At 71.7% G+C, this 51,287-nt stretch carries 47 protein-coding genes and 1 tRNA gene (1 of these 48 only partly in view); 27 read left to right on the top strand and 21 right to left on the bottom strand.

Annotated elements, in window-relative coordinates:
• The coding region (locus AB0L75_RS29335) for a homocysteine S-methyltransferase family protein (protein ID WP_365186673.1) at nucleotides 1–1,925 on the bottom strand (1,925 nt) is incomplete at its 3' end.
• A 277-nt stretch (nucleotides 1,926–2,202) separates the two neighbouring features.
• On the opposite strand from AB0L75_RS29335, the gene AB0L75_RS29330 reads away from it, so the two are divergent.
• From AB0L75_RS29330 to AB0L75_RS29300, 7 genes are all read left to right on the top strand, one after another.
• On the top strand, nucleotides 2,203–2,967 hold the full coding sequence (locus tag AB0L75_RS29330; RefSeq protein WP_365186670.1) for an IclR family transcriptional regulator: 765 nt from the start codon (nucleotides 2,203–2,205) through the stop codon (nucleotides 2,965–2,967).
• Between the two features lie 390 nt (nucleotides 2,968–3,357).
• Complete coding sequence (locus AB0L75_RS29325; protein ID WP_365186667.1) at nucleotides 3,358–4,152, top strand: MIP/aquaporin family protein; 795 nt, start codon at nucleotides 3,358–3,360, stop codon at nucleotides 4,150–4,152.
• Nucleotides 4,153–4,261: 109 nt separating this feature from the next.
• Nucleotides 4,262–5,800 (top strand): glycerol kinase GlpK, encoded by a 1,539-nt coding sequence (gene glpK / locus AB0L75_RS29320; protein WP_365186664.1) that lies wholly within the window; start codon nucleotides 4,262–4,264, stop codon nucleotides 5,798–5,800.
• A gap of 42 nt (nucleotides 5,801–5,842) precedes the next feature.
• A complete protein-coding gene (locus AB0L75_RS29315) occupies nucleotides 5,843–7,459 on the top strand; it encodes a glycerol-3-phosphate dehydrogenase/oxidase (RefSeq protein ID WP_365186661.1) in 1,617 nt (538 codons plus the stop codon).
• Between the two features lie 165 nt (nucleotides 7,460–7,624).
• On the top strand, nucleotides 7,625–8,170 hold the full coding sequence (locus tag AB0L75_RS29310) for an SMI1/KNR4 family protein (protein WP_365186658.1): 546 nt from the start codon (nucleotides 7,625–7,627) through the stop codon (nucleotides 8,168–8,170).
• Nucleotides 8,171–8,223: 53 nt separating this feature from the next.
• Nucleotides 8,224–8,895: a FadR/GntR family transcriptional regulator gene (locus tag AB0L75_RS29305; protein ID WP_365186656.1), complete on the top strand. Its 672-nt coding sequence runs from the start codon at nucleotides 8,224–8,226 to the stop codon at nucleotides 8,893–8,895.
• 166 nt (nucleotides 8,896–9,061) lie between these two features.
• Nucleotides 9,062–10,069 carry a PAC2 family protein gene (locus tag AB0L75_RS29300; protein WP_365186653.1) on the top strand — a complete coding sequence of 336 codons (1,008 nt, stop codon included), beginning with the start codon at nucleotides 9,062–9,064 and terminating at the stop codon, nucleotides 10,067–10,069.
• 74 nt (nucleotides 10,070–10,143) lie between these two features.
• On the opposite strand, the gene mshC is transcribed toward AB0L75_RS29300, so the two are convergent.
• The 4 genes from mshC to AB0L75_RS29280 all read right to left on the bottom strand — a co-directional run bounded on the left by mshC (nucleotide 10,144) and on the right by AB0L75_RS29280 (nucleotide 13,633).
• Entirely contained in the window at nucleotides 10,144–11,373 is a 1,230-nt protein-coding gene (mshC, locus tag AB0L75_RS29295; RefSeq protein WP_365186651.1) for a cysteine--1-D-myo-inosityl 2-amino-2-deoxy-alpha-D-glucopyranoside ligase, read from the bottom strand.
• Between the two features lie 93 nt (nucleotides 11,374–11,466).
• A complete protein-coding gene (locus AB0L75_RS29290) occupies nucleotides 11,467–12,291 on the bottom strand; it encodes an SCO1664 family protein (RefSeq protein ID WP_365186649.1) in 825 nt (274 codons plus the stop codon).
• Nucleotides 12,255–12,845: a DUF3090 domain-containing protein gene (locus tag AB0L75_RS29285; protein ID WP_365186646.1), complete on the bottom strand. Its 591-nt coding sequence runs from the start codon at nucleotides 12,843–12,845 to the stop codon at nucleotides 12,255–12,257. Before AB0L75_RS29285 ends, AB0L75_RS29290 begins: the two co-directional genes overlap by 37 nt.
• A gap of 101 nt (nucleotides 12,846–12,946) precedes the next feature.
• Nucleotides 12,947–13,633 (bottom strand): histidine phosphatase family protein, encoded by a 687-nt coding sequence (locus AB0L75_RS29280; protein ID WP_365186644.1) that lies wholly within the window; start codon nucleotides 13,631–13,633, stop codon nucleotides 12,947–12,949.
• 62 nt (nucleotides 13,634–13,695) lie between these two features.
• On the opposite strand from AB0L75_RS29280, the gene corA reads away from it, so the two are divergent.
• Nucleotides 13,696–14,691, top strand: coding sequence for a magnesium/cobalt transporter CorA (gene corA / locus AB0L75_RS29275; RefSeq protein WP_365186642.1), 996 nt, complete (start codon nucleotides 13,696–13,698; stop codon nucleotides 14,689–14,691).
• A 32-nt stretch (nucleotides 14,692–14,723) separates the two neighbouring features.
• Here the strand turns inward: corA and AB0L75_RS29270 are convergent, their stop codons facing one another.
• Both AB0L75_RS29270 and AB0L75_RS29265 read right to left on the bottom strand, forming a co-directional pair.
• Nucleotides 14,724–15,512: a ferritin-like domain-containing protein gene (locus AB0L75_RS29270; protein WP_365186640.1), complete on the bottom strand. Its 789-nt coding sequence runs from the start codon at nucleotides 15,510–15,512 to the stop codon at nucleotides 14,724–14,726.
• Between the two features lie 173 nt (nucleotides 15,513–15,685).
• A complete protein-coding gene (locus tag AB0L75_RS29265) occupies nucleotides 15,686–16,741 on the bottom strand; it encodes an LLM class F420-dependent oxidoreductase (protein ID WP_365186637.1) in 1,056 nt (351 codons plus the stop codon).
• A gap of 164 nt (nucleotides 16,742–16,905) precedes the next feature.
• Between AB0L75_RS29265 and AB0L75_RS29260 the strand changes: the two genes are divergently transcribed.
• Entirely contained in the window at nucleotides 16,906–17,889 is a 984-nt protein-coding gene (locus AB0L75_RS29260; protein ID WP_365186635.1) for an aldo/keto reductase, read from the top strand.
• Nucleotides 17,886–20,321, top strand: coding sequence for a helix-hairpin-helix domain-containing protein (locus AB0L75_RS29255; RefSeq protein ID WP_365186633.1), 2,436 nt, complete (start codon nucleotides 17,886–17,888; stop codon nucleotides 20,319–20,321). Before AB0L75_RS29260 ends, AB0L75_RS29255 begins: the two co-directional genes overlap by 4 nt.
• 120 nt (nucleotides 20,322–20,441) lie before the next feature.
• Here the strand turns inward: AB0L75_RS29255 and AB0L75_RS29250 are convergent, their stop codons facing one another.
• Entirely contained in the window at nucleotides 20,442–21,158 is a 717-nt protein-coding gene (locus AB0L75_RS29250; RefSeq protein ID WP_365186630.1) for a hypothetical protein, read from the bottom strand.
• 47 nt (nucleotides 21,159–21,205) lie between these two features.
• Here AB0L75_RS29250 and AB0L75_RS29245 point away from each other — a divergent pair, with 47 nt between their 5' ends.
• Nucleotides 21,206–21,394: a DUF5703 family protein gene (locus tag AB0L75_RS29245; protein ID WP_043407302.1), complete on the top strand. Its 189-nt coding sequence runs from the start codon at nucleotides 21,206–21,208 to the stop codon at nucleotides 21,392–21,394.
• 62 nt (nucleotides 21,395–21,456) lie between these two features.
• On the opposite strand, the gene AB0L75_RS29240 is transcribed toward AB0L75_RS29245, so the two are convergent.
• The 3 genes from AB0L75_RS29240 to AB0L75_RS29230 form a co-directional block, all read right to left on the bottom strand.
• On the bottom strand, nucleotides 21,457–22,293 hold the full coding sequence (locus AB0L75_RS29240; protein ID WP_365186627.1) for a chaplin: 837 nt from the start codon (nucleotides 22,291–22,293) through the stop codon (nucleotides 21,457–21,459).
• 163 nt (nucleotides 22,294–22,456) lie between these two features.
• Entirely contained in the window at nucleotides 22,457–22,690 is a 234-nt protein-coding gene (chpH, locus tag AB0L75_RS29235) for a chaplin ChpH (RefSeq protein ID WP_086563975.1), read from the bottom strand.
• Between the two features lie 146 nt (nucleotides 22,691–22,836).
• A complete protein-coding gene (locus AB0L75_RS29230; RefSeq protein ID WP_365186625.1) occupies nucleotides 22,837–24,162 on the bottom strand; it encodes a M20/M25/M40 family metallo-hydrolase in 1,326 nt (441 codons plus the stop codon).
• A 243-nt stretch (nucleotides 24,163–24,405) separates the two neighbouring features.
• On the opposite strand from AB0L75_RS29230, the gene AB0L75_RS29225 reads away from it, so the two are divergent.
• The 4 genes from AB0L75_RS29225 to polX all read left to right on the top strand — a co-directional run bounded on the left by AB0L75_RS29225 (nucleotide 24,406) and on the right by polX (nucleotide 31,794).
• Nucleotides 24,406–24,493, top strand: a tRNA-Leu gene (locus AB0L75_RS29225).
• Nucleotides 24,494–24,778: 285 nt separating this feature from the next.
• Nucleotides 24,779–28,645, top strand: a complete 3,867-nt coding sequence (locus AB0L75_RS29220) for a Pls/PosA family non-ribosomal peptide synthetase (protein ID WP_365186622.1) — start codon at nucleotides 24,779–24,781, stop codon at nucleotides 28,643–28,645.
• An 80-nt stretch (nucleotides 28,646–28,725) separates the two neighbouring features.
• The gene (locus AB0L75_RS29215; RefSeq protein ID WP_365186620.1) at nucleotides 28,726–30,063 is read left to right on the top strand and encodes a M1 family metallopeptidase; all 1,338 of its coding nucleotides are present in this window, start codon (nucleotides 28,726–28,728) and stop codon (nucleotides 30,061–30,063) included.
• A gap of 9 nt (nucleotides 30,064–30,072) precedes the next feature.
• Nucleotides 30,073–31,794, top strand: a complete 1,722-nt coding sequence (gene polX / locus AB0L75_RS29210) for a DNA polymerase/3'-5' exonuclease PolX (RefSeq protein ID WP_365186617.1) — start codon at nucleotides 30,073–30,075, stop codon at nucleotides 31,792–31,794.
• An 81-nt stretch (nucleotides 31,795–31,875) separates the two neighbouring features.
• Here polX and AB0L75_RS29205 read toward each other — a convergent pair whose 3' ends face one another.
• Nucleotides 31,876–32,187 (bottom strand): dsRBD fold-containing protein, encoded by a 312-nt coding sequence (locus AB0L75_RS29205; protein ID WP_365186614.1) that lies wholly within the window; start codon nucleotides 32,185–32,187, stop codon nucleotides 31,876–31,878.
• Nucleotides 32,188–32,278: 91 nt separating this feature from the next.
• Here AB0L75_RS29205 and AB0L75_RS29200 point away from each other — a divergent pair, with 91 nt between their 5' ends.
• A complete protein-coding gene (locus AB0L75_RS29200) occupies nucleotides 32,279–32,653 on the top strand; it encodes a YchJ family protein (protein ID WP_365186611.1) in 375 nt (124 codons plus the stop codon).
• Nucleotides 32,654–32,670: 17 nt separating this feature from the next.
• On the opposite strand, the gene AB0L75_RS29195 is transcribed toward AB0L75_RS29200, so the two are convergent.
• Complete coding sequence (locus AB0L75_RS29195) at nucleotides 32,671–33,372, bottom strand: FadR/GntR family transcriptional regulator (protein ID WP_365186609.1); 702 nt, start codon at nucleotides 33,370–33,372, stop codon at nucleotides 32,671–32,673.
• Nucleotides 33,373–33,512: 140 nt separating this feature from the next.
• Between AB0L75_RS29195 and AB0L75_RS29190 the strand changes: the two genes are divergently transcribed.
• Both AB0L75_RS29190 and AB0L75_RS29185 read left to right on the top strand, forming a co-directional pair.
• Complete coding sequence (locus tag AB0L75_RS29190) at nucleotides 33,513–34,031, top strand: gluconokinase (RefSeq protein WP_365186606.1); 519 nt, start codon at nucleotides 33,513–33,515, stop codon at nucleotides 34,029–34,031.
• A gap of 39 nt (nucleotides 34,032–34,070) precedes the next feature.
• The gene (locus AB0L75_RS29185) at nucleotides 34,071–35,468 is read left to right on the top strand and encodes a gluconate:H+ symporter (protein ID WP_365186604.1); all 1,398 of its coding nucleotides are present in this window, start codon (nucleotides 34,071–34,073) and stop codon (nucleotides 35,466–35,468) included.
• Nucleotides 35,469–35,536: 68 nt separating this feature from the next.
• Here the strand turns inward: AB0L75_RS29185 and AB0L75_RS29180 are convergent, their stop codons facing one another.
• From AB0L75_RS29180 to AB0L75_RS29170, 3 genes are all read right to left on the bottom strand, one after another.
• Nucleotides 35,537–36,163, bottom strand: coding sequence for a cytochrome b/b6 domain-containing protein (locus tag AB0L75_RS29180; protein WP_365186602.1), 627 nt, complete (start codon nucleotides 36,161–36,163; stop codon nucleotides 35,537–35,539).
• Nucleotides 36,147–36,875: a molybdopterin-dependent oxidoreductase gene (locus AB0L75_RS29175; RefSeq protein ID WP_365186599.1), complete on the bottom strand. Its 729-nt coding sequence runs from the start codon at nucleotides 36,873–36,875 to the stop codon at nucleotides 36,147–36,149. The genes AB0L75_RS29180 and AB0L75_RS29175 overlap by 17 nt, the downstream gene beginning before the upstream one ends.
• 118 nt (nucleotides 36,876–36,993) lie before the next feature.
• Nucleotides 36,994–38,040, bottom strand: a complete 1,047-nt coding sequence (locus AB0L75_RS29170; RefSeq protein WP_365186598.1) for a hypothetical protein — start codon at nucleotides 38,038–38,040, stop codon at nucleotides 36,994–36,996.
• A gap of 330 nt (nucleotides 38,041–38,370) precedes the next feature.
• Between AB0L75_RS29170 and AB0L75_RS29165 the strand changes: the two genes are divergently transcribed.
• The 4 genes from AB0L75_RS29165 to AB0L75_RS29150 are packed head-to-tail and all read left to right on the top strand — an operon-like array spanning nucleotide 38,371 to nucleotide 40,551.
• Complete coding sequence (locus tag AB0L75_RS29165; RefSeq protein ID WP_365186596.1) at nucleotides 38,371–39,267, top strand: DMT family transporter; 897 nt, start codon at nucleotides 38,371–38,373, stop codon at nucleotides 39,265–39,267.
• Between the two features lie 42 nt (nucleotides 39,268–39,309).
• The gene (locus AB0L75_RS29160; RefSeq protein WP_365186594.1) at nucleotides 39,310–39,837 is read left to right on the top strand and encodes an NUDIX domain-containing protein; all 528 of its coding nucleotides are present in this window, start codon (nucleotides 39,310–39,312) and stop codon (nucleotides 39,835–39,837) included.
• 10 nt (nucleotides 39,838–39,847) lie between these two features.
• Nucleotides 39,848–40,240 carry a DUF202 domain-containing protein gene (locus tag AB0L75_RS29155; RefSeq protein WP_365186591.1) on the top strand — a complete coding sequence of 131 codons (393 nt, stop codon included), beginning with the start codon at nucleotides 39,848–39,850 and terminating at the stop codon, nucleotides 40,238–40,240.
• A complete protein-coding gene (locus AB0L75_RS29150; protein ID WP_365186589.1) occupies nucleotides 40,228–40,551 on the top strand; it encodes a DUF202 domain-containing protein in 324 nt (107 codons plus the stop codon). The genes AB0L75_RS29155 and AB0L75_RS29150 overlap by 13 nt, the downstream gene beginning before the upstream one ends.
• 23 nt (nucleotides 40,552–40,574) lie before the next feature.
• Here AB0L75_RS29150 and AB0L75_RS29145 read toward each other — a convergent pair whose 3' ends face one another.
• Nucleotides 40,575–41,516 carry an NADP-dependent oxidoreductase gene (locus AB0L75_RS29145; protein WP_365186587.1) on the bottom strand — a complete coding sequence of 314 codons (942 nt, stop codon included), beginning with the start codon at nucleotides 41,514–41,516 and terminating at the stop codon, nucleotides 40,575–40,577.
• Between the two features lie 113 nt (nucleotides 41,517–41,629).
• Between AB0L75_RS29145 and AB0L75_RS29140 the strand changes: the two genes are divergently transcribed.
• The 3 genes from AB0L75_RS29140 to AB0L75_RS29130 all read left to right on the top strand — a co-directional run bounded on the left by AB0L75_RS29140 (nucleotide 41,630) and on the right by AB0L75_RS29130 (nucleotide 44,342).
• The gene (locus AB0L75_RS29140) at nucleotides 41,630–41,929 is read left to right on the top strand and encodes a hypothetical protein (protein WP_365186584.1); all 300 of its coding nucleotides are present in this window, start codon (nucleotides 41,630–41,632) and stop codon (nucleotides 41,927–41,929) included.
• Nucleotides 41,930–42,098: 169 nt separating this feature from the next.
• Complete coding sequence (locus AB0L75_RS29135) at nucleotides 42,099–43,121, top strand: phosphotransferase family protein (protein WP_365186581.1); 1,023 nt, start codon at nucleotides 42,099–42,101, stop codon at nucleotides 43,119–43,121.
• Nucleotides 43,122–43,127: 6 nt separating this feature from the next.
• Nucleotides 43,128–44,342, top strand: coding sequence for an acyl-CoA dehydrogenase (locus tag AB0L75_RS29130; protein WP_365186579.1), 1,215 nt, complete (start codon nucleotides 43,128–43,130; stop codon nucleotides 44,340–44,342).
• A 536-nt stretch (nucleotides 44,343–44,878) separates the two neighbouring features.
• Here AB0L75_RS29130 and AB0L75_RS29125 read toward each other — a convergent pair.
• Genes AB0L75_RS29125 through AB0L75_RS29115 form a run of 3 tightly spaced genes read right to left on the bottom strand, consistent with a single transcriptional unit; the run spans nucleotide 44,879 to nucleotide 47,936 of the window.
• Entirely contained in the window at nucleotides 44,879–45,472 is a 594-nt protein-coding gene (locus AB0L75_RS29125) for a TetR/AcrR family transcriptional regulator (RefSeq protein ID WP_365186576.1), read from the bottom strand.
• A 26-nt stretch (nucleotides 45,473–45,498) separates the two neighbouring features.
• Nucleotides 45,499–47,166 carry an AMP-binding protein gene (locus tag AB0L75_RS29120; RefSeq protein WP_365186574.1) on the bottom strand — a complete coding sequence of 556 codons (1,668 nt, stop codon included), beginning with the start codon at nucleotides 47,164–47,166 and terminating at the stop codon, nucleotides 45,499–45,501.
• Complete coding sequence (locus AB0L75_RS29115) at nucleotides 47,163–47,936, bottom strand: SDR family NAD(P)-dependent oxidoreductase (protein ID WP_365186571.1); 774 nt, start codon at nucleotides 47,934–47,936, stop codon at nucleotides 47,163–47,165. Before AB0L75_RS29115 ends, AB0L75_RS29120 begins: the two co-directional genes overlap by 4 nt.
• 194 nt (nucleotides 47,937–48,130) lie before the next feature.
• Between AB0L75_RS29115 and AB0L75_RS29110 the strand changes: the two genes are divergently transcribed.
• Nucleotides 48,131–49,351, top strand: coding sequence for a DUF1343 domain-containing protein (locus AB0L75_RS29110; RefSeq protein WP_365186568.1), 1,221 nt, complete (start codon nucleotides 48,131–48,133; stop codon nucleotides 49,349–49,351).
• 93 nt (nucleotides 49,352–49,444) lie between these two features.
• Nucleotides 49,445–50,737, top strand: a complete 1,293-nt coding sequence (locus AB0L75_RS29105; protein ID WP_365186565.1) for a serine-threonine protein kinase — start codon at nucleotides 49,445–49,447, stop codon at nucleotides 50,735–50,737.
• Nucleotides 50,738–50,759: 22 nt separating this feature from the next.
• On the opposite strand, the gene AB0L75_RS29100 is transcribed toward AB0L75_RS29105, so the two are convergent.
• Nucleotides 50,760–51,287, bottom strand: the 3' portion of a protein-coding gene (locus AB0L75_RS29100; protein ID WP_365186563.1) for a penicillin acylase family protein. Its footprint extends 2,259 nt past the window's final position; 528 of the gene's 2,787 nt are visible here — the last part of the coding sequence; the start codon falls outside the window, past its right edge; it ends in the stop codon at nucleotides 50,760–50,762.

The raw sequence follows: 51,287 nt of genomic DNA, 5'->3' as shown, positions 1-51,287 counted from the left end.
TTGCCCGCCTTCAACGACTTCGCCGTGGCACCTTCGAAGAGCTGCATGAGCTTCTGCAGGGGGTCATAGCCCTCGGACCGGCGGTCGTAGATCAGGTCCAGGGCCGTGGTGACCTGCTCCTCGCTGAACCGGGCGATCGGCAAGATCTTCGAGGCGTGCACGATCGCCGAATCCAGACCCGCCTTCACACACTCGTCCAGGAACACACTGTTCAACAGGATGCGCGCGGCCGGATTCAGGCCGAAGGAGATGTTCGACAGACCCAGCGTGGTCTGCACCGCCGGATGGCGCCGCTTCAGCTCACGGATCGCCTCGATGGTGGCGATACCGTCCCCCCGCGACTCCTCCTGACCCGTACAGATCGTGAACGTGAGGGTGTCGATGAGGATGTCGTCCTCACGGATGCCCCACCTCCCCGTGAGATCGTCGATCAGCCGCTCGGCGATCTCGACCTTCTTCTGGGGCGTGCGGGCCTGGCCCTCCTCATCGATCGTCAGCGCGATCAGCGCCGCACCGTGCTCCCGCGCCAGCCGCGTGACCTTGGCGAAACGGGAGTCCGGACCGTCACCGTCCTCATAGTTCACCGAGTTGATCACCGCACGGCCGCCCAGCTTCTCCAGACCCGCCTCGATCACCTCGACCTCGGTGGAGTCCAGCACGATCGGCAGCGTCGACGCCGTCGCGAACCGCCCCGCCAGCTCCACCATGTCCGCCACACCGTCCCGGCCGACATAGTCCACACACAGATCGAGCATGTGCGCACCCTCGCGGATCTGCTCCCGCGCCATCTCCACACAGTCGTCCCAGCGACCCTCCAGCATGGCCTCACGGAACTTCTTCGAACCATTGGCGTTCGTCCGCTCACCAATGGCCAGGTAGGAGGTGTCCTGCCGGAACGGCACCGTCTGGTACAGGGACGCCGCACCCGGCTCCGGACGCGGATCACGCTCGGGCGGGGTCAGGCCCCGCACACGCTCGACCACCCGCCGCAGATGCTCCGGCGTCGTACCACAGCAACCACCGACCAGGGAGAGCCCGTACTCGCGGACGAACGTCTCCTGCGCGTCCGCCAGCTCGGACGCGGTCAGCGGGTAGTGGGCGCCGTCCTTGCCGAGGACGGGCAGGCCCGCGTTGGGCATGCAGGACAGCGGGATGCGGGCGTTGCGGGCGAGGTAGCGCAGGTGCTCGCTCATCTCGGCGGGGCCGGTGGCGCAGTTCAGGCCGATCATGTCGATGCCCAGCGGCTCCAGAGCCGTCAGGGCCGCGCCGATCTCCGAGCCGAGCAGCATGGTGCCGGTGGTCTCGACGGTCACCGACACGATGACCGGCAGGTCCAGGCCGAGGGCGTCGAGGCCGCGGCGGGCACCGAGGACGGCCGCCTTGGTCTGCAGGAGGTCCTGGGTGGTCTCCACGAGCAGCGCGTCGGCTCCGCCGGTGACCAGGCCCTCGGCGTTGCGCTGGTAGGCGTCGCGCAGGGTGGTGTACGGCGCGTGGCCGAGGGTCGGCAGCTTGGTGCCGGGGCCGATGGAGCCGAGGACCCAGCGGGGGCGGCCGTCCTTCGCGGTGAACTCGTCGGCCACCTCGCGGGCGATACGGGCGCCGGCCTCGGACAGCTCGTGCACCCGGTCGGAGATCTCGTACTCGCCGAGCGCGGAGTGGTTGGCCCCGAAGGTGTTGGTCTCGACGCAGTCGACGCCCACGGCGAAGTACGCCTCGTGGACGGAGCGGACGATGTCGGGGCGGGTGAGGTTGAGGATCTCGTTGCAGCCCTCCAGCTGCTGGAAGTCCTCGAGTGTGGGCTCCTGGTCCTGGAGCATGGTGCCCATGGCTCCGTCGGCGACCACCACACGCGTGGCGAGCGCCTGGCGGAGCGCGGACGCACGGGTCCGGCTGTCGGTGGAAGGGGACGGTGGCAACGAGGCCATGAAAGGGCTCCCTAGCTGCGACGGCTGTCGGCTATGCGGTGTGCCGGGCGGGCCCGGATGCCGCACGGCGCCAGCGTAACCGGGAGTCGGCTTGGATGGGCAGCGGCGTCCACGAGGCGGACGCCGGTGGCGGATGTGCCACGGCCAGGTCACGTGTGATGTAACAAGTGTCGTCCGACCATTAGCGGGAGGTCGGCATGGACCGGTAGTGTTCGACATTGCCGAACGGTGCCGCAGCACCAGGTGGCAGTCGAAGGGGACGGAGGGCAGGACGGCGATGGCACGGAACATCCAGTCGCTCGAACGGGCGGCCGCGATGCTGCGGCTGCTCGCGGGCGGCGAGCGGCGGCTCGGCCTGTCGGACATCGCCTCGTCGCTGGGCCTCGCCAAGGGCACCGCCCACGGCATTCTGCGCACCCTCCAGCAGGAGGGGTTCGTGGAGCAGGACGACGCCTCCGGGCGCTATCAGCTGGGCGCGGAGCTGCTGCGCCTCGGCACCACTTATCTGGATGTGCACGAGCTGCGGGCCAGGGCCCTGGTGTGGACCGACGATCTCGCCCGGTCCAGCGGGGAGAGCGTGTACCTGGGGGTGCTGCACCAGCAGGGCGTGCTGATCGTGCACCACGTCTTCCGGCCGGACGACAGCCGGCAGGTGCTGGAGATCGGCGCCATGCAGCCGCTGCACTCCACGGCGCTCGGCAAGGTGCTCTCGGCCTACGACCCGGTGGCGCACAGCGAGGCGCTGGAGAGCGAGCGGAAGCCGTTCACCGACCGCACGGTGTGCGACGCCGTGGACTTCGAGCACCTCCTCGACATCACGCGCGCGCGTGGGTACGCGGCGGACGTGGAGGAGACCTGGGAGGGGGTGGCGTCCGTCGCCGCGCCCATCCACGACCGGCGCCGGATGCCCGTGGGCGCGGTCGGTATCACCGGCGCCGTGGAGCGGCTGGGCCGGGACGGGGAGCTGCGTCCCGAGCTGATCGCCGCCGTGCGCGACTGTGCCCGTGCGGTGTCCAGGGACCTGGGCGCGGGACGGTTCTGAGTGCTGAGCGCTCCCCCAGGGCTTTCACCTGGGCTTTTCCCCCGGAAACGACCGGGACGCCGGGCGGCGTTCCGGATCTCGCCCTACCCTGAAATGGACATAAAGGGCGAAACCTATGTCAGTCAGGGTGAAACCTACGTCAGTGCGCGAAGAGTGATAACCGGCAGCGATCAATAACGATCCTGTTTTCAATAACAGAACCCTTGACGCACGCGTAACGCCGAAGCAAGACTCCCGTCCATCGGTCGGCATTGTCGAACACCTACCGGCAATACGCGCTAGAGTGTGACAACGCCAAGGACCGGCATCGCTCTCACCCCCGAGGGCGCCAGAACCCCCGGCGGGACCCGGGGTTCGGCTATCCCTGGACGAAGGACAAAGGAGTCGCGGGTGTCCAGCTCCGACATCTTCATCGGCGAGACCATCGGTACCGCCATACTCATCCTGCTCGGCGGCGGCGTCTGCGCGGCCGTCACGCTGAAGGCCTCCAAGGCCCGTAACGCCGGTTGGCTCGCCATCGCCTTCGGGTGGGGCTTCGCCGTCATGACGGCTGTGTACATCTCCGGACCGCTCTCCGGTGCGCACCTCAACCCGGCCGTCACCGTCGCCCTGGCCATCAAGGACGGCGACTGGAGCAACGTTCCGACCTATTTCGCCGGCCAGCTCCTCGGCGCGATGATCGGCGCGACGCTGGTGTGGGTCACGTACTACGGCCAGTTCCACGCCCACCTGACCGACAAGGAGATCGTCGGCGGTCCGGGCGCCCAGGCCACCACGGCCAAGGCGGTCGAGGCCCAGGAGAAGGGCGCCGGCCCGGTCCTCGGCATCTTCTCCACCGGTCCGGAGATCCGGAACGTGGCGCAGAACCTCGCCACGGAGATCATTGGCACGGTCGTGCTGATCCTCGCGGTCCTCACGCAGGGCCTGAACGACAAGGGCAACGGCCTCGGCATCCTCGGCGGTCTGATCACCGCGTTCGTGGTGGTGTCGATCGGTCTCTCCCTCGGCGGCCCGACGGGCTACGCGATCAACCCGGCCCGTGACCTGGGCCCGCGCATCGTGCACGCCCTGCTGCCGCTGCCCAACAAGGGCGGTTCCGACTGGGCTTACGCCTGGATCCCGATCGTCGGTCCGCTGATCGGCGGCGCGATCGCTGCAGGCATATACAACGTCGCATTCGCTTAGGAAACAGCACCGCTTAAGAAGCAGACCCGCTGACGAAGCAGACCCGCTGAACAAGCAGATACGCGCCGTACGTACAGCCCCCTCACCACGGATCTTTCAGGAGCACACAGTGACCGACGCCCACACCGCAGGCCCCTTCATCGCGGCGATCGACCAGGGCACGACCTCCTCGCGCTGCATCGTCTTCGACCGCGACGGCCGGATCGTCTCCGTCGACCAGAAGGAGCACGAGCAGATCTTCCCCAAGCCGGGCTGGGTCGAGCACAACGCCAACGAGATCTGGACCAACGTCCAGGAAGTCGTCACCGGGGCCATCGCCAAGGCCGGCATCACCCGTGACGACATCAAGGCCATCGGCATCACCAACCAGCGCGAGACCACCGTGCTGTGGGACAAGAACACCGGTGAGCCCGTCCACAACGCCCTCGTCTGGCAGGACACCCGCACCGACGCCCTCTGCCGGGAGCTGGGCCGCAACGTCGGCCAGGACCGCTTCCGCCGCGAGACCGGCCTGCCGCTGGCCTCCTACTTCTCCGGTCCCAAGGCCCGCTGGCTGCTCGACAACGTCGACGGCCTGCGCGAGCGCGCCGAGGCGGGCGACATCCTCTTCGGCACCATGGACACCTGGGTCATCTGGAACCTGACCGGCGGTGTCAACGGCGGCAAGCACGTCACCGACGTGACCAACGCCTCCCGCACCCTCCTCATGAACCTGCACACGATGCAGTGGGACGAGAAGATCGCCGAGTCGATCGGCGTGCCGCTGCAGATCCTGCCCGAGATCCGCTCCTCCGCCGAGGTCTACGGCGAGGTCACCGGCGGCAAGCTGGGCGAGCTGCTCGGCGGCATCCCGGTCGCCTCCGCGCTCGGCGACCAGCAGGCGGCCCTGTTCGGCCAGTGCTGCTTCGCCGAGGGCGAGACCAAGTCCACCTACGGCACCGGCACCTTCATGGTGATGAACACCGGCGACAAGATCATCAACTCCTACGCCGGTCTGCTGACCACGGTGGGCTACAAGATCGGCGAGCAGCCGACGGTGTTCGCCCTGGAGGGCTCGATCGCCGTCACCGGCTCGCTGGTGCAGTGGATGCGGGACCAGATGGGCCTGATCTCCACCGCCGCCGAGATCGAGACGCTCGCGCTCTCGGTCGAGGACAACGGCGGCGCCTACTTCGTGCCGGCCTTCTCGGGCCTGTTCGCCCCGCACTGGCGCTCCGACGCCCGCGGTGTGATCGCCGGCCTGACCCGGTACGTCACCAAGGCGCACCTCGCGCGCGCCGTCCTGGAGGCCACCGCCTGGCAGACCCGGGAGATCGCCGACGCCATGGTGAAGGACTCCGGCGACGAGCTGGTGGCCCTGAAGGTGGACGGCGGCATGACCTCCAACAACCTGCTGATGCAGACGCTCGCCGACGTACTGGACGCGCCGGTGGTGCGCCCGATGGTCGCCGAGACCACCTGCCTCGGCGCCGCCTACGCCGCCGGCCTCGCCGTCGGCTTCTGGTCCAGCACCGACGAACTGCGCGCCAACTGGCGCCGGGCCGCCGAGTGGACCCCCCAGATGGACGCGGACACCCGCGACCGCGAGTACAAGAACTGGCTCAAGGCCGTCGACCGGACCATGGGCTGGATCGAGGACGAAAGCTGAGCTGCCCCGCACGACAGCTCTGACGAGGAGTAAGTACCCGACATGACCAGTCAGTCCACCCTGAGTTCCGTGCCTGCCCTGGGAACGCACCCGGCCTCCGGCTCCAACCCGAGCCGCGCCGAGACCCGGGAGCAGCTCTCCAAGGCGTCGTACGACCTTCTGGTGATCGGCGGCGGCATCCTGGGCATCTCCACCGCCTGGCACGCCGCGCAGTCCGGCCTGAGGGTGGCACTGGTCGACGCCGGCGACTTCGCCGGCGCCACCTCCTCCGCCTCCTCCAAGCTGCTCCACGGCGGTCTGCGCTACCTGCAGACCGGCGCGGTGAAGCTGGTGGCGGAGAACCACTTCGAGCGCCGTGCGGTCTCCCGCCAGGTGGCCCCCCACCTGGCGAACCCGCTCACCTTCTACCTCCCCGTGTACAAGGGCGGGCCGCACGGCGCGGCGAAGCTCGGCGCGGGCGTCTTCGCCTACTCCGCGCTCTCCGCGTTCGGCGACGGCGTCGGCCACCTGCTCTCCCCCGCCAAGGCGGCGCAGGACGTGCCGGAGCTGCGCACCGAGAACCTCAAGGCCGTGGCCGTCTACGGCGACGACCAGATGAACGACGCGCGCATGGCGCTGATGACGGTCCGCGCGGCCGTCGAGGCGGGCGCGGTCGTCCTCAACCACGCCGCGGTGACGGGTCTGCGCTTCACCAAGGGCCGGGTCACCGGCGCCGAGCTGAAGGACCGGCTGTCCGGTGCGGAGTTCGGTGTCAACGCCCGCCTGGTGCTGAACGCGACCGGCCCCTGGGTCGACCACCTGCGCACGATGGAGGACCCGAACGCAGCGCCGTCCATCCGCCTGTCCAAGGGCGCGCACCTGGTCCTCAAGCGCACCTCCCCCTGGAAGGCCGCGCTCGCGACCCCGATCGACAAGTACCGGATCACCTTCGCCCTCCCCTGGGAGGACATGCTGCTGCTCGGCACCACCGACGAGGAGTACGAGGGCGACCCGGCGGACGTCGCCGTCAACGACAACGACATAGCCCAGATCCTGGACGAGGCCGCGTTCTCCGTGCGCGACCAGCAGCTCCAGCGCGACCTCATCACCTACGCGTTCGCCGGTCTGCGGGTGCTGCCGGGCGGCCCCGGCGACACCGCCAAGGCCAAGCGCGAGACCGTGGTGACCGAGGGCAAGGGCGGCATGCTGTCCGTCGCCGGCGGCAAGTGGACGACGTTCCGGCACATCGGCCGTACGGTGATGCAGAAGCTGGAGGCGCTGCCGGGTCACCCGCTCGGCGACGACTTCGAACCGATCTCCTCGCTGCCGAAGAAGCTGCCGCTGCCCGGTGTCGCCAACCCGCGCGCGGTCGCGCACCGCCTGCTGGTGGACCACCCGGCGCCGGGTCCGCGGATGGCCGCCGACACCGCCAAGCACCTGGCCACCCACTACGGTTCGCTGGCCTTCGACATCGCTCGCCTCGCGAACGAGAACCCGGAGCTGGCCGAGCGCGTCCACCCCGACGCCCCGGAGATCTGGGCGCAGGTCGTGTGGGCCCGCGACCACGAGTGGGCGGAGACGCCGGACGACGTGCTGCGCCGCCGCACCACGCTGACCATCCGGGGCCTGGCCACGGACGAGGTCCGCGCGAAGGTCAAGGACGTGCTCGACAAGAAGTAGGCCTCGGTGGCGGCCGGTCCGACTCCCCGACCGGGACCGGCCGCCGCCGTAGCGCCGGACCGCCGCACCGGGTCCGGACGACCGGAAGGGGCGGCCCCACGCCGATGGGGCCGCCCCTTTCGCCTGCCCGGAGGCGTTGTCAGTGCCGGGTGCTTCCATGGGGGCATGAACAACGATCAAGCGGATCCCGCCGAACTCGCGGCTCTGCGGGAGGCCTTCGGTGTCCGCGACGGCGGCGAGTCGGCACTGGGCTGGGAAGCGGTGCACGCCTTCGAGGCAGAGCACGAGGTGGTGCTGCCGGAGCCGTACCGGACGTTCGTGGCGGAGGTGACGGACGGATCGTGCCAGGGTCCGCCGGAATACGGGCTGGTGGGGCTGGTCGAGGGCGGCGGGAAGCAGGACCTGGCCAAGCCCTTCCCGCTCACCGGGGCGTGGCTGTGGGAGGAGGACGAGGGGCCGTACGAGGATCCCGACGCCGTCATCGAGCAGGTCGCCCGCGACGGCTCGCTCGTGCTCGGCACGGACGGCTGCGGCATGGACTGGCATCTGATCGTCACCGGCCCGCACCGGGGCCACATATGGCAGATCACCGGTGAGGGCGCCCATCCCTTCGGGGCGGAGTTCGGGTGGACCACCGCCGAGCCGGGTTTCACCGGCTGGGTGCGGCACTGGGCGGCCGGCCGGGAATGGTGCGACGCGCCGCCCGCATAATGTGCTGAGACATCCGATGTCTGAGGCGTGGGGCGGGCGACAGGAGGCCGATCATGGCAGTCACCGATGAGGCGATCGAGAAGATCAAGGGGATGATCGTCTCCGGTGCGCTGCGGCCCGGTGACCGGCTGCCCAAGGAGAGCGAACTCGCCGCCGAACTGGGCCTGTCGCGCAACTCGCTGCGCGAGGCCGTACGGGCCCTGTCGCTGATCCGGATCCTGGACGTACGGCAGGGCGACGGCACGTATGTCACCAGCCTCGATCCGCAGCTGCTGCTGGAGGCGATGAGCTTCGTCGTGGACTTCCACCGCGACGACACGGTGCTGGAGTTCCTGGCGGTGCGCCGGATCCTGGAGCCGGCCGCGACGGCGATGGCGGCCTTCCGGATCAGCGAGCGGCAACTGGACGCCCTGTCCGCCCAGTTGGACGCGCTGGGCGAGGAACCCTCGGTGGAGGAGCTGGTCGCCGCCGACCTGGAGTTCCATCGCGGCATCGTGCGCGGCGCCGGCAACTCGGTGCTGTGCTCGCTGCTGGACGGGCTGTCGGGGCCGACCACACGGGCCCGGATCTGGCGGGGTCTGACCCAGGAGGACGCGGTGGGCCGCACCCTGCGCGAGCACCGGGCGATCCTGGCCGCGCTGCGCGACCGGGACGCGGAGGCGGCCCGCTCGTGGGCGACCGTGCACATCGCGAGCGTGGAGCAGTGGCTGCGCAGCACGCTGTGAAATGCCGGTGCGGAACACTCCGGGCCGCCGGTTGACGCGGGGTGTTCGACGGGGGCGAACGGGGCAGTGATCCGGTCACTCCCCCACGCAAGGGGGCTGCGGGCGCCCCCGCCGGACGCCGTAAGGTTGGTGAGTCAAGCGAGGGCACGTCGGAAGGAGGCACTGGGTGATCGAGCTGGAGGGGGTTCCCGAGCTGATCGACCCAGTCATGGTGGCCGCGTTCGAGGGCTGGAACGATGCCGGCGACGCCGCCTCCACGGCGGTCGCACATCTGGAACGCGAGTGGAAGGGCGAAGTGTTCGCGGCGCTGGACGCCGAGGACTACTACGACTTCCAGGTGAACCGGCCCACGGTGTTCATGGACGGCGGAGTGCGCAAGATCACTTGGCCGACGACAAGGCTGTCGGTGGTGCGGGTCGGCGGCGACAAGCCGCGCGACCTGGTGCTGGTCCGCGGTATCGAACCGTCCATGCGCTGGCGCTCGTTCTGCAACGAGCTGCTCGGCTTCGCGCACGAGCTGGGCGTGGAGCTGGTGGTCATCCTGGGCGCGCTGCTCGGTGACACCCCGCACACGCGTCCGGTACCGGTCAGCGGGGTCACGTCCGACCCCGACCTGGCCGAGCGGATGGATCTGGAGGAGACCAAGTACGAGGGCCCGACGGGCATCGTCGGCGTCCTGCAGGAGGCGTGCACGCACGCCGGTGTCCCGGCGGTGTCCCTGTGGGCGGCCGTACCGCACTACGTCTCCCAGCCGCCCAACCCCAAGGCCACGCTGGCGCTGCTCAACCGGCTGGAGGATCTGCTGGACCTGCGCATCCCGCAGGGCGAGCTGCCCGAGGACGCGCGTGCCTGGCAGGTCGGCGTGGACCAGTTGGCCGCCGAGGACAGCGAGGTCGCCGAGTACGTGCAGACGCTGGAGGAGGCCCGGGACACCGCGGAGCTGCCGGAGGCCTCGGGCGAGGCGATCGCCCGCGAGTTCGAGCGGTATCTGCGGCGCCGGGACGTGAGTCCTCCGGGCGGGCACGCGACCGCGGACGGCGCGGACGGCGGATCCTGGCTGCGGGACAACCCGAACAGCCCGAGCGGCAGGACCCGGCCGCCCAAGCCGCCCAAGCCGGACGCCGATGCTTCCGGCGGTCCGGAGGGTGACGACGAGGACGGCTCGGAGGACTGAGCACATGACAAAGGGGTGGTTCCCCGGGTCGGGAACCACCCCTTTGTCATGTGGCTGGATCGCCTGTCATGTGGCTAGATCGCCACGCCCAGCAGCGCGTCCACCGCTCGGGTCACCAGGCCGGGGGCGCCGGTGTCCGTGCCGCCCTCCTGCTCCTGCCGGGCCGCCCAGAGGTCCACGGCCGCGAGCGCGGCGGGGGCGTCCAGGTCGTTCGCCAGGGCCTCGCGGATCTCCTCGACGAGTGCGTCGGCGGACGGGCCGTCGGGCCGGGAGACGGCCGCGCGCCAGGCGCGGAGGCGGTCCACCGCGGTCTGGAGGACCTCGTCGGTCCACTCCCAGTCGTCACGGTAGTGGTGGGAGAGAAGGGCCAGGCGGATGGCGGCCGGGTCGACGCCGTCGCGGCGCAGCCACGAGACGAAGACGAGGTTGCCCTTGGACTTGGACATCTTCTCGCCGTGCAGGGCGACCATGCCGGCGTGGACGTACGCCTTGGCCATGGGGAACTCGCCGGTGAGCACCTGGGCGTGCGAGGCGCCCATCTCGTGGTGCGGGAAGGCGAGGTCGGAGCCGCCGCCCTGGACGTCGAAGCCCATGCCGAGATGGTCGAGGGCGATGGCCACGCACTCGATGTGCCAGCCGGGCCGGCCCCGGCCGAGGGAGCCGCCGTCCCAGCTGGGCTCGCCCTCGCGGGCGGCCATCCACAGCATCGGGTCGAGGGGGTTCTTCTTGCCCGGGCGGTCCGGGTCGCCGCCGCGCTCGGCGGACAGCAGCCGCATGGCGGCCGCGTCGAGGTTCGAGACCTTGCCGAAGTCCGGGTCGGACTCGACGGAGAAGTAGATGTCGCCCTCCAGCTCGTAGGCCGCGCCGAGTTCGCGCAGCCGCTCCACGAGCGGGACGATGCCGGGTATCGCCTCGACAGCGCCTATGTAGTGCTGGGGCGGGAGCATCCTGAGGGCGGTCATGTCCTCGCGGAAGAGGGCCGTCTCCTTCTCGGCGAGGGCGACCCAGTCGACGCCGTCCCGCTCCGCGCGCACCAGCAGCGGATCGTCGACGTCGGTGACGTTCTGGACGTAGTGGACCTGCCGCTTGGTGTCGAGCCACACGCGCTGGACGAGGTCGAACGCGTTGTAGGTCGCCGCGTGTCCTATGTGGGTCGCGTCGTACGGCGTGATTCCGCAGACGTAGAGACGGGCGACGGGACCGGGGTCGAGGGTGACGAGGCCGCCGGTCGCGGTGTCGTGGATCCTCAGGTCGCGGCCCTGACCAGGCAGGGCGGGGACCTCGGAAGCGGGCCAGGCATGCATGTACATGAGCCTAACCGGCCACCAGCCGCGTATACGAACGGGATCACGCCCGATGGCCGGATGTGCGCTCTTGTACCTTCGCGGCCGATGTGCTTACACCGGCGGCCAGGGGATGGCCGGCCACTCTCCGTTCGGCTCGGGGTGCACCCCGGTGGAGAGCAGCGCGTCGACACGCGCGCGTGTGGCGTCGATCTCGGCCGGGGTGATCAGTGCGGTCATCCGCTCGCCCAGCGGCCCGGTGAGGGCCCCGTGCAGCCCCGTGAGGACGTCGACGGCCTCGGCGGTCAGCGGCTCCCCGGCCCAGCCCCACAGCAGCGTGCGCAGTTTGTTCTCGACGTTGAAGGTGACGCCGTGGTCGATGCCGTAGAGGCGGCCGTCGGGGGTGGGCAGCAGATGGCCGCCCTTGCGGTCGGCGTTGTTGATCACCGCGTCGAGGACGGCGAGCCGGCGCAGCCGCTCGTCGTCGGCGTGCACGAGCAGGGCGGTGCGGCCCTCGCCGACGTCGGCGAGGCCGATCGCCTTCCAGCCCGGCTCCGGTTCCTCGGCCTCGACCAGGGCGAGCAGCTCCGCCTCGGCCTGGACGTCGATCCACAGCTGGACCATGCCTTCGCCGTACGGCCCGTCGCGCAGCACGGTCGGCGGGACGAGCCCCCAGCCGGTGGCCTCGGAGACCTCGTAGGCGGCCACCTCGCGGCCGGCCAGGGTGCCGTCGGGGAAATCCCACAGCGGGCGCTCGCCTGCCACCGGCTTGTAGATGCAGGAGGCTTCCTGGCCGTCGAGGGCGAGCGTGCAGAACAACGCCGCGTTGGACGCCTCGCGGATCCGGCCGCGCACGGTCAGCTCACCTCGCGCGAGCAGCTCCGCGAGGCTGGTGTCGGCCGTCACGCTCCGCGGCGGTATCCGTTCTGGCGCGGACATACGTGTCCTTCCGGATCGAGCGGGAGGCTGCACAGCGGGCACGGCGGCCGCCCGGCGTTGACGACGTCGAGGGCGCGCTTGGCGAAGGCCCTTGCCTGCGCGCCGGTCAGCCGGACCCGCAGCATCGGGGGCCCGTTCTCCTCGTCCTGGAGCAACCGCTCCTCGGCCTCGGCGAGGTCCTCCTCGGTGTCAGCGTCCAGCTCGACCAGGGCCTGCGCCTCGACGATCATGCGCTGTTCCTCGCCGTCCCAGGCCAGCGCCATGGTGCCGACGCGGAACTCCTCCTCGATGGGGGTCTCCAGCGGAGCGGTGTCGGCGATCTCGGTGGGCGCCACGGCCGGGACGGCGGCGCTGCCGCCACTGCGCCGTACGACCTCGTCGAGCAGTTCGTCCATGCGCTCGGCGAGCGCGGCGACCTGGGTCTTCTCCAGAGCCACGCTGGTCACCCGGGAGCCTGCGGCAGCCTGGAGGAAGAACGTACGGCGTCCGGGCAGCCCGACCGTGCCGGCCACGAAGCGGTCCGGCGGGTCGTAGAGGAACACCTGACGGGACACGTCCTGTCTCCATTGGATTCGAGAGTTGCGAGCGGTGCGGGGGTCTCAGCGGGCGGATGCGCGAGGGAGGGTGGATCGCTTCACCCTACTGCGGCCGACGATCACGGTGCGCCCGCACCGCCCCCGACCGGTGCGTCGCCCTCACTGGCTTCCTCGCGCGGGGCGAGGGAAGCGAAATCCCCGGTGTCGCCGAGGCGAACGAGAAACGGCCGAAGGCGGGTGTAGCGGATCGCGGTGACGGAACACGGTTCCACGGAGATCCGCTGGAACAGGTCGAGATGGAGGCCGAGGGCATCGGCGACCAGGGATTTGATGATGTCACCGTGAGAGCACATGAGGTACACGGCGTCGGCGCCGTGATCGCGCTCCACGCGCGCGTTCCACTCGCGTACGGCCTCGGCGGCGCGGGTCTGCATGGCGCGCATGGACTCGCCGCCGGGGAAGGCGGCGGCCGACGGATGTGCCTGGACGATCTCCATCAGCGGCTCGTCCTTCAGCTCGGCGAGCTTGCGTCCGGACCAGTCGCCGTAGTGGCACTCCCCGATCCGTTCGTCGGTGTGCGCGCGCAGGCCGGGGCGGGCCTCCAGCAGCGGCCGTACGGTCTCCTGGCAGCGCTCCAGGGGGCTCGTGACGACCTCGGAGAGGGGCAGCGCGGCGAGCCGTGCGGGCAGCGCGGCGGCCTGGGCGGCGCCGCGCTCGTCCAGGGTGACGCCGGGCGTCCAGCCGGCGAGCACACCCGAGGTGTTGGCGGTGGAACGTCCGTGCCTGACGAGGATGAGCGTGGGCATGCGGCCCAGGGTAGGCGTATCAGCACGTGCGTCGGTGCCCGGGCGAAGGGAGAATGCGCTCCGTGATCGTGGACTGCGCCATCTACCGGCATGGGATCCGTACCGAGGGCCCGGAGGACCTGTCCGACGCGCTCGACGAGGCGCGGGCGGCGGGCGGTTTCGTGTGGATCGGCCTGTACGAGCCGTCCGAGCGGGAGTTCGACCTGGTCACCCAGGAGTTCGCGCTGCATCCGCTGGCGGTCGAGGACGCCCTCAACGCGCATCAGCGGCCCAAGCTGGAGGTGTACGCCGACTCGCTGTTCATGGTGCTGAAACCCGTGGTGTACGACACGGCGAGCGACACCGTCTCGGCCGGCGAGATCATGATCTTCATCGGCGACTGCTTCGTGGTCACCGTCCGCCACGGCGAGATCTCACCGCTGGCCGCCGTACGGCACCGGCTGGAGGAGGAGCCGGAGATGCTCGACAAGGGCCCGACCGCCGTGCTGTACGCGATCTCCGACGCCGTCGTCGACCACTATCTGGAGGTGGCGACGGAGCTGGGGACCGATCTGGAGGAGCTGGAGGCGGAGGTGTTCCTGCCGGAGGGCGGCGGCTCGCGGCACACCGCGTCGCGGATCTACGGCTTCAAGCGGCAGATCCTGGAGTTCCGCCGGGCCACCGGCCCGCTGGCGCTGCCGCTGACCCGGCTGGCGGGCACCGGACCGTTCGGCGGCACGGTTCCCTTCGTGCACGACAAGGCGCGCCCGTTCTTCCGGGACGTCGGCGACCACCTCATGCGGGTGAACGAGTCCGTGGAGGCCCTGGACCGGCTGGTCTCGGACGTGCTGTCGGCGCATCTGGCACAGATGAGCGTGCGGCAGAACGACGACATGCGGAAGATCTCCGCGTGGGCGGCGATGGCCGCGGTCCCCACGATGATCGCGGGCATCTACGGCATGAACTTCGACCATATGCCGGAGCTGCACTGGCTGTGGTCGTACCCGGCGGTGATCCTGCTGATGGCGGCGCTGGAGGTGCTGCTGTACCAGCTGTTCAAGCGGCGCGGCTGGCTGTAGGCCCCGAGGCCTTCGGCGGTTCGGAACGCGGCTCAGGCGAACTCGTGCGCCCGGGTGGCGGGACCGCCGAGGGCGTCGCGGCGCTCGGGCAGCCGGAGGGTGACCATACGGTGCCAGCCGACGAGGCGCTCGTGGGCGTACAGGGCGTGGATGCCCGCCGTGAGCAGCGCGTACTTGGCCCTGGGCCAGCCCAGGATGCGGCCCATGTGGACCATCACCGCGAGGCTGACGTCCCGGTGGACGCGGATCTCGGCGAGGGCGCACTGGCGCAGGGTGCACTGGATCAGTCTGCCGTGCCCGGCGGCGGCGAGGCGCAGCAGTTCCTCGTGCGTGTAGGCGAGGTGGTTGTCCTCGTCGCCCGAGATCATCCGTACGGCCTTGCCGATCTCGGGGTGGTCGGCGAAGTGCCTGAGGAGCAGGTCCATCTGCTCGGCGGCCCGCTGTTCGGTGACCCGGCTGTGGGCGAGGTAGACGACGATGTCCCGCACGGTGAGCGGCTCGTCCCGGCCGAGCCTGCCGTGGGCGAGGCCGATGCCGCGCCGCTCCAGGAGCATCGTGTAGTCGGTCTCTGGCGGTACGGCGACGGGGGTGAGCCCGCGCTTCTTCAACAGGGCGCCGAAGACGCGTCCGTGCTTGTCCTCGTCGGCGCCGTGGCGGGCGATCTTCGGGGCGAGTGCGCGTTCGCTGTGCGGTACCAGAGCGGCGATCCGTCCGTTCTCCCAGCCGCCCTGGGACTCACCACTGGCGGCGATCGAGCAGAAGAGCCGGAACGACTCGTCGTGGTCGAGGATCTCCTGGAACAGACTCTTCGCCGACAGCATGAAACGAGTCAAATGCGGGCAGAGGGGAGCCGCAACACGGGTGTCGGGCGACTCGGCCGAAAGAAGGAACGCCGGGCTCGTAACCGTGCGGCATGCGGCGCGTTGTTCCCGATGACGGCCGTGGCGGGGAAGACCCCCGAGCCCCCACCACGGCCGCTGAAGACTCCTGGGGCCTAGGCCAGTCCGGCGCGCTCCAGGGCCTCGGTGCCGGCGCGCAGGGAGGCGAGGCGCTCCTCCAGCGTGAATCCGGCCGGGGACAGGCTGAGCGTGGTGACACCGGCGGCGGCGTAGGCCTTCATCCGGTCGGCGATACGGTCGACGGAGCCCAGCAGCGTCGTCTTGTCGATGAGGTCCTGCGGAATCGCGGCCGCGGCGCCCTGCTTGTCGCCGGACAGGTACTTCTGCTGGATCTCGGCGGCTTCCTTCTCGTATCCCATGCGCTGGGCGAGCTGGTTGTAGAAGTTCTGCTTGGCGCTGCCCATGCCGCCGACGTAGAGCGCGGTGTAGGGGCGGAAGGTGTCGGCGAGGCGGGCCACGTCCTTGTCGTCGCCGACGGCGATCGGCAGGGTCGGGCACACATCGAAGCCGTCGAGTGTCCTGCCCGCCTTCTCGCGGCCCGCACGCAGATGCCTGAGCGTGGTGTCCTCGAGGTGGTCGGCGGCGGGGAAGATCAGCAGGGCGCCGTCGGCGATCTCGCCGGTCTGCTCCAGGTTCTTCGGGCCGATCGCGGCGATGTAGAGCGGGATGTGCTCGCGCTGCGGGTGCACGGTCAGCTTGATCGGCTTGCCGGGGCCGCCGGGCAGCGGCAGCGTCCAGTGCTCGCCCTCGTACGTCAGCCGCTCCCGGGTCATCGCCCTGCGGACGATCTCCACGTACTCACGCGTGCGTGCCAGCGGCTTGTCGAACTTGACGCCGTACCAGCCCTCGGAGACCTGCGGGCCGGAGACGCCGAGGCCGAGCCGGAAGCGGCCGCCGGAGAGCGAGTCCAGTGTGGCCGCCGTCATCGCCGTCATCGCGGGCTGGCGGGCCGGGATCTGGAAGATGGCGGAGCCGACGTCGATGCGCTCGGTCTGCGCGGCGACCCAGGACAGCACCGTCGCCGCGTCGGAGCCGTACGCCTCGGCGGCCCAGCACACGGAGTATCCCAGCCGGTCGGCCTCCTGCGCGACAGCCAGATTGTCGCCGTCCATTCCGGCACCCCAGTAGCCGAGGTTGATCCCGAGCTGCATGCCCGATTCCCCTTACCCATGAGTAACGTCCCTGTGGGGGCGACCCTAGCGCGGGGTGGGGGCCGGGGGCAGTACCCGCGGAGCCGCACCGCCGTCCGTTTCCCGGCCGACCCGGTTATCCACAGGCACCCACCGCAAGGGTTCTGGCCAGTAATCTCGCCCGCATGGAGCAGAGGCATCTCGGCCGTACCGGCCTGCGCGTGTCCAGGATCGGACTCGGCACCCTCACCTGGGGCCGGGACACCGACGAGCACGACGCCGCGGACATGCTGAAGGCGTTCTGGGAAGCCGGCGGCACGCTCGTCGACACCGCGGACGTGTACGGCGACGGGGAGGCGGAGTATCTGCTCGGGCAGCTGATGGACCAACTCGTGCCGCGTCGCGACCTGGTGATCTCCACCAAGGCGGGCAGCGTCCCCGACCCCGACCGCCGCTTCGACGGCTCGCGCGGCCATCTGCTCGCCGCGCTCGACGCCTCCCTGGCCCGGCTGGGCACGGACCACGTCGACCTGTGGCACATCCATGCCTACGACCCCGAGACCCCGCTGGAGGAGACGCTCCAGGCCCTCGACATAGCGGTGAGCAGCGGCCGCGCCCGCTACGCCGGTGTCTCCAACTTCTGCGGCTGGCAGCTCGCCAAGGCGGCCACCTGGCAGCTCGCCGCGCCCGGCGTCCGGACCCGGCTGGCCAGCACGCAGATGGAGTACTCGCTGCTGCAGCGTGGCGTGGAGCGCGAGGTGCTGCCCGCCGCGCTGGACCTCGGCGTCGGCCTGCTGCCCTCCTCCCCGCTCGGCCGGGGCGTCCTGACCGGGAAGTACCGGCACACCACTCCCGCGGACTCGCGCGGCGCCTCCGAGCATCTGGCCCCGTTCGTGGAGCCCTACCTCGACGACACGGCGACCCGGATCGTGGACGCGGTGACGACGGCCGCCGACGGGCTCGCCGTCACCCCGCTCCAGGTGGCCCTCGCCTGGGTCCGGGACCGGCCCGGCGTGGCCGCGCCGATCGTGGGCGCGCGCAACGCGCAGCAGCTCACGGCGGCGTTGTCAGTGGAGGCCCTTAGTCTTCCTGACGAGATCTGCCGGGCGCTGGACGATGTGTCGGCGCCCGTGCACCGCTATCCCGATCACGACTGGAGCACGCTGTGAGCACGGAGCCGGAGACCACGGAGAACGCCGGGCCGGGGACGCCGGACACGCCTGAGACCCCGGCCGGGACGACCACACCCGAGGCGAGCCGCGCGGACGGCGCCGAGGACGGGGCCGACGTGAGCAGCGCCGAGGCCGGCGCGGGGACGAGCGACAACGCCGGCGCGGAAGGCGCCGGGAGCCCGAGCGGCGCGGAAGAGCCCGGGAGCGCGAGCGGCGGGGACGGCGGCCAGGGTTCGGGCGACGACGGCGGAGCCGGGGACGCGGACGCGAGCCAGGCCGACGGCAGGAGCGGTGCGGGCGACGACAGCGGAGCCGGAGACACGGACGCGAGCCGAGTCGGCGGCAGGACCGATGCTGGTGGTGGCGAGGGCACGGGCGCCGAGGGAGCCGAGAGCGGTGACGACACCGCGGGCCAGTCGTCCGAGGCGGAAGCCGAGTTGGCGGCCCAGCGGGTCGAGCGGGAGCGGATCGAGCGGCGCAAGGCCGAGAAGAAGGGCCCGATCGAGAGCGGCGCCAAGCTCAGCGGCACGGCGGCCGACCTGCTCGCGGCGGTGCGGGCGGTGGAGAGCGGCGAGAAACCGGCGGCCACGGTGTTCGCCGAGCCGTCCCCCGCGCCCCGCCGCCCGGCCCCGGAGCCGGTGCACCGGCCGCAGCCCGCGCCCGCCCCGGCTCTCGTCACACCCGGCGCCCCCGCACCGGGGACGGTGGAGAGCGTGCGCGGAGTGCTGGCCGAGGGCGGCGCGCCCGAGGCCCTGGCTCCCCAGGTGGCCGCGGCGCTCGGCGAGGGCGCCGATGCGACGCTCCGCGAGGACCCCTGGCACTTGCTTCGGATCAGCGGCGTACGGCCCGACCAGGCCGACGGATTCGCCCGGGCGCTGCTCGGCACCGCCTGCGGTCCGGGCGACGAGCGGCGGGGCCGCGCGGTCACCGTCTGGCTGCTGGAGCAGGCGGCCCTGGCCGGGCACACCGCGCTGGAGCTGCCCACGCTCGTCGCGGCGCTGGGCCGGCAGAGCGTGCCGGATCCGGACGCGGCCGTGCAGAGCACGCTCGCGGAGGGCGAGGCCCTGGCCTTCCAGGACGCCTTGGAGGAGCCGGGAGCGACTGCCCCACGGGAGACAGAAGAAGGCGAGGAGGACGAGGAGCGCCCGGTCCGGGTCCTCGTCGGCCTGGAGCGGTACGCGCTGGCCGAGGAGAGCCTCGCCGACGGTCTGGCCCGGCTGGCCAACTCGCTGTCCAAGGAGACCGATCAGGCCTGGCAGACGGCCGCCGGCGCCGTCTCCGGCGGGGCGGCCGAGCTGGTCCGCGCGGTGGCCGGGCACGGTCTGGTGCTGCACACCGGCGGGGAGGCGGCCCGCGCCGAACCGGCCGCGCTGCTCGGTGCCGCGCGCGCCGCGGGCCTGCGGGCGTTCGCCGTCTGCCACACACCCGACGGACGCCACCGCCTCGCCGCGCTGCCGGGAGCGGACCCGGCGGAGCAGTGCGTGGGTACGGTCGCCGGTCTGCTGTCCGGTGCCGAGGGCCCGGGCCGGGACGCGGACGGCGCGCTGGAACTGGACCTGCTGATCGTGCTCGACGCACCGCAGCTCGACGTGGAGAGCGCCGCGATGCTGGTGGAGTCGCTGCCCGACGGGGCCCGGCTGGTGCTCAGCGGCGACCCGGTGGTGCTGTGGTCGGCCGGTCCGGGGCGGGTCTTCGCCGATCTGCTCGCCGCCCGTGTCTGCCCGCAGATCGCCTCCCGTGTCCCCGGCCACGGCCCGCTCGGCGAGTTGGTCTCGGGCATCGGCATCGGCGAGCTGAACCAGGTCGAGGCCCCCGGCAAGGAGATCGTCATCGTCCCGGTGCGCGACGCCAGCGAGGCCGTGCACCGGACGGTCCAGCTGGTCGCGGACTCGGTGCCGCGGGCGATCGGGATCCCCGCCGACCAGACCGTGGTGATCACACCGGGGCACGGCGGCGCGGCGGGCACCCGCGCCCTCAACTCCGCGCTGAAGGAACGCCTCAACCCCGGGCCGGGCCGCTTCGGCGGCTTCGACCCCGGCGACCGGATCGCCTACTCCCCCGCACCGGGCCGTACGGCGTTGGGCGTGGTGGTGAAGGCCGACGCGGACGGGCTGCATCTGTCGTGCGGGGGCGCCCCGGTGGTCGTACCGCGCGAGCGGGTGGAGGGCGCCGTACGGCACGGCTGGGCGCTGACCGCGCACCAGGCGGTGGGCGCCCGCTGGCCGGCGGCGGTCGTGGTGCTGCCCGGCGACGCGGCGCAGACCCTCAGCAGGCCCTGGGTGTACACGGCGTTCGGCCGGGCGGAGCGGCATCTGTCCGTGGTGCACGGCGTGGAACAGGCCCTGCCCAAGGCGGTGGCGGAGACACCGGCCAAGCCCCGTACGACCCGCTTGCAGACACTGCTGCGCACGCAGGTCCCGAACACCTAGGTCCCTTTCCGCCCGGTCTTCGCGCCACACCGGCGCTCAGCCACGGCGGCGCTCAGGCACGGCGACGGGATCCGGCGGTGCCGAACCGGCCTCAGGCCACCCGGCACCGCCGGACTCCGCTCACTTCTCGGCGTCCAGCGGCTCCAGATCCCCGTCCTCGACCTCGTCCTCGTCTTCGTCTTCGTCTTCGTCCTCGACGAATTCGAGATCGTCCTCCTCGTCGGAGACGTCGTCGTCGAACACCGCGCTCACATCGAAGCGGCACACCACCCGCTGCGGATCGATGTGGTCGAACGGCGCCTCCAGCCACTCGCCCGCCTCGGGGGCCTCGTCCGCCGCGGTGACCCAGAGCGTGGAGTCGCCCTCCTCCAGGCCGAACTCCTTGTGCCGCGAGGCGATCTCGTCCGGTTCGAACTCGCCGAACAGGATGCCCAGCGCCCCCGGGACCGTACTGGCGGCATCGTCGGCCAGACCGCCCGCGGCCTCGTACTCCGCCGCCTCGACACGCTGGGCCTGCGCCAGCAGCCGCTGCGGTTCCGCCACGGCGTAGTCACGGCGGATCAGCACACTGATCGCGTTCGGTTCCTCGGGACCCGCGTACGGCGGCAGCTCCTCCGTCCCGGGGATCTCGAAGGGCGTGACCTCGTCGTAGCGGTCGTAGAGCAGCTCGTCGTACGCCTCGGCGGCCGCGGCCAGCTGGTTGAACGCCTCAAAGACGGCCGGGTCGTCCTCCCCCGACCTGCGTTCGACGGCCGCCAGATGACGATCGAGGGCGGTCTTGACCGCCTCGGCGGCGGCGCGTACCTCGGCAGCGGTGGGCTGCGCAACATCAGACATAGTGCAGACGCTATCCGTACCGGGCCCCAGCCCGCACAATAGATGCGATGCCGGAATACGAATTTGTCGACGTGTACGTGCCTCGCGGGGTGTCCCGCAAGGAGGCCACGCGTCTGCTGACGGACCATGCCGAGTACGGACACTGGGAGTTGGACCGACTGAGCCTGCTGCGCGACGGCAGCCGCAAGGTGCGGTTGCGCCGGCGGATCATCCGCCAGGTGCGTGCGACGTGGTGAGCGTGGACAGCTGAACGGAGCGGGCCCCGCCGGCATGGCAGGGCCCGCTCCGTTTGCCGTACCTACGCCGTGGCCCGCGCCTTGCGGTAGAGCACCGCGCCCGCGAGCAGCGCGCCCGCGCCGGCCGGCAGCGCGAGTCCTACCGGCAGATCAGTGCCGGTGTGCGCGAGCTGCCCGGTGGTCGGAGCCTCGCCGGAGCGGCCGCCCTGCTGGTTGACCTGCGAGGACCCGTGGGGGCCGTGGGGCGTGTGACCGCCCTTGCCGGGCGGGGTCGTCGGGTTGCCCGGGTGGCCCGGCTGACCGGGATGGCCCGGATGCCCGGGGTGGCCCGGCTGTCCCGGGTGACCGGGGTGGCCCGGGTGCCCAGGGTGACCGGGGTGGCCCGGGTGACCCGGATGGCCCGGCTTTCCGGGCGGGTTTCCGTGGCCGCCGCCCGGCGGCTGGGAGTGGTCGCCGCCGCCTCCGTTGACGCAGTTGTTGCCCGCCGTGCCGTTGCCGACGCCGATGACGTTCACGCTGTTGCCGCAGACGTTCACCGGGGCGTCGATCGGCACCTGCACGGTGTTGCCGGAGCCGACGCCCGGCGAGCCGCTGGTGTGCCCGCCCGCGTGCGAGCCGCCGGAGCCGCCGTGGCCCCCCGACGCGCCGCCGGAGCCGCCCTGGTTGGCGCAGCTGTTGCCCGCCGCCGGGTTGAGCAGCCCGACGACGTTCACGGTGTTGCCGCACACGTTCACCGGCGCGTGCACCGGCACCTGCACCGTGTTGCCGGACAGTACGCCGGGCGAGCCGGCGGCGGCGCCGAACGCGCCCGCGTCGGCGTGGGCATAGCCGCTCGCCGCGGCGATCACACCAGTGGCGGCCGCCACCGTCATCAGGCCCTTGCGGGTGCCCTGTCGCATTCTGATTTTCCCCTGCCTTCGATCCTGCTGTGCCTCGCGATTGCGTTGCGTGGCGACCCTCGCGGATCGTGTCTCCGCGCAAGAGGCCGGTCGGCCCCGGAGCGCATGGCACGCGCTCCGAGGCCGACGGCTCGAAAAAGACGCCCCCCTCAGGAGGTCGTCGTCACTTGTTGACGCAGGTGTTGCCGAAGGCGGGGTTCAGGAGCCCGATCACGCTGACCGTGTTGCCGCAGACGTTCACCGGGACGTGCACGGGCACCTGAATGACATTGCCGGAGACAACGCCCGGCGAGTGCACAGCGGCACCCTGGGCTCCGGAGTCTGCGACGGCGAGGCCCGCGCCCGCGAGAACCAGCCCACCGGTGGCAGCCGCAGCAGCGACGACCTTCTTGATCATTATTCCTCCTTGTTGGCAATGCGACTCCAAGGTGCGGAGTCACATCACCTGTAACGAGGAGGAACTAATGAAGCTACGAACCGATCGTCGCATTCACCCGTTCCAGTCATCCCCGTACGCGCGCCCGAATATCTCGGCCCAGAGCCTCACGACGCGTCGATGAACCGGTCCAGCACGCGCACCCCGAACCGCAGCCCGTCCACCGGCACCCGCTCGTCCACGCCGTGGAACATGCCGGCGAAGTCCAGCTCCGGCGGCAGCTTCAGCGGGGCGAAGCCGAAGCCGCGGATGCCGAGGTCGTCGAAGGACTTGGCGTCGGTGCCGCCGGAGAGCATGTAGGGGATCGCCTTGGCCGTGGGGTCCTCGGCCAGCAGCGCGGACTGCATGGCCGCCACCAGCGCCCCGTCGAAACCGGTCTCGACGGCCTTGTCGGCGTGCACGTCCTCGCGCCGTACGTTCGGGCCGAGCAGCCGGTCGAGGTCGGCGAGGAACTCCTCCTCGTACCCCGGCAGGAACCGTCCGTCGATGTGCGCGGTGGCCTCGCCCGGGATGACGTTGACCTTGTAACCGGCGTTCAGCTGCGTGGGGTTGGCGGTGTTGCTGAGGGTCGCGCCGATGAGCTTGGCGATGCCGCCGAGCTTGGCGAGGGTGGCCTCCATGTCCTCCGGGTCCAGCTCGGTGCCGAGCGCGTCGCCGAGTTCGTCGAGGAAGGCCCGGGTGGTCTTGGTGACCCGCACCGGGAACTTGTGCCGGCCGACCCGGGCCACGGCCTCGGACAGCTCGGTGATGGCGTTGTCCCGGTGGATCATGGAGCCGTGCCCGGCGGTGCCCGCCACGGTCAGCTTCATCCAGTGCATGCCCTTCTCGGCCGTCTGGATCAGATAGAGCCGCCGCTGCTCGTTCACCGTGAACGAGAAGCCGCCCACCTCGCTGATCGCCTCGGTGACGCCCTCGAACAACTCGGGGTGGTGGTCGACCAGGTGGCGCGCGCCGTAGGTGCCGCCCGCCTCCTCGTCGGCGAGGAAGGCGACCACGATGTCCCGCGGGGGGCGCCGGCCGCTGCGCAGCCGGTCGCGCACGACCGCGAGGGTCATGGCGTCCATGTCCTTCATGTCGACGGCCCCGCGCCCCCACACGCACCCGTCGGCGACCTCGCCGGAGAAGGGGTGGTGGGTCCAGTCGTCGGCGTTGGCCGGTACGACGTCCAGGTGGCCGTGGATCAGCAGCGCGGGCCGGGACGGGTCCTCGCCCTCGATGCGGGCCACCGTCGAGGCGCGGCCCGGGTGCGACTCGTAGATCTTCGGTTCCAGCCCGACCTCGGCGAGCTTCTCGGCGGTCCACTCGGCGGCCCGGCGCTCACCGGGGCCGGAGTGGTCGCCGTAGTTGCTGGTGTCGAACCGGATCAGCTCGCGGCAGAGGTCCACGACCTCGTCCTCGCCGGTGACGGTCCTGGCCGTGTCCGTCTCGCTCACGTGCTTCCTCCCGCTGTCACTGCTGGCTGTCGCACCGGGTCGCTCCTCGGCTGCCCCGGTCCTCTCATCCTCTCCCCGCCGCCGCCCGGCGCCCAAGGCCGGTCCCGGCCCGTCACACGCCGTTCACGCGCGACGGGCCCTGGGCGGGGGGTGATCAGCCACCCCCGAAAGCCTGGTAATGTTTCCTTCGTCGCCGCGAGGGAAGCCCCGACGAAAGGGACTCCCCCGCACGACAGACACCTTGTCCGGGTGGCGGAATGGCAGACGCGCTAGCTTGAGGTGCTAGTGCCCTTTATCGGGCGTGGGGGTTCAAGTCCCCCCTCGGACACCAGTGAGGGCCCCTGTTCATCAGGGGCCCTCTGCTTTTGTCGGCTCCCTGGTGGATCGCGGGAGCACCGGAGCGCCGGAGCGCACCAACTACCCTGGGGTGTCTGCTCCTTGACGGTGCGTGTGGGCCATCTCTCGTCCGGCGGGAAGATCGGCAGGTCAGCGGGGACGGGGCCGGGCCGCCCCGGTCACCCGGACGGCCCTCCGAGTGGCTGGAGGAAGGGGCGGAGCCTAGCGTCGTACTAAAATATCCGGCTTGTCAGTCAGCCGGACCCGACGTGAGGACCCGATGGCAGCGATAGACGAGAGCAGCGCTCTCGGCCTGCTCGACGAAGAGATCCGCACGCAGTTCGGCGACCGGGCGCGGTTCTCCGCGGGGCCCGCCGCCCCGCCCCGCACCCTGGTCGACGTCTTCGAGGCGACCGTGCGGTCCCATCCGGACGAGCCTGCCCTGGACGACGGTACGACGTGTCTCACCTACCGTGCGCTGGCCGTCGAGGTGGAGCGGCTGCGGCGGCGGCTCGCCGGTGCGGGGGTCGGGCTCGGGGACCGGGTCGGGGTGCGGGTCCCGTCCGGGACCAATGAGCTGTACGTCGCGATCCTCGCCGTCCTCGCCGCCGGTGCCGCCTATGTCCCCGTCGACGCCGAGGACCCGGACGAGCGGGCCGAGCTGGTCTTCGGGGAGGCGGAGGTGCGGGCCGTCGTCGGGGCCGGGCACACCATCACCGTCACCGTGGGGGGCACCGCCGGGTCCCCCGCCGCGCGGCCCGGCATCGAGCACGACGCGTGGATCATCTTCACCTCCGGGTCCACGGGCAAGCCCAAGGGCGTCGCCGTCACGCACCGCGGTGCCGCCGCGTTCGTGGACGCCGAGGCGGCCCTGTTCCTCACCGAGGAGCCGATCGGGCCCGGCGACCGGGTCATGGCGGGTCTGTCCGTCGCCTTCGACGCGTCCTGCGAGGAGATGTGGCTGGCCTGGCGGTACGGCGCCTGTCTGGTGCCGGTGCCGCGGTCGCAGGTCAGGAGTGGCGCCGATCTCGGTCCCTGGCTGGTCGAGCAGGAGATCACCGTGGTCTCGACCGTGCCGACGCTGGCCGCGCTGTGGGAGCCCGAGGCCCTGGGTGACGTACGGCTGCTGATCTTCGGCGGGGAGGCCTGCCCGCCCGAGCTGGCGCAGCGGCTGGTCACCGAGGGGCGCGAGGTGTGGAACACCTACGGGCCGACCGAGGCGACCGTCGTGGCCTGTGCGGCGCTGCTCACCGGTGCGGAGCCCATCAGGATCGGGCTGCCGCTGAACGGCTGGGAGCTGGCCGTCGTCGATGACGCCGGTGAGCCCGTGCCCATGGGGGGCAGCGGGCAGCTGGTGATCGGCGGGGTCGGGCTCGCGCGGTACCTCGACGCCGAGAAGGACGCGGAGAAGTACGCGCCGCTGGAGTCCCTGGGGTGGGAGCGGGCCTATCGGAGCGGCGACCTGGTCCAGGCCGACCCCGAGGGGCTGGTCTTCCTGGGGCGGGCCGATGAGCAGATCAAGCTCGGCGGGCGGCGGATCGAGCTGGGCGAGGTGGATGCCGCGCTCCAGGCGCTGCCAGGGGTGGCGGGAGCCGCGGCCGCCGTGCGCACCGCCCGCAGCGGAAACCAGCTGCTCGTCGGCTATGTCGTCACCCAGGACGGCTGGGACCACCCGGCCGCCGTCGAGAAGCTGCGGGCCGCGCTGCCCGCCGCGCTGGTGCCGTTGCTCGCGCCCGTCGCGGAGCTGCCCACCCGGACGTCCGGGAAGGTGGACCGGGCCGCCCTGCCCTGGCCGCTGGAGAGCGTTCAGACCCCCAAGGCCGATCTGTACGGCACCGAGGCCTGGCTCGCAGAGCAGTGGGCGGAGGTGCTGGGCACCCCGGTGACGAGCGCCTCCGACGACTTCTTCGCGATCGGCGGCGGCAGTCTGGCCGCCGCCCAGCTCACCACCCGGCTGCGCACCCGCTACCCGAGCGCCGCCGTCCTCGACATCTACCAGCAGCCGGTGCTGCGCAAGCTGGCCCGGCGGCTGGAGGACTCGGCCCAGGACGACGGCACCCGGCGCACTGTCGCCCCGGTGCCGGTCCGCGCCCAGGCCGTCCAGCTGCTGCTGCTTCTTCCGCTGGTCACGCTGCTCGGGCTGCGCTGGACGCTGGTGCTGGCCGCCGTGGGGAACCTGCTGCCCGGCTACGCCTGGCTGCCGACGGCCTCTTGGTGGCTGCTCGCGGCCGGCGCGCTGCTGTTCTTCACTCCGCCCGGCCGGATCGCCGTGGCGGCGGGCGGAGCGCGGCTGCTGCTGCGGGGCCTTACGCCCGGCCGGTATCCGCGGGGCGGGAGTGTGCATCTGCGGCTGTGGACCGCCGAGCGGCTGGCCGAGTTCACCGGGGCCACCGGGCTGACCGGGTCCTGGCTGGAGCGGTATGCGCGGGCGCTGGGCGCCAAGGTCGGGTCCGAGGTGGACCTGCACTCGCTGCCGCCGGTCACCGGCATGCTCCGGCTCGGCCGGGGCGCGGCCGTGGAGTCGGAGGTCGACCTGTCCGGTTACTGGCTGGACGGCGACCGGCTGGAGATCGGCCCGGTCAGGGTCGGTGCGCACGCCGTCGTCGGTACGCGCAGCATGCTCTTCCCGGGCGCCCGTGTCGGCAAGCGGGCCGAGGTGGCCCCCGGTTCGGCGGTCACCGGGCAGATCCCGACCGGTCAGCGGTGGGCGGGCGCGCCCGCGGTCAAGCTGGGCAAGGCCAAGCGCAACTGGCCGAAGGAACGCCCGCAGCGGGGCACGTACTGGCGGGTGATGTACGGCATCACCGGGCTCGCGCTGAGCGCCCTGCCGCTGCTCGCGGGCGGGGCCGCGCTGCTGGTCGCCCGGCTGTTCGTGGCGCCCGGCGGCTCCCTCGCCGAGGCCCTGCGGGGGGCCGCGCTCGGGCTGGTCCCGGCCACGCTGGCCTACGGGCTGGCGTACGCGCTGCTGATCCTGGTCGCCGTGCGCGTGCTCAGTCTGGGGCTGCGCGAGGGCACGCATCCGACGCACGGCCGGATCGGCTGGCAGGCATGGACCGTGACCCAGCTGATGGACCGGGCCCGGGAGACGCTGTTCCCGTTGTACGCGGGGCTGGTGACGCCGGTGTGGCTGAGGTTGCTGGGGATGCGGATCGGGCGGGGCGCCGAGGTGTCGACCGTGCTCGCGCTGCCGAGCCTGACCACCGTCGGCGACGGGGCGTTCCTGGCCGACGACACGCTGACGGCGCCGTACGAGCTGGGCGGTGGCTGGGTGCGGATCGGGCGCGCGCGGATCGGGCGGCGGGCCTTCCTCGGGAACTCCGGGATGACCGCGCCGGGCCGGCGGGTGCCGGACGGCGGCCTGGTCGGTGTGCTGTCGGCGACGCCGAAGAAGGCGAAGAAGGGCACCTCGTATCTGGGGCTGCCGCCGGTGAAGCTGCCGCGCAGTGCCGCCGACAGCGATCAGAGCCGTACGTACGACCCGCCGGCCCGGCTGCTGTGGGCGCGCGGGCTGGTGGAGCTGTGCCGGATCGTGCCGGTGCTGTGCTCGGCGGCGCTGGCCGCGGCGACGGTGGCGGCGCTGTGTGCGCTGGGCCCGTGGGCCTGGGCGCTGTCGGGTGCGGTGCTGCTCGGGGCGGGTGTGGCCGCGGCGCTCGTGTCGGTCGTCGCGAAGTGGCTGCTCGTGGGGCGGCACCGGGCCGGGGAGCATCCGCTGTGGAGCTCCTTCGTGTGGCGCAACGAGTTGGCGGACACCTTTGTCGAGGTGCTGGCGGTGCCTTGGCTGGCCGGGGCCGTGCCGGGGACGCCGGTGATGACGGCGTGGCTGCGGGGGCTCGGCGCGCGCATCGGCAGGGGCGTGTGGGTGGAGAGCTACTGGCTGCCGGAGACGGACCTGGTGACCCTGGAGGACGCCGTCACCGTCAATCGCGGCTGCGTCCTGCAGACACACCTCTTCCACGACCGGATCTTGCGGACGGATACTGTGGTTCTCCGTGAGGGCGCCACGCTGGGCCCTGGCGGGATCGTGCTGCCCGGCAGCACGGTCGGGGCCCGTACGACCCTGGGTCCCGCGTCGCTCGTCATGGCCGCGGAGTCCGTCCCGGACGACACCCGCTGGCTCGGCAACCCGATCGAGGCATGGCGTTCCTGAGCGCGGGCCGCTCGGGTCGGGAGCGGGTGAGGGATGCACCGGCACTCAGTGGTGGCACAGCGCAGGGAGCAGACACAGCAGTGGCAGTTCAGCAGTCGGTCGGTCCGGACTCGTACTTCCCGGACAACGGTGACGCCCGCTACCGGGTGCATCGCTATGAGCTAACGCTGGACTACCGCCCGGGTCCGAACCGGCTGGCGGGCACCGCGCGGATCAACGCCATCGCGGGCCGCGCGCCGCTGCCCGAGTTCCAGCTCAACCTGGCCGATTTCAGGATCGGCCGGATCCGGGTGGACGGCCGCCAGCCGCACTACACGCACCGGGGCGGCAGGCTGCGGGTGAAGCCGGCCAAGCCGATCCGGGCCGGGGCCGCCTTCACCGTCGAGGTGCACTGGTCCGGGAACCCGAGGCCGGTGGCCAGCCCCTGGGGCGGGCTCGGGTGGGAGGAGCTGGCGGACGGGGCGCTGGTGGCGAGCCAGCCCGTCGGGGCGCCGTCCTGGTACCCGTGCAACGACCGGCCCGCCGACAAGGCGTCGTACCTGATCTCGGTCACCACGCCGTCGGCGTACGCGGTGGTCTCGGGCGGGCGCCTGCTGACCCGTACGACGAAGGCGTCGACGACGACCTGGGTGTACGAGCAGTCCGCGCCGACGTCCAGCTATCTCGTCGGTCTCGCGATCGGGAAGTTCCAGACGGTGCTGCTGGGCGATCCGGGGCCGGGCGGGGTGCCGCAGCACGGGCACATCCCGGCCCATCTGCTGCCCGGGTTCTCCCGGGACTTCGCGCGCCAGCCCGCGATGATGGAGCTGTTCCAGGAGCTGTTCGGGCCGTACCCGTTCGACGAGTACGCGGTCGCGGTGACCGAGGAGGAACTCGACGTGCCGGTCGAGGCACAGGGGTTGTCGCTGTTCGGCTCCAACCATGTGGACGGCGCCCGGGGTTCGGAGCGGCTGGTGGCGCACGAGCTGGCGCACCAGTGGTTCGGCAACTGCGTGTCCATCGCCGACTGGCGGCACATATGGCTGAACGAGGGCTTCGCCAAGTACGCGGAATGGCTGTGGTCCGAGCGCTCGGGCGGCCGTGGCGCCCAGCAACTGGCGGCCGCCGCACACCGGTTGCTGGCCGGGCTGCCGCAGGATCTGCGGCTGGCGGATCCGGGGCGCAGGTCGATGTTCGACGACCGGCTCTACGAGCGCGGCGGACTGACCCTGCACGCGGTGCGCTGCGCGCTGGGCGACGACGCGTTCTTCCGCATGGTGCGCGGCTGGGTGCGGCTGCACCGAGGCGGGTCGGTGACGACGACCACGTTCACCGAGCATGTGGCCCGGTTCGCGGACGAACCGCTGGACGGCCTGTTCGAGGCGTGGGTGTACGGGGCGAAGCTGCCGCCGCTGCCGATGCGGCTGGAAGTTCCCTAGACTTGAGGTGTGGCCCGGCCCAATGACGAGGTCGAGGCGCTCCTGCAGGAGTACGCGGACCTCGTCGCCATCACGGGAGGCGACGCTTTCAAGGCGCGCGCCTACGAGAAGGCGGCGCGTGCCATCGGCGGGTATCCGGCCGACATCGCCAAGCTGGACGAGGACGGCCTCAAGGAGATCCCGAACGTGGGCCGGTCGATCGCCGACAAGGTGATCGAGTATCTGCGCACGGGCAAGATGGCGGCGGTCGAGGAGCGCCGAGCGAAGATCCCCGCCGGGGTCCGGGAGCTGATCACCATCCCGGGTCTGGGCCCGAAGAAGGCGCTGCGGCTCTACGAGGATCTGCACATCGCGTCGGTGAGCGAGCTGGCCGCGGCGATCGAGGCGGACGCGCTGGCCGACCTGAAGGGTTTCGGCGAGAAGACGCAGGACAACATCCGGCACGGCATCGAGCTGCTGCAGCGGGCGGGCACCCGGGTGCCGCTGTCGCTGGCCCTGGACACCGCCGAGGGGATCGTCGCCGAGCTGTCCGGGGTGACCGGGTGCAGACGCTGCGCGTACGCCGGCTCGCTGCGCCGGATGCGGGAGACCGTGGGGGATCTGGACGTGCTGGTCGCGGCGAAGCGGTCGGATGCGTTCATGGCGGCGCTGTGCGAGTTGCCGGCCACCGCGGAGGTGATCGCGCGGGGCACGAAGAAGACGTCGGTGCGCACCGCCAAGGGGCTCCAGGTCGATCTGCGGGTGCTGCCGCCGGAGTCGTGGGGCGCCGGAATGCAGTACTTCACCGGCTCCAAGGCGCACAACATCCGTACCCGCACCATCGCCGTGCACCAGGGGCTGAAGCTCTCCGAGTACGGCCTGTTCGACGCCGAGAGCGGGGATTCGCTGGCCTCCCGCACCGAGGAGGAGGTGTACGCCCGGCTGGGGCTGCCGTGGATCGCGCCGACGCTGCGGGAGGACCGCGGTGAGATCGAGGCGGCCCTGCACGGCGAGCTGCCCGAGGTGGTGACCGAGCGGGACATCCGCGGTGACCTGCACACCCACACCGATCTCACGGACGGCCTGGCCCCGCTGGAGGAGATGGTGGCGGCAGCCGCCGAGCGCGGTTACTCGTACTACGCGGTGACGGACCACGCGCCCAACCTGTACATGCAGCGCATGACCGACGAGAAGGTCCTCGCCCAGCGGGAGCGGCTGCGGGAGCTGGACGGTACGCGGCACCGGATGCGGCTGCTGCACGGCACGGAACTCAACATCGATCCGGACGGCGAGGTGGACTGGCCGGCGGAGTTCCTGGCCGGCTTCGATCTGTGCGTGGCCTCCCTGCACTCGCACTTCGACCTGGGCAGGAAGGCGATGACCCGGCGGCTGGTGCGGGCCTGCGAGAACCCGTACGTCAATATCCTCGGGCACCCGACGACCCGGCTGATCGGCAAGCGGCCGGGCGTCGACGCGGACTGGGACGAGGTGTTCGCGGCGTGCGCGCGCACCGGCACCGCGCTGGAGGTCAACGCCCAGCCGGACCGACTGGACCTGCGCGACGAGGACATCCTGCGGGCCAGGGAGCACGGGGTGAGGTTCGCCGTGAACACCGACGCCCACGCCGTGCCGCACCTCGCGCACCTGCGCTACGGCGTCGGCACGGCGCAGCGCGGCTGGCTCACCCGGGACGACGTGATCAACACCTGGCCGCTGACGCGGCTGCGGCGGTTCCTGCGCAAAGGGAGATAGGGGCGCAAGGGGAGACAAGGGCGCAAGGGCCGGTGCGGGACCTCACTCCCGGGCCTCACTCGCGGGCCTCACTCGCGGGCTTCACTCCCGGTCCATCCACAGCGGTGAGGGGTCATCCGTCTCGTTCGATCCCACCGCCCTCATGTCGCCGTCGGCGGCGCGCAGCAGGATCCGGCCCATGGCGATGAGCGCGCGTCCGGCCGCGAGTTCGTCGCCGATCTCCGGCACGTCGGGGTCGTACGGGCTGCGGCGGGCCTCGGCGCAGCTCTCCAGGACGTTGTCTCCGGTGTCCAGGACGATCCGGGCGGTGGTGTCCGGGTCGTGCTCGGAGAGGTACAGGTCCAGCCGCCACTCCTTGACGGCCGGAGGACGGCTGGTCACGGGTCGGGTCATGGTCCGTCACTCCTCACTGTGCTGCGCTGCCCTTCCACTGTGCATCCCACCCGGCGCGAACGCCTCCCCTGGTGCGGGCAGAATGTGGGCCATGACCTCGCGCACCTGCCCCTGCGGACTCCCCCAGCCGTACGACGCCTGTTGCGGCCGCTTCCCCACCGGGCCCGCGGCCGCGCCCAGCGCCGAGCTGCTGATGCGCTCGCGGTACAGCGCGTTCGTGACGGGGAACGCCGGGTACCTGCTGCGCACCTGGCATCCGCGGACCCGGCCCGAGCGGCTGGACCTCGACCCGCGGATGACGTGGACGGGCCTGGAGATCCTGGACACGACCGACGGGTCCGCCTTCCACACCACGGGCACGGTGACCTTCCGCGCCTCCTACCGGGGCGGTTCGCTGCACGAGCGCAGCCGCTTCGAGCGGGTGGACGGGGCGTGGGTGTACGTGGACGGCGACTTCCTGGACTGAGCCGCCGCGTACGTGAACTAGGGCGCCAGGATGTCCAGTTCCTGGAGGGCGCCCATGGTGATCTCTCTGGTCAGCTGCTCGGCGCGGGTCGCGTCGCCCGCGCGGACCGCCTCCGCGACCTGCACATGCAGGGTGACCGCCGCCGGGTCGGGGTCCTCGAACATGACCTCGTGATGGGTGCGGCCGGCCAGGACCTCCGCGACGACGTCGCCGAGCCGGGCGAACATCTCGTTGCCGGAGGCGTTGAGGATGACCCGGTGGAAGGCGATGTCGTGGATCAGGTAGCCCTCCAGCTTGTGACCGCGTGAGTTGGCCACCATGCCGAGGGCGCACTCGGTGAGTTCGGCGCACTGCTCGGCCGTGGCGTGCCTGGCGGCGAGGCCGGCCGCGACCGGTTCGACCGCCGAGCGCAGCACGGTCAGCGAGCGCAGCTGATGCGGGCGGTCGGCACCCGCGAGGCGCCAGCGGATGACCTGAGGGTCGTAGACGTTCCACTCGGCCTTGGGGCGGACGGTGACGCCGACCCGGCGGCGGGACTCGACCAGGTGCATGGACTCCAGCACGCGGACCGCCTCGCGCATCACGGAGCGTGAGACCTCGAAGTGCTGGGCGAGTTCGTCGGTGCGCAGGACGCTGCCCGGCGGGTACTCGCCCGCAGTGATCGCGGGGCCGAGGGTGTCCAGTACATGGCCGTGCAGCCCCCGGCCCGGTGTGGTCATGCACTCAGAGTACGGCGTGGATCACACCCCCAAAAAGTCAGACTTATATGTCACAGACTCTTGAATTCGTCGTACCTAATGGGCTTCAGTGTGGCGACGCCGATGTGGCGTCGGATGTCGAGGAAGACAGCGAGGCAGTCATGCGAACCCCCCAGGTCGTCGTCGTGATGGGCGTCGCGGGGACGGGCAAGACCACGATCGGTCCCCTGCTCGCCGCGCGGCTCGGCGTCCCGTACGCCGAGGGCGACGACTTTCACCCCCGGGCCAACATCGACAAGATGTCGGCCGGGATCCCGCTCGACGACGCCGACCGGTGGCCCTGGCTGGACGCCATCGGCCACTGGGCGCACGGGCGGGCCGGACTGGGCGGGGTGGTCAGCAGTTCGGCGCTGAAGCGGTCGTACCGCGACCGGCTCAGGGCCGCCGCTCCCAAGATCGTGTTCGTGCACCTCACGGGCGACCGGAAGCTGATCGAGGACCGGATGACGCGGCGCCGGGGGCACTTCATGCCGACCGCGCTGCTGGACTCCCAGTTCGCCGCGCTGCAGCCCCTGGAGCCGGACGAGCCGGGAGTCGCCGTGGACGTCAGCGGCAGCCCGCAGGAGATCACGGAGCGTGCCGTGCGGGCACTGGACGCGCTTCCCGTCGCATCCGAGTAACACCCCACCCCCGTCCCCCGTAACCGCAAGGGAACCCCCGTGACCAGACTCAGCGTCGAGATGCTGGCAGCGGACGCGCCTCCGCCGATCACCTCCGCCGTCCACGCCCAGCTGGGCATCGGCGTCCTGGTGGGCATCGCCGTGATCGTCCTGCTCATCACCAAGTTCAAGCTCCATGCCTTCCTCGCGCTGACCGTCGGGTCACTGGCGCTCGGAGCGGTCGCCGGGGCGCCGCTCGACAAGGCGATCACCAGCTTCACCACCGGGCTCGGCGCCACGGTGGCCGGCGTCGGCGTCCTGATCGCGCTCGGGGCGATCCTGGGCAAGCTGCTCGCCGACTCCGGCGGCGCGGACCAGATCGTCGACACGATCCTCGCCAAGGCGGGAGGGCGCGCCATGCCGTGGGCGATGGTGCTCATCGCATCGGTGATCGGCCTGCCGCTGTTCTTCGAGGTCGGCATCGTGCTGCTGATCCCGGTCGTGCTGATGGTCGCCAAGCGCGGCAACTACTCCCTGATGCGCATCGGCGTCCCGGCCCTCGCCGGTCTGTCCGTGATGCACGGCCTGATCCCGCCGCACCCCGGCCCGTTGGTCGCGATCGACGCGGTCAAGGCCAACCTGGGCGTGACCCTGGCGCTCGGCATCCTGGTCGCGATACCGACCGTGATCATCGCCGGTCCGCTGTTCTCGAAGGTCGCGGCCCGCTGGGTGGACGTCCCGGCGCCCGAGCGGATGCTGCCGCAGCGCGCCTCGGACGAGCTGGAGCGCCGTCCGGGCTTCGGCGCGACGCTCGCCACCGTGCTGCTGCCGGTGGTGCTGATGCTGGCCAAGGCGCTGGTGGACATCGTCATCGACGACCCGGCCCACACCACCCAGCGGGTCTTCGACGTCATCGGCTCCCCGCTGATCGCCCTGCTCGCCGCCGTGCTCGTCGGCTTCTTCACGCTGGGCCGGCCCGCCGGGTTCAGCAAGGAGCGGCTGCGGGAGACCGTCGAGAAGGGCCTGATGCCCATCGCCGGCATCCTGCTGATCGTCGGCGCGGGCGGCGGCTTCAAGCAGACGCTGATCGACTGCGGTGTGGGCCAGATGATCCTGGACGTCTCCAAGGACTGGTCGATCCCGGCGCTGCTGCTGGCCTGGCTGATCGCGGTCGCAATCCGGCTGGCCACGGGGTCGGCGACGGTGGCGACGGTCTCGGCGGCGGGCCTGGTGGCGCCGCTCGCGGCCGGCATGTCGACCACGCACACCGCCCTCCTGGTCCTCGCCATCGGCGCCGGCTCGCTCTTCTTCAGCCATGTCAACGACGCCGGCTTCTGGCTGGTGAAGGAGTACTTCGGGCTGAGCGTCGGGCAGACCGTCAAGACCTGGTCGGTCATGGAGACGATCATCTCGGTGGTCGCCGGCGGCCTGGTCCTGCTCCTCTCGCTGATCATCTAGGGGTACGGCGACGGCGGCATGACGAGCGTCCTGCGGAAAGGGGCTGCGGGAATGCTGGACTATGTGAACTAAGGGCGCCACAGCGGGTGTTCCCGCCGTGCCCAGTCCCTGCTCACCGTCCCCGTGCGCAGCCCCCTGCGCGCCTCCGGGTCGCCGAGGGCCATCCCGATGTGACCGGCCAGGACGACACCGATGGTCAGCGCGAGCCAGTCGTGGACGAAGGTCGCCGAGGTGCGCCACATCAGGGGGGTGAGGTGGGTGAACCACATCATCAGGCCGGTGCCGAGCATGACCAGCGTGGCGCCGGCGATCCAGGCGGCGTAGACCTTCTGGCCGGCGTTGAACTTGCCTGCCGGGCGCGAGGAACGGCGCTTGTCGCGGACCAGCGCGGCGAGCAGCCAGATCCGGTCGTGCGGGCCGAAGCGGTTGAGGAAGCGCAGGTCGGCGCGGAAGGCGCGGGAGGCGAGGCCCAGCAGCACCGGCACCGGAAGGGCGAGCCCGGCGCACTCGTGGACGCGGACGACCAGCTCCCGGCGGCCGACCATGATCGCGAGCTGGGGGATGTAGAGGACGGCCGCGGTGAGCACGCAGACGCCCATCAGCGCGGCCGTGGTGCGGTGCACCCAGCGTTCGGCCCGGCTGAAGCGGTGGATCCGGGCGCCGGGCGGGGCCGGGGTGTCAGCTCGTAGGCTCATCGGTCCGTCCGTTCGAGCGGCCGACCCAGGCGTCGACGTCGTAGCCGAGGTGCTCCCAGTAACCGGGCTCGACCCGGTCGGTGACCGTGATCCCGGAGAGCCACTTGGCCGACTTGTAGAAGTACATGGGGGCGACATAGAGGCGGACCGGGCCGCCGTGGTCGTGGCCGATGTTCTTGTCCTGCATGCGCAGGGCCACCAGGATGTCCGGGCGGCGGGCCTGGTCGAGGGTGAGGCTCTCGGTGTAGGTGCCGTCGAAGCAGGTGAAGCGGATCGCCTTCGCGGTGCCGCGCACTCCGGCCGCGTCCAGCAGGTGGGACAGGCGTACCCCCTCGAAGGGGGTGCCAGGGACCCGCCAGCCGGTCACGCACTGGACGTCCTTGACCAGCCGGGTCTGCGGCAGGGCGCGCAGGTCGGCGAGGGTGTAGGTGCGCGGGCGGTCGACCAGGCCGTCGATGCTCAGCTGGTAGTCCGCGGCGTTCTTGTGCGGCACCGAGGCGGCGACGGAGTAGTAGCGGAAGCCTCCGCCGTTGGGCAGCAGGCCGGTCAGGCCCGTGGGGTCCTTGCCGGCGACGGCGCCGAGGACGCCCTCCAGGCCGCGTTGCAGCGTGGGCGCGGCGACGAGGCCGAGCGCGCCCAGGCCGAGGGTTCCGAGGAAGATGCGGCGGCCGACGGGCCTGCCGTCCTGTCCCTCGGATTGTTCAGAGTTCACGTATTCATTCGAGCACTCGGGGCCCCGCGGGGCCAGGGGATCGATTCTCCGGTCAGACTTCCGTAATCACTTCTTACGCGGGTCTCAGAAACCCGTACGGACGCAAGGGCCGGGCCGTTCAATGCCCCGCCGCGCGGGCGCGGGCCGTCTGGAAGGCCGCCCGGGGATCGCGGTGCGCATAGGACCAGGGCTCCGGGGTGGCGTGCCGGCCGATGCGCCGGAAGAGGGCGGCGGCTTCGGCCGGGCGGCCGGCGCAGGACAGGGCGAAGGCGAGGTGGTTGAGGTCGATGTGGCGGCGGGGGTGTTCGTCGTGCTCCCACTCCAGCCACCAGTCGAAGGCGGCGCACAGGATGCGCCGGGCCCTCGGGCCGGACCAGTGCCCGCAGGCGGCCGGGTCGGCGGGGGCGAGGCCGGTGACGGCGAGGACCCGGTGGCGCTCGGCGTACGCGACGACCGGCAGCAGGGCGAGCGGGGAGTCGGCCGGGGCCTCGGCGGCGGCCAGCTCGGCGAGGTCGTACACCTCGTGGTCCTCGGCCGCCCGGCCGCCACAGGGCCGTTCGGCGAGGCGGGCGAGGAGCAGATGGTGGGCGTGGTGGTGCTCGGGGTGGCGGCGGCGCAGTTCGGCGAAGGCACCGAGCACCTCGCGCTCCGGGCCGAGGGTGCGGGCGAGCCGGAGCAGACCGAGCCAGGGGGTGGGGTCGGCCGGGGCGAGCGCGGCGGCAGCGGCGCAGGCCTCGCGGGCCGGGCCGGGGTCCTCCTTGCCGCGCAGGGCGCGCTGCACCTGGGCGAGGGCGTACAGCGCGGCGGCGTCGGCGGAGCCCGGTTCGGCGTTCAGCCAGTCGCTCGCCCAGGCCGCGGCGTACGGTTCCCGGGCGAGCACGGTGAGGCGGTGGCCGCGGCGGTCCCAGTCGTCACCGGTGTGCCGCAGCAGGGAGCGGGCGGCCTGCCGTCGGCCCTGGGTCAACGCGGCGCGTGCGGTGCGCAGTTCGGCGTCGTCGAAGGTGTAGTCGAAGGTGTCGTCGAAGGCGTCACCGGAGGCGTCACCGGAGGCACCATCGGGGTTGTCGCCGAAGCGGCCGTCCAAGGGACCGGTCGAGGGGCCGGCCGAGGGACCGGCTGAGCGGCCGTCCAGGCGGGCGCCGAGCAGGGGTGGGATTGGGGGCACCGCGGGACTTCCTGTTTCTCGGGCTGCCATCGACCGATCACGCACAGCAAACCCTCAGCCAAGGATCGCGTCAAGCGGAACGAGACTGATATCGGCTTCAACTACCCTGTCCTCCAAGGAACTTGGGGAACTCCACGCAGGTGACCCGGTGCGCGGGCGGAGGTGCCCGGTGAGCTGCTGTGGCGTACGCCATGGCGCCGGGCGGCCGGGCCACGGAGCATGGCCGGTCAACCGCCCTGTTCCGCGTACTTCCGGGTCGATGCCGTCCCGGGAGCGCTACAGTCGGCCACTACGCGCCCGTGGTCCGGCCGGATGATCGAGGTACGCAGCGTGTCCGTTCTGGTTCTCCTTCTCGCCGTGAGTGCGGCCTGCTGTCTGGGCTTCGGGTTCGTGCTCCAGCAGAACGCCGCGCAGCAGGCACCGCTCAGCGACTTCCTGTCCTTCCGGCTGCTGCTGGACCTGGTGCGGGTGCCGCGCTGGCTGGGCGGGCTCGGGCTGATGGTGGCGGGCATGGTGCTCGGCGCGATCGCCCTCGGCAAGGGCGAGATCTCCCTGGTCGAACCGCTGCTCGCGACCAATCTGCTGTTCGCGCTCGCCCTCTCCCGGTACCAGACCAAGCAGCCCCTGGGCCGTCAGGGCTGGGCGGGGCTGCTGCTGCTCGCGGGCGGGGTGAGCGCGTTCATCACGGCGGGTGAGCCACGCGCCGGGCACGCCGTCTCCGACCCGCTGCGGCACTGGCTGATCATCGGCGCGATGGTGGGCGCGGCCCTGGTGCTCACGACGTACGGCAAGCGCTCCCGGCTGAGCTGGGGCCCGGTGCTGCTGGCCACCGCCGCCGGACTGCTGTACGGCGTGCAGGACGCGCTGACCCGGGTGAGCGGCATCCGGTTCTCCGAGGGCGGCTTCCCCGAGCTGTTCACCGGCTGGCAGCCGTACGGCGTGCTGGTGTGCGGGGTCACCGGGCTGGTCCTGGTGCAGAGCGCGTTCGAGACGGCTCCGCTGCGTATGTCGCTGCCCGCGCTCACCGCCGCCGAGCCGCTCGCCGGGATCCTGTGCGGCGTCGGCTTCCTCGGCGACCGGCTGCGCACCGACACCGGGGCGCTGGCCTGGGAGGCGGCCGGACTCGCGGCCGTGGTCGCGGGCATCGTGCTGCTCGGGCTGCACCCCGCGATGCCGTGCGGCACGGCCGAGACGGAGTCCTCCGCCCGGGACCTCCAGCGCCGCTGAGCCCAGCCCCCTGTCCGGAGGGACCCCTGCTTGGATGGGGGCATGAACCCTGCTGAGGAGATCCTCGACATCGTCGACGAGAACGACCGGGTCGTCGACCGGGTCCCGCGCGGCGAGGCGTACGCCCGGGGCCTGCGCCACCGCTGTGTGTTCATCGAGGTCCGGGACGCGGCCGGCCGGCTCTTCGTGCACCGGCGCACCGCCACCAAGCTGGTCTTCCCCTCGCTGTACGACACGTTCGTCGGCGGAGTCGTCGGGGCGGGCGAGTCCTACGACGAGGCCGCGCTGCGGGAGGCCGAGGAGGAGCTGGGCGTGAGCGGGCTGCCCCGGCCCGCGTTCCTCTTCAAGTTCCTGTACGACGACGGCGCCGGCAACAGCTGGTGGTCGGCGGTCTACGAGGTGCGCTGCGAGCTGCCCGTGCGACCTCAGGCCGAGGAGGTCCAGTGGTACGGCTTCCTGCCCGAGGAGGAGGTCGAGCGGCGGCTCGGCGGCTGGGAGTGGGTGCCGGACGGGCTCGCGGCGTACGAGCGGCTGAAGGCGTTCCGGGGCGGCCGGCGGGCCGCCGGTTAGGGTCGTCGGTGTGAGCGAATTCGTGCAGAACATCCGGCTGTGGTTCGCGCCGGAGCGGGTACGGGACGAGGGCGCCACGCCCGACTACCGGTTCTCGCTGGCCAACGAGCGCACCTTCCTGGCCTGGCTGCGCACGGCGCTCGCGCTGATCGGCGGCGGATTCGCGGTGGACCAGTTCCTGCCTCATCTGCCCTGGGCGTGGCGGGTCGGTCTCGCGCTGGCGCTGCTCGGCGCCGGTGTGCTGTGCTCGCTGCGCGCGGTGAACCACTTCGTGCGCTGCGAGCGGGCGATCCGGCGCGGCGAGGATCTGCCCGCGTCCCGGTTCCCCGCGGTGCTGAGCCTGGTCGTCGCGGTGGTGGCCGTGGCGATGGTCGTGGTGGTGCTGGCCGGATGGGCGGGGTGAGCGCGGCCGGGCGCGATCCGGGGCTGCAGCCGGAGCGCACACGGCTGGCCTGGCGCCGTACGACCCTCTCGGCCGCCGTCGTCGCCGTACTCGCCGTCAGGACCGCCCTGCGCGGTGGCGCCTCGGCCACCTCGGTGACCGTCAGTGCCCTGTGCTGTGTGCTCTTCCTGGGGTTCCTGTGGGTGGCCCACCGCCGGATCCGCGCCCTGGCCTCCGCCGTCCGGCCGCCCGCGCTCGCTCCCCGGCACGCGACGGCGGCGGTGCTGTGCGCGGTGGCACTGGCGGCGTGCGCGGCCGTCCTCGCCTTCTAGTCCCCGTTACGTCCCTGTCCCCTCTACGTCCCTGTCCCCCGGTCCACCGTGACCACGATCTTCCCGCGGGTGCGGCCCTCCTGGTTCAGGCGGTGCGCGTCCGCCGCCCGCTCCAGCGGGAACGTCTCCTGGACGTGTACCGAGACCACGCCCTGCTCGGCCAGCCCGGCAAGTGTGCTCAGGTCCTCGGCGTCGGGGCGGACGAAGCAGTAGCGGCCGCCACGGCCCAGCACCGCCGGGTCGGCGATCGAGGCCAGCCTGCCCTCCGGGGTGAGCAGGTCGGCTGAGGCCCGCAGCACGTCGCCGCCCACGGTGTCGAAGACCGCGTCCACGCCGTCCGGGGCGAGCGAGCGCACACGTTCGGCCAGGCCCTCGCCGTAGGTCACCGGCTCGCCGCCGAGGCCGCGCACGAAGTCGTGGTTGCGCTCGCTCGCCGTACCGATCACCCGGGCGCCGCGGTGGACGGCGATCTGGACACCGAGGGAGCCGACCCCGCCGGCCGCCGCGTGCACCAGCACGGTCTCGCCCTGCCGGACGTCCAGCGCCTTGACGAGGACCTGGTAGGCGGTGAGCCCGGCGAGCGGGAGTCCGGCGGCCTCCTCGAAGGAGAGGTTGCGCGGCTTGCGGGCGAGGGTGCGCACGGGCGCGGCGACGTACTCGGCGAAGGTGCCGCGGGAGAGGAAGTCCTCACGGCAGTAGCCGATGACCTCGTCGCCGGCGGCGAACTCCGTGACCGAGACGCCGGGCCGGACGACCACCCCGCTGACGTCCCAGCCGGGGATCACCGGGAAGACGGCGTCGAGGAACGCGTCCAGATGGCCCTCGCGGCACTTCCAGTCGACCGGGTTGACGGCCGCCGCCCGGACCTCGACCAGCACCTGGTCGGGGCCGACCTTCGGGTCGCGCAGCTCGCCGTACTCCAGCACCTCGGGTCCGCCGTAGTGGCGGTAGCTGATGCCCTTCATGCCCTCGACCCTCCGGGGTACTCGGACGCCACGCAAGCGGTATGCACCGATATGCCCCGCTTCGCGCGTAGCGTGTCCGCCGTCATACCCCCGTACCCCCGAAGGTGAGCACCATGACCATCCTTCACCAGGAACACACCGCACACGGCACGCACCGCCACGGTCCGGGCTGCGGGCACGACGCCGTACGGCACGGCGACCACCTGGACTACGCGCACGACGGACATCTGCACCGCGAGCACGACGGCCACTGGGACGAGTGCGAGCCCGCCGGGCACACCGTCCACGACGGCCATGAACATGTGCACTACGACGAGTGCGGGCACGCCCAGGTGCGGCACGGCGACCACATCGACTATCTGCACGACGGACACCGGCACGCCGAGCACGACGGCCACTGGGACGACCACTGACCGGGCACAGCACACGGACCGACGGCTCCCCGGGCAGCGCACCGGGGAGCCGTCGGCCTATCGTGGCTCCGGTCACGTTCGGCGCTTTGCGGGGCACATGCACTGGACGGCATACCGACCGGTCGGCATCATGAGTCGGGTCCTGTTCACCCGTTCGTAGGAGCCATGTATGAGCGCCGACCACCCGCCCGGACTCGACCTGGACCGGCTGCGCGCCCTGCTCGACCGCGAGCGCCCCGGTCTGGTGACCGGCCCCCTGACCGGCCGGCTGATCGAGGGCGGACGGTCGAACCTCACCTACGCCCTCTCCGACGGCGCCGCGAAGTGGGTCGTACGGCGGCCCCCGCTCGGTCATGTCCTGGCCACCGCGCACGACATGAAGCGCGAGCACCGCGTGATCAGCGCCCTGCACCCGACCCGGGTGCCGGTCCCGCGCCCGGTGCTGCTGTGCGAGGACGAGGAGGTGCTCGGGGCGCCGTTCTACGTCATGCAGTTCGTCGAGGGCACCCCGTACCGCACGGCGGACCAGCTCGCCCCGCTGGGCGCCGAGCGCACCCGGAACGCGGTGCTGTCCCTGGTGGACACGCTGGTCGAGCTGCACGCGGTGGACCCCGCCGAGGTGGGCCTCGCGGACTTCGGGCGCCCCGAGGGCTTCCTGGACCGGCAGCTGCGCCGCTGGGGCAAGCAGCTGGACGCCTCCCGCAACCGCGAACTGGCCGGCATCGACGAACTGCACGCGGCCCTCGGCCGGTCCCTGCCCGCCTCCCCCGCCCCGGCCGTCGTCCACGGCGACTACCGCCTCGACAACGTCCTGATCGGGGACGACGACGAGATCAAGGCGATCCTCGACTGGGAGATGTCCACCCTCGGCGACCCGCTCACCGACCTGGGCCTGCTGGTGATGTACAGCCGGCCGCTGGGCATGGCCGACTCCCCGGTCTCCACCACCGCCGAGGCCCCGGGACACCCGGCCCCGCAGGAGCTGATCGAGCGGTACGCCGCGCGCTCGGGGCGCGACGTCTCGGCGGTCTCCTGGTACACGGCGTTCGCCTGGTTCAAGCTCGCCGTGATCCTGGAGGGCATCCACTACCGGTACACGCTGGGCCAGACGGTCGGGCGCGGCTTCGACCGGATCGGCGACCTGGTACCCGTCTTCATCGACCACGGACTGACCACTCTTCAGGAAGGCTGACCGGACATGGACTTCGCGTTCGACGCACGCACCGAGGAGCTGCGCGCCAAGCTGCTGGCCTTCATGGACGAGTACGTCCACCCGGCCGAGCCGGTCGCCGAGGAGCAGCGGGCCGCGCTGGCCTCCCCCTGGGACACCCCGGCCGTGGTCGAGGAGCTGAAGGCCGAGGCCCGCAGGCAGGGTCTGTGGAATCTCTTCCTCCCCGACGGCGAGTACGGCGCCGGGCTGACCAACCTCCAGTACGCGCCGCTCGCCGAGATCACCGGCCGCTCCCCGCATCTCGCGCCCACCGCGACGAACTGCGCCGCGCCGGACACCGGGAACATGGAGGTGCTGGCGCAGTTCGGCAACGAGCAGCAGAAGAAGCAGTGGCTGGAGCCGCTGCTGGCCGGTGAGATCCGCTCGGCGTTCGCGATGACCGAGCCGGAGGTGGCCTCCTCGGACGCCACCAACATCACCACGCTCATAGAGCGGGACGGCGACGACTACGTCATCACCGGCCGCAAGTGGTACATCTCCGGCGCGATGAACCCGGACTGCAAGATCTTCATCGTGATGGGCAAGACGGACCCGGACGGCGCCGACATCCGCCGCCAGCAGTCGATGGTCCTGGTGCCGCGCGACACGCCGGGCGTCACCGTCAAGCGCGCCATGCAGGTCTTCGGTTACGAGGACCACTCGCACGGCGGCCACGCCGAGGTGATCTTCGACCACGCGCGCGTGCCGGTGTCGAACCTGATCGGCGAGGAGGGCGGCGGCTTCGCCATCGCCCAGGCCCGGCTCGGCCCGGGCCGCATCCACCACTGCATGCGGCTGATCGGCATGGCCGAGCGGGCGATCGAGCTGATGTGCCGCCGCGCCGTCTCCCGCACGGCCTTCGGCAAGGCGCTGGCCCAGCAGGGTGTGGTCCAGAACTGGATCGCCGACGCGCGGGTCACCGTCGAGCAGCTGCGGCTGCTGGTGCTGAAGACGGCCTGGCTGATGGACACCGTCGGCAACAAGGGCGCCCACACGGAGATCCAGGCCATCAAGATCGCCACCCCGCGCGCGGTGGTCGGCATCCTGGACCGGGCCATCCAGCTGCACGGCGCGGGCGGGGTGAGCCAGGACTTCCCGCTGGCCGAGCTGTACGCGAGCGCCCGCACCCTGATGCTGGCCGACGGCCCGGACGAGGTCCACCAGCGGTCGCTGGCGCGGCGGGAGCTGAAAAAGTACGTCTGAGCCGCGCTGCTCGGCAAGGGGTCGAGGACAGCCCGCGGATGCGGGGCGCGCCGAATGCGGCGCGCCCCGCATCCGCTCAGTAGGTTCGTCCGGAACCTGGGGCGGGAGCTGGGCGCCGATCTGTTCGATCAGCGGCCGTGGCGGGACCGGCCGTCGGCCGGGTGTCCGTCGGTACGGTCCAGGCGCTGAACGGCGTCGACCTGCCCGCAGAACTAGCAGCATTCCACCGGGAGTTCCCCGGCATCCAGGTATATCCGCGCGGGACGCGACGGCCGCCCAGCCGCCCGAGGGCCTCACCGCGTACGCCACCTGGCACGGGGAGCTGGTGCTGATCACCGCGCCGGGGCACCCCCTGGCCGAGGCGGGCCGCACCTTCATCAGGGAGGTACCCAGCGGCCTGGACCGCCGTATCACCTGTGATGTCACCCGGATCGGGCTGCTGGTGGACCTGGTCCGGGCCGGGATCGGGGGGCGTTCATGCCGCGGGCCATCGGCGGGCCGCGGAAGCCGGCGGCCGCCGCCCCCCGTCCGTCACCTCACGGGCGCAGCGCCCGCAGCAGCAGATCGGCGAGGTGGTCGGCGACCTGCTGCGGGGTGAGGGGGCCGTCGGGGCGGTACCAGGTCGACAGATGGTGGACGGAACCGAAGTGGTAGTCCACGACCAGGTCGGCCGGGGTCGCCGTGGAGAAGACGCCCTCCTTCTGGCCCTCCTCGATGAGCGCGCGGAACCGTTCGTGATAGCGCCGGCGCTCGGCGCGGACCTGCTTGTTCTTCTCCGGGCTGAGGTGGTGCATGGACCGGAAGAAGATCATCGCGTCGTCGAGGTTCTCGATGGTCGTGACCACCACGTCCGCCGCCGCGCCTCTGAGCCGCTGCTCCACCGGCGCGTCCATGCCGGCGAAGTGATCGAGCCGCTCCATCTGGACGCGCAGCACGCGCGCGTACACCTCGTGCAGGAGGTCGTCCTTGGAGCCGAAGTAGTGGTACAGCGCCCCCTTGGTGACGCCGGCCGCCTCCACGATCTCCTGCACGGAGGTGCGGTCGTACCCCCGCTCCGCGAAGAGCCGGGTGGCGGCGGCCAGGAGCCGCTGCGGAACAGGTGCTCCATCTCCGTCCGTCGTCCTGGGCACTGCCGCCACCTGCCTTTCCGTGATGCTTATCGAATGTCCTGCGCGCGGGAGCGCAGTTCCCGACGGAGGATCTTCCCACTCGCCGTCTTGGGCAAGTCGGGCAGGATCTCCACCTGGCGCGGGTATTTGTAGGCGGCCAGTCTCTCCTTGCAGTACACGGCGAGTTCATCCGGGTCCGCCTCGGCGCCCGGACGCAGGCTGATATAAGCCTTGACGGTCTCGCCACGGTATCCGTCGGGGACGCCGACGACGGCCGCCTCGCGCACCGCCGGGTGGGTGTACAGCACGTCCTCGACCTCGCGGGGCCACACCTTGAAGCCGGACGCGTTGATCATGTCCTTCTTGCGGTCGACGACATACAGCCAGCCCTGTGCGTCCATGAAGCCGATGTCGCCGGTGCGCAGCTCACCGCCCGGGAAGGTCTCGGCGGTGGCGTCCGGTCGCCGCCAGTAGCCGGGAATCACCTGCGGGCCGTGTACGACGATCTCGCCCTGCTCCCCGAACGGCACCTCCGCGCCCTGCTCGTCCACGATCCGCACGAGCGTGTCGGCGCCGGGCACGCCCACCGACAGCGTCCCGGAGACGGGATCCACGGGCGCCTCCAGGCCGGGCGGGACGGCGGCGCAGGGGCCGGAGCACTCGGTGAGGCCGTAGCCGACGCGGATGTACGGCCCGAAGAGCCCGCGGAACCTCTCGACCAGGGCCGGTGGCACGGGGGCGCCGCCCGAGGAGATGTTCACGAAGGAGGCGAAATGTCCGGGCGTGGCGTCCGGGTGCGCGGCGAGCGCCATGAACGCGGTGGACGGGCCGACCGTGTAGTGCGGGCGGTGCTCGGCGAAGGCCTCCAGGACGAGTCCGGGCTCGAAGCGGTAGGCGAGCACCAGGGTGCCGGCGCTGTTCAGACAGGCGCCGAACTGGCAGACCATGCCGGTGATGTGGAACAGCGGCGCGAGCGCGTAGTAGACGGGCGCATTTGGCAGCGCGAGCCCGGTCCGCTGCCGCTCGGCGTTGTGCATGATGTTGCCGTGCGTGTTGGTGGCGCCCTTGGGTGTGCCGCTCGTCCCCGAGGTGTAGCTGATCAGCGCGATGTCGTCCGGACGCGGGGCGCGGCCCTCGGGCGCCTTGCCGCCCTGCCGGGCGACGGCCACGAGATCGTCGGCGTCCGGCGCCTGGGGCAGCCGCTCGAAGGCGAGCACGCGCGCGTCGTTGCGCGTCTGGAAATCCAACTCGCACCCGGTGAGCACGATCCGCACCGGCGAGTCGGCGGCCGTGTCCCGCAGATACGACTCCCAGGCCCGGTCGGTGCAGACCAGCGCGGTCACCTCGCCGTCCCGCAGGACGTGGCCCACCTCGCCCGACTTGTACATGGGATTGACCGGGACGACGGTCGCACCGGCCTTCCAGGCGCCGAGGACGGCGAGCACGAAGTGCGGGGAGTTCTGCAGCAGCACGGCCACCCGGTCGCCGGGCTCCAGCCCGCGCGCGGCGAGATGGGCGGCGACGGAGTCGCTCAGCTCGTCCACCTCGCGGTAGCTCAGCCGGGCGTCGAAGTAGGCGAGGAAGGTGCGCTCGGGCGCCTCGGCGGCGGCCGCGCGCAGCGCGTGCACCAGGGAGTCGGCGGGCTCGACCGGACCGCGCTGGGCGTCGTTGAGCAGCGCCAGCCAGGGCCGGTCCGCATACCGGGAAGCGCTCACCGGGCCTCCTCCCACTTGCGCTGGATGTGGTTCATACCGCTCAGCCAGCGGCCCGGATCGGTGGCCCGCGCCTGGTAGTACTCGGCCACCTCGGGGTGCGGCAGGATCAGGAAGCGGTCCTCCTCTATGCCCCGGAACAGGGCGTCGGCGACGGCGTCCGGTTCGATCGCGGTCGACTGCAGCACCAGCTCCCCGGCGCTGCCGGTCGCGGCCAGCATGTCCGTCCGCACGCCCTGCGGACAGATCGCGTGCACCTTCACACCCCGGTGGCGGTACGTCAGCGACAGCCACTCGGCGAAGGCGTAGGCGCCGTGCTTGGTGACGCTGTAGGACGGGGCGCCGATCATGGTGAGCAGCCCGGCGGCCGACACGGTGGACACGAACCGCCCCACGCCCCGCTCCAGCCATCCGGGCAGCAGCTCGTGCGCCGCCCGGACATGCGCCATGACGTTCACGTCCCAGGACACCTCCCAGGACCTCTCGTCGAGCGGCCCGCCCGCGCCACCGCCCTCGAAGGCGACCCCGGCGTTCGCGCAGTAGACGTCGACGGTGCCGCCGAGCGCGTCGCGGGCGTCGCCGACGATCGCGGAGGCGTCGCCGGGCACGGCGATCCCGCCGATCTCCTCGGCCACCGCCTTGGCCTTCTCGGCATCCAGGTCATTGACGACGACCCGCGCCCCTTCGGCGGCGAACCGCCGGGCCAGCGCGGCCCCGATCCCCCCGCCCGCCCCCGTGACGACCACTCCCGCATCCTGCACGGATTCCACCATCGGTCTCCTTCGACACGACTTCGCGCGGCGCGCACCGGCTCTGGTTCAGCCCAGACTAACCAGTCGGTATGTGTAAAAGGAAGGGTGACTGCACCAACCTCAAGGGGCGCGGGGCTGTATCGATGTGCGGCTTCGCCGCGCGGGCGCGAGCAATCACATACGGCGTGCACATCCCACACGACGGAGGCCACCCCATGCACCTGTCCCGACGGAACCTGCTCGCATCGGCCACGATGGCGACCCTTCCAGCCGTACGCCGACACGGCGAACCCCTGTGCACCGGGTTCGAAAGACTCGCATCCGACGGTTACTCCCTGCTGAAGGGCCGGCGCGTCGGAATCGTCACCAACCCCACCGGCGTCACCCGCGACGTCCGGCACATCGTCGACGTCATGCACCAGGACACCCGCGCCGGGCTGACGGCAGTCTTCGGCCCCGAGCACGGCTTCCGAGGCACCGCGCAAGCGGGCGGCTCCGAGGGCCGCTCCACCGACCCGGCGACCGGCCTGCCCGTCTACGACACGTACCTCAAGAGCGGCCGGCCCCTCGCCGACATCTTCTCCGCCTCGGGCGTCGACACGGTCGTCTTCGACATCCAGGACGTGGGCGCCCGCTTCTACACGTACATCTGGACGCTGTACGACTGCATGGAGGCGGCCCAGCTCGCGGGCAAGCGGTTCGTCGTCCTCGATCGGCCCAATCCGGTGACCGGCGGCGAGGCCCAGGGCCCGGTCCTGCACAAGGAGTTCGCCACCTTCGTCGGCCGGCAGCCGATCGCGCAGGCGCACGGGATGACCGTCGCGGAGCTGGCGCGGCTGTTCAACGGGGAGTTCCTGAGCAAGCCCGTGCCCCTGGAGACCGTGCTGATGACGGGCTGGAAGCGCGATCAGTTCTATGACGCCGCAGGCCTGCCCTGGGTGCCGCCGAGCCCGAACATGCCGACGCAGGACACGGCTCTCGTCTACTCCGGCACCTGCATGTTCGAGGGCACCAACGTCTCCGAGGGCCGGGGCACGACCCGCCCCTTCGAGCTGCTCGGCGCCGAGGGCCTCGACGGCCGCTGGGCCGCCGCCGCGAACGAACTCGCGCTGCCCGGAGTGCGGTTCAGGGAGGCGTACTTCGCGCCCACGTTCTCCAAGTTCGCGGGCAGGACGGTCGGCGGGGTGCAGATCCATGTGCACGACCGGGCCGCCTACGACCCCGTACGCACCGGGATCGCGCTGCTGGTGACCGTGCGGAAGGTCTGGCACGGGTTCGCGTGGCGGTCGGACAACTGGATCGACAAGCTCACCGGCTCCGCGCGGGTGCGCACGATGATCGACGCGGGGGCCGGCGCCGACGAGGTGACCGGCGCCTGGCAGGAGGAGTTGACCGCGTTCCGGCGGGTTCGAAAGGAATATCTCCTCTACACGTGAGCCGCCGTGTATGGCCAAACGTGCCCCGGAGCAGGACGATGCGTCCGCGACACATCGTCGCCTTTCGTTTCCGGGGGGACGAGGGAGCCTGGCATGGCGGATCCTGGGATGAGCGTGACTCCCTACTGGGAGCTGACCTTCGACGCGGACGGGGACGTGGACGGCTCCGAACGCGACCGGCTGGTGGCGCAGGCGACCGAGCACGGCGTCCGTGACCTGCTCGTCTTCGCGCACGGCTGGAACAGCGACCGCTCGGGCGCTACCGCGCTGTACCGCCGCTTCTTCGCCCCGATACCGGCACTCGCCCCGCGGGCCCGGCTCGGATACGTCGGCGTGATCTGGCCGTCGATGCGGTTCAGCGACGAACCGATCCCGGACTTCCCGAAGTCGGCCGCGGCCGCCGCGACACAGACGGCCGGGCTGGACGGGGACACCCGGCAGGCCCTGATCGCGGTCTTCCCGGACCAGGCGCCCCTGATCGACCGGCTGGCCGGGGTGCTGGACGAACGGCCGGACGGCGCCCAGGGGCTGGCGGAGTTCGGGCGGCTGGTGCGGCAGCTGATCGACGCCGGGTCGCGGCCCGGCGTGGCCGACACCGGGGAGGAGGGCGAGCCGGACGCGTTCACCAAGGACCCGGCCGCCGCGTGCGAGGAGTTCGCCCAGGCGCTCGCGGCGGTGCGGTCCGCGGACACCTCGGCCGGGTTCAGCATCCCGAACCCCTGGGAGGGCGCCAAGGAGCTGCTGCGCCAGGCGACGTACTACACGATGAAGCGGCGTGCCGGGACGGTCGGCGAGCAGGGACTCGGGCCGGTGCTCGGCAGGTTGGCCGGGGCGGCGCCCGGGGTGCGGGTGCATCTGATGGGGCACAGCTTCGGCGGGCGGCTGGTGTCGTTCGCGCTGCGCGGGCTGCCGGACGGAGTGCGCACGGTGAAGTCCGTGACCCTCCTCCAAGGTGCCTTCTCGCACTACGTGTTCGCGGACCGGGTGCCGCAGGCCCCGGACCGGGCGGGGGCGCTCAAGGACCGGCTGCGGCGGATCGACGGGCCGCTGGTGTGCTGCTACTCGCAGTACGACATGGCGCTCGGCACGTTCTATCCGCTGGCCTCCCGGCTGGCCGGGGACGACCGCTCGTATCTGGGCAGCGAGATCGCGGCCCTGCTGGGGCCGGAGTGGGGCGCCCTCGGGCACGACGGGGTGCAGGCGGTGCCGGGGACCGCCGGGCTGGACCTCGCGGCGGCCCTGAACGGTGCGCTGCCGGCGTCGGGCTGCGTGAACGTCGACGCGGCGGCCGTGGTCCGGCGCGGGGGCCCGCCGACCGGGGCGCACAGCGACATCGCGCACCCCGAACTGGCGCGGTTGGTGCTGGCAGCGGGCCGCATCGTCTGACCCGCCGCCAACGACCGCCGGCCTACCGGTGTGATGTGTACTCGACCACCTGCTGGAAGGTCGGCCGGTTCTGCCAGCTGATGTTGTAGTGCTTGATGCCGCCCAGGGTGCGCTGGACGATCGAGTCGGCGCACCACTGGTCGCCCGCCGAGCACAGGGAGTCCCCGGGGTAGACCGTCGACGCGCCGGTGCCGGCAGCCGTCTTCAGGGTGCCGATCAGGATGTCCCGGCAGGCGCTGAGGCTGCCGCCGCCGCAGTACTTCTCGGCGAGCCCGCCCTGCACGTTCTCCCCGAGCACCGCCCGGATGTCCTTGTCGACATAGCTCCACCAGCCGTACTGGAAGGAGCTTCCGGCATGCGAGCCGGTCGGGCCGTGTCCGGCGGACGGGGCCTCGTCGATCGACAGGTTGCCGGTGAAGGCGGTGTACAGATCGCTGCCGAGGCCCGGTTCGAACTCCGCCTTGACCAGCAGCGGCCACCAGGCGTCCAGGATGCGGATCGCGTCGGCGTCGGCGTAGGTCTTGGAACCGGCGGACGTCTCCGTGCGCCC

This window comes from Streptomyces sp. NPDC052101, from assembly GCF_040680235.1.
Classification (GTDB): domain Bacteria; phylum Actinomycetota; class Actinomycetes; order Streptomycetales; family Streptomycetaceae; genus Streptomyces.
This window is presented reverse-complemented; position numbering and strand designations above follow the sequence as displayed.

Excerpts from the sequence above, each read along its gene's own strand:
- AB0L75_RS29330 (WP_365186670.1), top strand. The coding sequence starts at position 2,203 with ATGGCACGGAACATCCAGTCGCTCGAACGGGCGGCCGCGATGCTGCGG.
- AB0L75_RS29250 (WP_365186630.1), bottom strand. The coding sequence starts at position 21,158 with ATGTCTGATGTTGCGCAGCCCACCGCTGCCGAGGTACGCGCCGCCGCC.
- AB0L75_RS29180 (WP_365186602.1), bottom strand. The coding sequence starts at position 36,163 with ATGAGCCTACGAGCTGACACCCCGGCCCCGCCCGGCGCCCGGATCCAC.
- AB0L75_RS29110 (WP_365186568.1), top strand. The coding sequence starts at position 48,131 with ATGCACCTGTCCCGACGGAACCTGCTCGCATCGGCCACGATGGCGACC.
- AB0L75_RS29305 (WP_365186656.1), top strand. The coding sequence starts at position 8,224 with ATGGCAGTCACCGATGAGGCGATCGAGAAGATCAAGGGGATGATCGTC.
- AB0L75_RS29130 (WP_365186579.1), top strand. The coding sequence starts at position 43,128 with ATGGACTTCGCGTTCGACGCACGCACCGAGGAGCTGCGCGCCAAGCTG.
- AB0L75_RS29190 (WP_365186606.1), top strand. The coding sequence starts at position 33,513 with ATGCGAACCCCCCAGGTCGTCGTCGTGATGGGCGTCGCGGGGACGGGC.
- AB0L75_RS29195 (WP_365186609.1), bottom strand. The coding sequence starts at position 33,372 with ATGACCACACCGGGCCGGGGGCTGCACGGCCATGTACTGGACACCCTC.
- AB0L75_RS29280 (WP_365186644.1), bottom strand. The coding sequence starts at position 13,633 with ATGCCCACGCTCATCCTCGTCAGGCACGGACGTTCCACCGCCAACACC.
- AB0L75_RS29160 (WP_365186594.1), top strand. The coding sequence starts at position 39,310 with ATGAACCCTGCTGAGGAGATCCTCGACATCGTCGACGAGAACGACCGG.
- AB0L75_RS29260 (WP_365186635.1), top strand. The coding sequence starts at position 16,906 with ATGGAGCAGAGGCATCTCGGCCGTACCGGCCTGCGCGTGTCCAGGATC.
- AB0L75_RS29240 (WP_365186627.1), bottom strand. The coding sequence starts at position 22,293 with ATGCGACAGGGCACCCGCAAGGGCCTGATGACGGTGGCGGCCGCCACT.
- AB0L75_RS29105 (WP_365186565.1), top strand. The coding sequence starts at position 49,445 with ATGGCGGATCCTGGGATGAGCGTGACTCCCTACTGGGAGCTGACCTTC.
- AB0L75_RS29205 (WP_365186614.1), bottom strand. The coding sequence starts at position 32,187 with ATGACCCGACCCGTGACCAGCCGTCCTCCGGCCGTCAAGGAGTGGCGG.
- AB0L75_RS29220 (WP_365186622.1), top strand. The coding sequence starts at position 24,779 with ATGGCAGCGATAGACGAGAGCAGCGCTCTCGGCCTGCTCGACGAAGAG.
- AB0L75_RS29135 (WP_365186581.1), top strand. The coding sequence starts at position 42,099 with ATGAGCGCCGACCACCCGCCCGGACTCGACCTGGACCGGCTGCGCGCC.
- chpH (WP_086563975.1), bottom strand. The coding sequence starts at position 22,690 with ATGATCAAGAAGGTCGTCGCTGCTGCGGCTGCCACCGGTGGGCTGGTT.
- mshC (WP_365186651.1), bottom strand. The coding sequence starts at position 11,373 with ATGCATGCCTGGCCCGCTTCCGAGGTCCCCGCCCTGCCTGGTCAGGGC.
- AB0L75_RS29315 (WP_365186661.1), top strand. The coding sequence starts at position 5,843 with ATGACCAGTCAGTCCACCCTGAGTTCCGTGCCTGCCCTGGGAACGCAC.
- AB0L75_RS29140 (WP_365186584.1), top strand. The coding sequence starts at position 41,630 with ATGACCATCCTTCACCAGGAACACACCGCACACGGCACGCACCGCCAC.
- AB0L75_RS29290 (WP_365186649.1), bottom strand. The coding sequence starts at position 12,291 with ATGTCCGCGCCAGAACGGATACCGCCGCGGAGCGTGACGGCCGACACC.
- AB0L75_RS29200 (WP_365186611.1), top strand. The coding sequence starts at position 32,279 with ATGACCTCGCGCACCTGCCCCTGCGGACTCCCCCAGCCGTACGACGCC.
- AB0L75_RS29245 (WP_043407302.1), top strand. The coding sequence starts at position 21,206 with ATGCCGGAATACGAATTTGTCGACGTGTACGTGCCTCGCGGGGTGTCC.
- AB0L75_RS29265 (WP_365186637.1), bottom strand. The coding sequence starts at position 16,741 with ATGCAGCTCGGGATCAACCTCGGCTACTGGGGTGCCGGAATGGACGGC.
- AB0L75_RS29145 (WP_365186587.1), bottom strand. The coding sequence starts at position 41,516 with ATGAAGGGCATCAGCTACCGCCACTACGGCGGACCCGAGGTGCTGGAG.
- AB0L75_RS29270 (WP_365186640.1), bottom strand. The coding sequence starts at position 15,512 with ATGCTGTCGGCGAAGAGTCTGTTCCAGGAGATCCTCGACCACGACGAG.
- AB0L75_RS29310 (WP_365186658.1), top strand. The coding sequence starts at position 7,625 with ATGAACAACGATCAAGCGGATCCCGCCGAACTCGCGGCTCTGCGGGAG.
- AB0L75_RS29115 (WP_365186571.1), bottom strand. The coding sequence starts at position 47,936 with ATGGTGGAATCCGTGCAGGATGCGGGAGTGGTCGTCACGGGGGCGGGC.
- AB0L75_RS29150 (WP_365186589.1), top strand. The coding sequence starts at position 40,228 with ATGGGCGGGGTGAGCGCGGCCGGGCGCGATCCGGGGCTGCAGCCGGAG.